This window comes from Streptomyces sp. NPDC004065, assembly GCF_044903565.1.
Lineage (GTDB): Bacteria > Actinomycetota > Actinomycetes > Streptomycetales > Streptomycetaceae > Streptomyces.
Window position 1 is genome coordinate 57672 of sequence record NZ_JBJDQT010000025.1, and the last position, 56827, is coordinate 114498.

The window sequence follows — 56827 nt, forward strand, 5'->3', positions numbered from 1 at the left end:
TCTCCTCGGGGCGTGGGGCGTGGGGCGTGGGGCGGAAGGGTCAGGGGCCGCGGTGCGCGGGCCGGGCCGTGGTGAAGGGGCGGGCCGGCGCGGCGACGGGCAGGGCCGGGCGGCGGTGGGGTGCGCTGATGCGGGCCTGACGCAAGAACGTTTCGCCGTCAGTGAGCCAGGTCTCGATGGCCGACCACGCGCGTGCTCGGCGCTCCTGCTCCGGCACGAAACCGCCGTGGACGATCTCGTCGACCAGGGTCTCGGCATCGATCACGGCGTCGGCCAGACGGGAGAGGGCCGCGGCGTCGTCGGGCCACGGGCTGCTCGCGGGTCGGCACCGGTCGAGCAGCGCCGGGGCGTGGTCGACGACGGTCAGGAAACGGCGCCAGGCGTGGTCGAGGAACAACTCCGTCGCGGCGCCGCGAGCGGCGGCGCTCAGCGGGGTGGCGTCGCTGTAGCGGCCGGAGGCGTTCATGGCCTGCCAGGTGTCGTGCTCGCAGCGGATGTCCCCGAGCACGGCGGCGATGGCCGCCGTCTGGCGGGCGTGGACGGCCTGCTCGTAGGCGGGGAGGTACCGGCCGGTGAGCGCCTGGGCAGCCCGGCCGGCAAATGGCGGCAGGACGATGCTGCGCGGGGCGTGGGGATCGCCGTAGCCCCCTTCCAGTCCCTCGGGCGAGAAGGCTCCGACCAGGTAGTCGAGTTGACGGCCGGGACGTTCGATGAACAGCAGCGCGGTGCCCTGCACCGCGTCGGTGAGGAGCGCGGCGTAGGGGATTCGCTCGGTCTGGACGGCGCGGCCGAGTTCGCCGCTGTCCCAGATCCAGGGGACGAGGTCTTCCTGCCAGTCGGGGTGCGAGTAGATCTCGACCGAGGCGTGCCAATGGCCGGGCAGGAGGCGCGCGAGGTCGCGGGCGGCGTCGCCGATGAACCGGCGGCTGCTCGTGTGCACGCTGGTGCGGTGCCGCTTCGCGCACGTGATCAGGTCGACCACGGTGGTCTGGGTGCCGTCCGCGGGCAGGTGCCAGACGCCCTCGTCGTCCCGCTGGAAGCCGCTCTCCGCGAGGGCGGTGTGCGCCCAGGGGTACTGCTCGCCCGAGGCGATGGCGACGATCCCGGACTCCCGGCTGTGCGACAGGATGATCTGCGCCTCAGCCACGGGCCAGGTCCTCGTCACCGCACAGGACGGAGCGAAGGCTGCGGCCGTACGCCCAGGCGTGCTCACGGGCAGCCGCCTCCAGCTGGTCGTATCCGACCTGGGCTGTCATCTGCCCGTTCCACTTGCGGTACCGGTACACGGGGACCGGCAGTAGGATCCCGGGCGCGAGAGCGGTCACGCCGAGGGCCGCGCAGTAGTCCTCACCCTGGACGAGGCCGCCCATCGGCGCGGCGCGCACGAGGTCGGTGCGGGCGAGGATCGTGGTCGGTCCGATGGGGATGGTGTCCGCCGACGACTTCCAGTACGTCCACACGTCACCGGCCTCGTGCCGGCCGGGCGGCGTGGGGCAGCGCCACACGGTGGTCGAGCCGTCGGGGTGCTGGTCCTCGCTCCAGCCGGCACACCAGCCGACTCCGGTGGACTCCAGGGTGTTCAGCCGTAGAGCCATCGCATCGTCGGTGAACTCATCATCGTCGTCCGCCCAGTTGGTGTACGGGGTGCGTACGTGGTTCAGGGCCAGGTTGCGGGCGCAGGCGGCGCCGACCGGCCGGGGCAGCGACAGGGTGCGAACGCGGGCATCTTGTGCGAGCGGGGCCGGCAGGCGGTCGGGTGAGGCACCGTCGAGTGCGATCACGGCCTCCCACGGCACGGACTGCCGGGTCAGGCTCGAGTGCATGGCGGTCAGGTAGTCGAGCCGGTCTTCGCGCAGGCGGCTGGCGATGACGACGGTGATCAAGGGCGTGGTGCGCGGGGGCAGGGAAGGCTCCGGGAAGACGAGGGAAAGCTAGCGGCGGGCGGTGGGGCGCGAGGGGCCGGCCTTCGCCGGGGCTGCGGCAGGAGCGCTCGGAGTCGGCGTGCTGCGCGATGCCCGGATAGCGGGCGGGAAGTCGCGGGAGGACCAGGCCGCCGGGTGGTCGTTGAAGGCGGTGCGCGGGTCGATGGCCCAGCTCACGATGGGGCCGATGTCCTCGTGCAGGAGGCTGATCACCTCGACGCCCTCCTTGTGCAGGACGTACCCCCACTCCATGTCCTGCGCATCGGCGGTCTCGTCGGTGACCGACATGCGTACCGGCGGCGAGCCGTCCGGGGTGACCAGGTGGTCGAGGGTTCGGCTGGGCCAGTGCTCGCCGCCGGTCAGCGCGGTCACGAGTGCGGGCGGGGCATCGTCGAGGAGATCGGTGCCGAGTTCGTCCCAGCCGACGGCGACGTCGTCGATGAGGTGCCGGCACATGGCCTCGATGTCGCGTCCGAACTTGTACTGGTAAGCGGCCAAGAGCAGGGGGAGGTGGTGGCTGGGCACGCCGTCGAGCTGGACGTGGATGCCGGTGTAGCCCGTGCCGACGGTGGGGCGGGCGATGAAGGAGCGAGTGGACAGGGAGATCTCCGCAGCGAGCAGGGGGCGGAAAATGTTCAGCGGCTATCAAGGTGGCGCGCGGGTGCGTCTACACGCGCTCCGACCAGGACGGGACCGGCGGGCCGGAGGCGTCGGTGCGGGCGCACGTGTAGCCGATCAGGCGGGACGGTGCGGCCTGCGGGGGGACGGTGGCGGCGTCGTTGCACACGAACGTGTACGTGATCGAGGTGCGGGGCACGTCATGGAGCCAGGCCCGGTCCTCCTTGCCGGGGTTGATCTGCAGGCCGGAGTGCGCGACGGCGTCGGTCTGGGTGTGCGTGTGGGAGAAGAGGAGCAGCGCGCCGCCGTCGGCGGTCTTGAGGGCGTAGGCGTCCCTGTAGCGGTTGTCAGCGCCGGCGAAGACCGTGGTGCCCTGGTCCCCGTAGCGGGTGCCGGTCTTGTCGTGGACCTCGATCTGCCGCTTGCTCGCCGTGGTCGGCTTGAAGACCTTCGTCCCCGTGTGCGTGCCGCCGGTGGCGAAATTGTCGAGCACCGCGGTGCGCAGCAGGTTCGCGTCGGCGGCAAGGTGCTTGTTGCCGTCGGCGGCAACGGCCGTCGCGTACCCGTCGTGGTCGAGGGCGATGTCCGGCAGTTTCGGGCTGTCGAGGTCGACGACGGAGACCATCTCCCAGCGCTTGTGCTGGGGTCGTTCGGCGAACACCGCCAGACGCGAGGGGGCCTTGCCCTTGTCGTCCGAGAGCGCGGCGGCGAACCAGCGGTCCTGTCCGGCGGCCAGGCGCGGGATGTACAGCTTGGTGCTGGCGGTGTCGTAGGACCAGGGCTTGTAGGGCGTGCGGTCGGCCGCGGGAAGTCCCTCGGTCTCGGCGTAGTCCGAGACGGACATGGCGTACAGCGGGCCGTCCTCGATGGTGCCGAGCAGGGCGCGGTTGCGATCGGCGTTGGCCTCGTTGTTGATCTGCGAGTAGTGGGTGATGACGGCGCGGGCCTGGGCGGCGCTGAGGGCAGGCGCCGGCTGCGGCGCGCTGCTGGCGCTGGGCGTCTGCTTGGCGACGGCAGCATCGTTGTCGGTGGCACAACCGGTGAGCGCCAGGGCGAGGCAGGCGGCGCCGACGAACAGCGGCAGGGTGCGGCGGGCGATGCGGATGGAGACTCCAAGGATCTAGGGGCAGGGGGGTCAGCGCGTACGGCGGGGCGGGGACGCGGCCTTCGCTGAGGCCGGCGGAAGGGCGGCGCTGGTGGTGGGCGCCGAGTGGCGCAGGTTCACGCCGATGCCCTTGGCCGTGAGTTGCTGGACCACGGCGTGGACGCGAAGGGCGCGACCGGTGTCCCCGTAGGCGGTGGGCAGGAGGAACGCTGCTTGGTGCGGGTGGTACTGGAAGCCGTGGGTGTACAGGGTCATGCGGGCATCCACCGGCACGCTCTCGTACGGTGCGCCGAGGGCGCCGTCGCTGTAGAGGGTCAGCGTGAGGATCTGGTCGACCTGTGGCGGTTGGGGCCGGTGCGGTGGCTGGGGCTGGTGCGCCGCGTTGTTGAGGACGGCGTGCAGGGCTTCTCCGTAGCGGGGCAGCAGCCGCCGGGCGACTCGTGCTGCCGCGCGTGCGGGGTCCTTGGGAACGGCGATGCCGTGGGGTTCCTCGACTCCGGCGAAGTGGTGGGGCTTGATGTGCGTGCTGTCGGGTGTGAGCGGGGCGACGACGAACTGGTGCAGATAGCGGGGGCGGTCGGCCACGTACAGCCTCTGGTCGGCCGGCCCGTGGAGCACGGCGTCGTGGGTGAGGACGTACTGGCTGACGACATAGTCGACGTGACCGGTGTCCCAGAGCTGCTCGGTACGGGGGAACTGGTCCGCGTACTGCGCGTGGCACTGGTACTCGCTGGTCCAGGTGCCGGGCAGGCGCGCGGCAAGGCCGGCGGCGAAGGCGGCCAGGTCGGTGCGGGGTGAGGTCATGTGTTCCTGGAGGGAAGCGATGGTCCGGGTCAGCGCGCGTTCCGCGGCTGCGCCGGCGGGAGCACTCGCGGGGGAAGGGACGGTGTACGGGCCGGGCTGGAGGGCAGTCGCGGCGCCGACGCGAGCGGGGTAAGGGCCCGCATCCGGTCCTCGGCCACGTGCAGGACCTCTGCGAGGTTGCGGATCTCGGCGGCGGCGTCGGCGAGGTCGTAGGACAGGTCGAAGCCGTCGTCCTCCTCCGCTTCCTTGGCCTTCTCCCCGGCTGCTTCGAAGAACTCGCCGAGTTGCGCCAGCAGGCCGTCGGTGGGCTCCAGGATCTGGTGCAGCAGGGCAGCGGCATCCGCATGCGACTCGGCTCCATTGAGCCGGTCGGTCAGAGCGCGCAGCGCGTCGCCGTAGACGTAGATGGGAGCGTCGTCGGGTGTGCCGGGGACGTCACGGGCCTGGGGCGGGGGCGTCGGCTGGGCTGAGTGCACGTGTGGGCTTTCGCCGGGCAAGACGGGGTGCGGCAGCAGTCCGAGCTGGGTCAGGCGGTGGTTGATCGTCTCGATCAGGGGCTGGGCGCTGCCGCCGTAGCCGGCTTCGGGCCGCTGGGGAGCACCGGGGTCGTCGGAGGGGGCCGAGTCGTAGAGGACCTCGAACAGTGACGGGTCGTCGGGGTGCTCACGCGTCGCGATCCAGCCCTCGGGGTCTCCGGGCGGGCGCTCGGAGAACGGCTCCTGCGGCGGACCGATGATCAGGTAACTGTCGTCGGGGAGCGAGACGCGCACGATGTAGGCGCTGAGGCCGAACTCGATGTCGCACTGCAGGCCGCGCGCCCGCAGCGGCGTGGTGATGTGCGCGTGGCGACGCCACAGCTCCTGCCACCACGGGGTGTCCACGTTGCGGTGGTCGGGAAGCGGTGCGAGCGAGGCGACGCGGCGGGAGTCTGGGGTGCTCGCTTCGTCAGCGGCCACGGTTCCTCCCGCGGGAGGAGGCGGGCGATCGGTGCGGTGGAGGCGTCCGTCCAGCGGGGGTGACTCCCGGCTGCGACTCCTGGCTGAAGCCGAGTTCGTACTCGTCGTGGGTGGCGATCAGGTCGTGTTCCATCTGGGCTTCCTGGTCGGCGACCTGTGCCATGAGGTCGTCGAGTTCGGCTCGGCGTTGTTGGTATTCGGCCCATTCGGCGGGGTTCAGGTGAGGGGGACGTTTCAAGAGGACTCCGTGTGCAGGCGGTGGCGGTGCCGTGTCGATCAACAGTGGTGGTCCCTCGCAATCGCGTTTGCGAGAGTCGGGCGGGACTGGAATCGCAGAGAGGGCTATCGGCGGGGCGCGGTGCCAGGGGACGGAGGAGCGGGTGGGACACCTGCGCTGGCCCCAGGCTGGCCGCCGGTCGGTGTCGCGGGGGTGGGGGCCGGGTCGTAGGCGGCGCGCAGCCTGCTCAGGCCGGCCTCGTCGGCGAGGGCCAGGACCGACAGCGCCCGGCTGGCCGCCGTCATCAGCAGGTTTGAGGGAGATCCCTTGGCCGCACCGCGGTTCTCCCGCCGCCACCGGGCGGCGGCGACGAGGTAGTCGCTCACGGCGCGCAGTGCAGGTTCGGCGGCGTCCAGGAAGTGGTCGGTGACTGCTTCGATCTCTGCCGGAGTCTGAGCCGCGGCGAGGGCGTCCAGGTAGGGGGTGAGGTCGGGTGCGGGCCAGGGCTGGTCCGGCAGCGGATGCGCGTCGCGGAAGGGCTGCGCGTCGCGTCGCGCCCACCGCTTCAGGTCGCCGCGGGTGGCGAGGTTGTACCGGGCGGCGTGGATCTGGTCGGCGTCGCGGCCGACGTTCTCGTACAGCTCGAAGTCCGGGTCACGCGGGGAGATACGAAAGTCCTTCGATGGGGTGTTGTCAGGATTCGTGAACTCGACGCTTTCAATGCATTCGGGCGTCAGTGTCGAAGAGCGCCAGCTCGTGGGGATGCAGCAGGTGCTGGACGATGAAGGATCTGCCAGCGACTTTCCACAGACCACGGCCCCGGTTGAGGTGCGCGATGGCGTCCATTTCCACGGAGGTCAGGCCCAGCAGGGCGGCGGCGGCGTGGAGTTGGTCGGTCTCCTGGCGGTAGATGATCCGGGTGCTGCAGTCGGCGAGGAGGCCCTCGGCGAGGGCGCGGCCTTGTGATCCGGCGTCGCCGGCGGTGAGCAGGTCGGACAGCCGGTGGATCACCATGAGGTTGGCGATGCCAAGACCACGGCTGAGCTTCCACTGGGCCTGCATCCGCTGCAGCAGACCGACGTGCCGCATCAACCGCCACGCCTCGTCGTACACGATCCAGCGCCGGCCGCCGTTCGGATCGGAGAGGGCGGACTCCATCCAGGCACTTGCGCAGGTCATGGCCAGGACGAGGGCGGTGTCGTCGCCGGATCCTCCGAGCCGGGACAGGTCGATGGTGAGCATCGGCGCGCGCGGGTCGAAGGTGACGGTGGAGGGGGCGTCGAACATGCCGGCCAGGTCACCGTGGACGAGGCGGCGCATCGCGTGGGCCAGGTCGCGTGCGGCGTCGCCGAGCTGGCCGGACATCATGCCGGCGGCTTCGTCGAGCGCACTGGGGGTGTTGAGGGTGGCGGCGACGTCGCCGAGGAGCGGGGTGCGGCCGGTGGCGGTGGCACGGGTGACGACGGCGTCGAGGGCGACGTCGAGGGCGGTGTGCTCCATGGGCATCAGGTCCCGGCCCAGGACGGTCCGGGCGAGGGAGCCGAGTAGGAGCAGGCGCCGTTTGCGGATCTCGCCGACCCAGTCGGCCTCCGTTACGCTGTCCGGTCGCGGGGCCGCATCCAGGGGGTTCAGGCGTCCGGGCAGTCCGGGGCCGAGAGCGACGGACCGGCCGCCGAGGGCTTGCGCCACCGGCGTCCACTCGCCTTTCGGATCACAGGGGACGTAGACGCGGTAGCCGAAGGCGACCGAGCGCAGCGCGAAGGACTTGGCGAGCGCGCTCTTGCCCTGGCCGATCACTCCGGCGAGCAGGAGGTTGGGGTTGGTGAATCCCTCGACCTTGCCGTACAGCGCGAACGGGTCGAAGACGAACGACGCTTCCGCGTGGACGTCGCGGCCGATGTAGATGCCCTCGGCGCCGAGCCCGCCTTCGGCGAGGAAGGGGTAGGCGCCGGCGGCCACGGCGGTGGTCATGCGGTGGGCGGGCAGCTTCAGCCGGTTGTTGCGCGCGGAGGCGGGCCCGGGCCGTCCGCTCGGGGGGTAGAGCGGAGCGGGCATCTCGTGCTCGGCTGGTGTGCTCTCGGCCTGGTGGGCGGTGGCTTCGGCGCGGGCCTTGGCGGTGGCTTCGGCGAGCTGGCGGCGGGCTGCCTTGCGGCTGGCCCGGTCGGTGCCGTGGGGGGTGAACAGTGGGCTGGCGGAGGCGCGGCGGGCGCGGCGAGCGGGCCGGTGGCTCATCGGAGGCCCTCGATTCTGCGGGTGGTGCTCATCGCACGCAGGCCGTGGTGTGCGGGCGGAGGTCGGTGGGGGTGGTCTTACGCCGGATGCTGTGCCCGGTGGCGAGGTGGCGTTGGCAGATGGTCAGCACGGGCGGCCCTTCGGGCAGCCTTTCCGGATGGCACGCGCTCGTCTCGGTATCTGCTTGCGCTGTGTTGCCGGGCAGCAGGTGGAAGGCGGAGTGGAGCTCGGTGGTGGCCTGCCACAGGCGGGTGTGCGCGGTGGCGAGGTGGCGGCCTGCTGCAGGATGCGGGGGCCCTGCTGCCTCGGCCAACTGGTCGATGAACCGGTGTAGTTCGGTGAGGTGGGCGTGCAGGGTGTCGAGGTGCCCGCGATCCGGGGGCGCGGCACGGTTGAGGGCACGAGCGTGGTGGCGGACGCCTGCGGTGGCGGCCCGAAGGTAGGGGTCCGCGTCGGGCGTGCTGGGACGGGGAGGGATCAATGGGAGGTCCTTGCCGCCAAAGAGGCGGGAGCGGGGTGTGGGGGCGAACTGGCAGCTACAGGGTGGTGCGAGCCAGGGGGAGTGCGGCGACGGCGAACGCGTCGGGCTGCTGGTAGTTCAGCCGTCGCAGGTCGACGCCCGAGGTGACGGCGTGGGTCTCGATCTGGGCGCAGGCGGCGTCCAGGAGGGCGTCGGTCTCGGCGGTGACGGTGACGAGGCCGGTCAGGGCGACGTCCGCGTGTCCGGCGATGAGCTGGCGCTCACGCTGTTTGACGTCGGCGTACTCGACGGAGTCTTCCTCGCTGTCGACCTGCCCGCGGCGGGCGCGCTCGTTGGCGTCGGCGATGATCGCGGCCTTCTTGCGCTGGACGTCCCGCAGCGCGGACTCGAGCCCCTGCGGCACGTAGATGAGGGACAGGCTGCGCCGCACGCCGGCCGTGAACATGAGGCCGTGCATGAAGCCGGCGTTCGTCTCGGTGCGGGGCCAGTTCTCCACCCAGTACGTGGCGTGTCGCGCGCTGTCGGTGGCGAGGCGGTCGTACTCCTCGACCTGGACGACGGGACCTGAGGCTGCGGGATCGGCCTCGGCGCGGCCGGTGTCGGACCACTGCTGGAGTGCGGCCAGGGCCCCCGGGTCGTAGGCGGTGCGGATGACGGCAGCGATCTCCCGCGCGGTCAGCCACCCGGTGACCATCAGTCCGGCGTTGCGGGCCGCCTGGGCGATGGACGCGGTGGTCTGCTCCATGACGGTGAACGCCCCGGGCAGCCCGCCGCCAGCCTGCGAGATCAGCCGCCGGGCGGCCTTCAGATCGAGGGAGATGGCGAGGTAGGTCTCATGAGGTGCGGCGGCGGGACCGGCCGAGGCGACCAGTTCGGAGTAGATCTGTCCGGCGACCGGTGTCTGGGGCTGCCCGTTCTGAGCCCAGTGGCGGGAGAGGGTGTCGCCGCTGTCGGGGACGGTGCGTTCCAGCACCTGCACGGTGGCGATGTGCCCGGTGCGGGCGATGCCCGCGAGCGCGCGTCCCCAGCTGCCCACATTGTGGGTCTGGGTGGCGGGGTCGAGGAGGGCGAAGGCGCGGCTGCTGACCCGGGCGATGGCGGTCAGGGTCTGCCGGTGCGGGTCGTGCACGGCCGCGGCGCCGTTGGCGGAGTCGCCGGGTGTGACCACCTTGAGGGAGGCGGCCGTGCCGGGCAGGTGGAGGATGCCATCCTGCCGGGGCCGGGTGACGGGCCGGGCGAGCCAGAGCGTCTGGCCGGTGCGTCGGCGCTGTGCGTAGCGGGTGACGATCGGCGCCCAGTCGATCAGGGAGCGTCCGTGCCGACGGATCACCACGAGCGCACCGGAAGCCGCCCACAGCGGTGCCAGGGCGACGGCGCCGACCAGCCCGGTGGAGACCACCGTCATCAGCAGCAGCGCCAGCGTGCAGGAAACAAGGACGAGTTGCGGCAGGGAGAGGCCGAGGAGGATGCCGCGGCGGGACCGGTGCGGAAACTTCACCGTGACCGGAGCGACGGAGAGATCAGTCAAGGGGCGGGTCCTGAAGACGCGGGCGGAAACCCGGGGGCGGGGGTGCAGTACACGTCCCGCCCCCGGTAGACGGACAGGGGATCAGAGGCCGGTCGCAGGCGGCGGCGGTGAGGCCGTCCCGCTGGGCGTGGCGTTCTGTGCCCCAGGGGACGGCGGTGCGCCCTGCGGCGGCGGGGTCGTGGTCGGCGGCACTGACTGCCAGCCGCCTTGCTGGCCGGACGCGGCGCTCACGCCGGATCCACCCGGCCCCGGGCTGCCGCCCACCTGGCCGCTGGTGTCATCCGACACGCTCGTCGGCGCGGGCTGGACGGCCTTCTCCAGGCCGGACTTCATGGCACCGCCACCGGGCGAGCCGCCCGTTCCGCCACCCTGCGAAGCGTCCTTGCCGCCGCCGCTGTCGCCGGTCGGGTTGGCGGCGATGTCGCCGGGGAATCCGCCTCCGCCTGCGGCGTCGGGGCCTTGCGCGGCGGCGACACCCGCTCCGGCTGCCGCGCCGCCGGTTCCGGCGGTGGCGGCTGCTGCCGCGGCCTTGCGGGCGACGTTCTCGGCGTGGGCCTTGGCGATCTGCGCTCCTGCGCCGCCGGCGCGGTGGATGGACTCGCCGTCGGTGCCGTCGGCCGCCCAGTGCACGAACTTGAAGACGGCATAGGGGCACAGCAGCACCAGGATCATGATCACGATGCCGGACATGACGTCGGCGAGGGCGGCGATGCCGTCGGTGGCGTCGGTCTTGCCCATGGCGGCGATGCCGAGCACGAAGATCACAGTCATCAGCAGCTTGCTGACGACGAGGGTGGCGGTGGCTTCGATCCAGCCCTTGCGCCAGCGGCGTGCGACTTCCCAGCCGCCGCCGGCGGACGCGAAGACGGCCAGGGTGACCATGACGAGGATGCCGACCTTGCGGACCATCATCACGCACCAGTAGAGGAAGGCGCCGATGGCGGCGCCGAGACCGACGACGACCGGGACGAGCCAGCCGAGTCCGGCCAGGGACCCGATCTGGCTGACCTTCACGATGCGGCGCACGGCCGACACGATGCTCAGGTGCGCGGTCTTGAACAGGCCGTCGCTGACGGCGTCGACGACTTCGACGGCGACCGTGGTCAGGGCGATGGCGCAGAACGCGAACAGGACCCCTGACATGGTGCCGGTGAACGCCTGGGTGAGGGCTTGTCCGTCGCGTCTGACGGCGGCCCGGACGAGCTGCGCGCAGAAGGTGGCGACCAGCAGGACCAGGCCCAACGGCAGCAGCATCTCGTAGTTGTCGCGGAACCATCCGGCGTTCAGGTCGACCCTCGTGGTGGTGTTGACCGCCTTGGCGGCCAAGTCGGCCGCTGCCGCAGCCAGCTCACCTGCGGACTTCGCCATCCAGTCACCGATGGCCTTGCCAGGGTCCGAGGCGAAATCGACCGCGTCGCCGACGGCACAGAGCTTGTCCGCCAGGGGGTAATCACAGAAACCCACGGGGAATTACTCCTCCTTATATCGTGTCAGGCGCGGGTCACTGCGTGACGCTCGGAGCGATGGCGGCCAGGGCACAGTCGTGGCCGGGGCGGCACTGCACGGCGAGGGTCACGGCGCGGTCCTCGGCTCCGCCGCCGCCCTTTTTCCAGGCGATCTGCTGCGTGCCGTTGACGGTGACGACGTAGACGTACGCCTCGGTGATCGCCGAGGGGTCCTCGGCGAGGGCCTGCTTGAACGCGCCCGGGTAGTGGCCTTCGGTGACGCGGGCGGTGGCGTGCTGGTCCTGGTCGGCCATCCGCGACCACAGCAACGGATCAGGGACCTGGCCGGAGACGGACGCCCAGTCGGCGTAGGCGGGCTCTTTGGTCATCCACGCGCGCATGCCGGCGAGCTGCTGGTCGCGGCTGGTCTCGCGGGTGTCGTAGGACCACAGCATCTGGGCTGCTGCCTTGGCGTACGCGACCGGCTCGGCGATCTGCGGAGGCTTGGGCACGGAACCGGAGTCGGCCTCGGGTTTCGGGGCGGGGGCCTCGGAGGAGGACGGGCTGTGCGTCGCGGCCGGCCCGGCAGCGGTCGGATCCCGGTGGGCGTTGCCGCTGCCGGACAGCCAGGCGACGGCTGCGGCGATGGTGAGCAGGACGGTGACGACCAGAGCGACGATGGCGACGCGCCGGTTGGCCGACCAGCCGACGCCGTAAGAGGACAGCGAGAGGGTGGGGAATCGGTTCCGCATCAGTGAACCTGCGAGCCGAGGGTGGAGAAGAACGCGACGATTCCGTTCGCGGCGCCGAGGCCGAGGGCGGCGCCCGCGGCGACGACGGCGCCCTTCTTGCCGTTGGCCTCGGCCTGGTGGCCGCCGGTGTGGTGGCCCCAGGCCCACACGCCGAGCGAGACCGCGAGGGCACCGACGACGGCGATGATCCCGAACATGTTGATGCTGTTGACGACGTTCTTCAGCACGCTCAGGCCGGGCAGGCCGCCGCCCTTGGGCGAGATCCCTGGGTCGTAGGCGAGCTGGATGACGCGGTCTGCGAGAGGGAGGGACATAGGTGTGGCGGGGCTCCTTGCATACGCGGGCCAGACGAGGGGCCGGCGAGAAGAGGGGAAGCAAAGGGGGGGAGATGCGCTCGGGGCGCGGAAGATCGCCGTGACCGGCCGGCCTGTCCGGAGCGGTGTCCGGGCGGGTGGCGTCAGATGACGCGGCGGGCGGCGAGAATCGTCCAGTCCTTGATCGGGGTGATCCGGACCGGCTTGGTGGTGCGCGGTGCCTCGATCACGAGGCCCTCGCCGATGTACATGCCGACGTGCTCGGGACGGCTCGCGGTGCCGCGGCTGAAGATGAGGTCACCGGGCTTGAGTTGGGCGGGCGAGACCGCCTTGCCCTCGTTGACCTGCGTGTACGTGGTGCGGGAGAGGGTGACGCCGGCGTGCGCGTACGCCTGCTGCATCAGCGAGCTGCAGTCGCAGCGGCCCATCGGGTCGGGACCGTGGGCGTTGGTGCAGGATCCGCCCCACTGGTAGAGGGTGCCGAGCTGGTGCATCGCCCACTCGATGGCCTTGCGCGCCTTCGGGTGGGCGTCCTTGGGGATCTTGTATTCCTTCGGGACGCTGCCCTCGGGGATCGGGCCGAAGCCGGAGCCGTCCTGGCCCGGAGCACACCCGGTGGTGCCGGCGTCCGGGTCCTTTCCTGGGTTCGGATCCTTGGCGTCCTTGTCGTTTCCGGCGCCGGGGAAGGTCTTGGCGATGGCTTCCTGCAGCGCGGTGGCCAGGTGCTCCCACTGCGCGTAGGCGTCCGGCAGGCCGGACTGCTGGACGGCTTGGGCGGCCTGGGTGACGGTCATCTGCTGCCAGCCGTGCACCTTGAGCAGGTGCTTGTAGAACTGCTCGCTCGCGTACGTCGGGTCACGGATCTGCTCGGCGGTGCCCCAGCCCTGGGAGGGACGCTGCTGGAACAACCCAAGGCTGTCCCTGTCGCCGTAGTTGAGGTTGCGCAGCCGCGACTCCTGCATCGCAGTGGCGAGCGCGATGACCTGGCCCTTTTTGGGGACGTGGAGGCTGATACCGGTGGCCACGATCGTCTGGGCATTGGGAACCTGCTCGGCGGGCAGGTCCAGGCCCTCGACGTGGACGTTCTTGCCGGACGCCCCGTCGAGGATCTCGGTGACCTGCTCGGCGACCTTGCTGGTGTCGATGTCGTTCAGGCAGATGAGGGAGCTGCTGCTGCTTTGAACGGCGTCGGCGGAGGACGCCATCATCATGCCGGTGCCGGCGAGCAGGAGCGGGGAGAGGAAGACGACGCCGATGCCGACGGCGAGCGCCTTCAACCGGAGCGGACCGCTCGCGGGTCAGCGAGGTCGGGCAGGGGTGGGTAGCGAGACGTCATGAGCGTGTCCTTCGGGGGTGCGGTGTCCGGCGTGCCGCGTGCGCGAGGCGTGGTGGAAGGGCGCGGCGGCCGGGGTGGGCGATCAAGGCGGACCGACGCGGGGCGAGTTGCCGCTCGCTCCAGCTGGCCGGGCCGTGAGCTAGGTGTGTCGGGGCAAGGGGGTACCTCCGTGAGGTGTGGCGGGGGAGTAGCCAGCGGCGGTGTGCGCCGGGCGGTTCAAAAACAGTAGATGCGGATTGGCGGTTGACCAAAAAGCTGGCGCGAGGTGCCGGAATCCGGCACCCCCGCACGGCACTTCTTGGTCGTCGGCGGATTCGCCTCTACAGTTTTTGGACTCCCCCTCGCCTCCTCGGTCTGCGGCCCTGGGCTTCTGCACGCCCACTTCCGGCCCGCGAGGACTCCTGTGCGAGGCGGCTAGTTCCCCCCGTGAATCCGCACCCGAATAGGGGCCCCTCTTTGCCTTTTTCCCTTCACCAGGGCGACGCCCTAGCCGTTCTCTCCGGCCTTCCGGACGGCTGCGTCGACTCCGTCATCACCGACCCGCCGTACAACAGCGGTGGCCGGACCGCGAAGGAGCGCACCACCCGCTCCGCGAAGCAGAAGTACACCTCCGCCGATGCCAAGAACGACCTCGCCGACTTCACCGGCGAGAACATGGACCAGAGGTCCTACGCGTTCTGGCTCACGCAGATCATGACCGAAGCGCACCGTCTGACGAAGACCGGCGGGACCGCGCTGTTGTTCACCGACTGGCGTCAGCTCCCGACGACGACGGACGCGATCCAGGCCGCCGGGTGGCTGTGGCGCGGCGTGCTTGCCTGGCACAAGCCGCAGGCCAGGCCGCAGAAGGGCCGGTTCACCCAGAACTGCGAATTCATCGTCTGGGCCAGTAAGGGGCCGATCGACGGCTCCCGGAACCCGGTCTATCTGCCCGGCATGTACTCGGCGTCGCAGCCCTCGGGCGCGCAGCGCCGGCACATCACGCAGAAGCCGGTTGAGGTGATGCGCGAGCTGGTCAAGATCAGCCCCGAGGGCGGCACGGTCCTCGACTTCTGCGCCGGCTCCGGCTCCACGGGCGTGGCCGCTCTGCTGGAAGGCCGGGACTTCATCGGCGTGGAGAAGACCGAGCACTACGCGTCGATCGCGGCCGACCGGCTCACCGAGACCATCCGCGAAACCCTCACGCAGGACGACGTGGACCTTACCGGCTGAGCCCCGTCCTTGCCTGCTGCCAAGGCGACCGGCTCCCCAAGCGTAGCCGCCGGCGCAATACCGCCGCAGTGGCCGTGCAGCTCGCCGGATGGGCCGCGCGCAGACGCTTCCGTCCTTTTCTCATCCCGTGTCTCGTAGGAGGCCGAGCTTTTCAATGCCCGAATCAACAAAGTCGCCTGACGATGGCGAGTTGGAGCCGGTTCGTATTCCGGATCGACAGCTGGAGGGAATCGAGGCGAGCGTGCGGCGGCTCATGGAGCAGTCGGCGCAACAGGCTCAGCAGCTCGACCACCTCGCGTCCGCCCCGCCGCCCAGCGGATCACCGTTCGCCGCCTTCGGCATGCCAGGACTCGGCGGGCCGCCTCCCGCCGCTCCACCGGAGCCCCGCCCGATCCTGGAACTCGACGGAGAAGAACGCGAGGACGAACTCGACGCCCTGTCCGACTGGGTGGATGACTTCTTCCTCCCGGTGTACGGGGCGGAGATCACCACCGCGGCACCCTGGTGCCTGCAGTGGCAGGAGCACGACGACGTCGTGGCCTGGCTCCACGCCCTGTGGCTCGCCTACCAGCAGCACAAGGATCCCGAAGCCGGGCTGTCCGGCCTGTTCGTGTGGCACCGGGACTTCCTCACCCACGCCGTCGCGGCGATCCGCGCGCCGGGTGGGCCGCTGTCGGCCTGCATGACCTCGCCCGACCGGCCCGCGCACCGCCTTCTGCCCGGTCCGCCGCCGTCCGTGCGCACGGAGACGGCGAACACGACACAAGCCGCCGAACCGGACGAGCCGACGTCATGACCGCGGGAGCGGGACAGCCCGCCTTCGGACTCAGTTTCGACCCCCGCGCGCTGACCGATCTCCTCCAGGCCCCCAGCGACATCCGCGACCTCACCCTCGCCTACCTGCAGGAAGTCGTGAACGCGCAGCGCTTCGGCCTGCGTCTCGACGGTGACCTGGAGGGATTCCGGAAGCTGTTCGTGGACTCGCGCAAGGACTGGCGCGTCGTCTACGGCGTCCGCCCGGCACCCGCGGAGTCCGCGCATCCCAAGGAGATCTACGTCGTCGCCATCCGGCCGCGAGCAGGCAACGACGTCTACGACGAGGTCGGCCGCCGCCTGGGGATGACCCGCCGGCCGCTGAGCGCCCGCACCCACGCGGCACGCTCGCGTTCCCCGCAGCTGACCACCCGCGCTCCCGTGCCCCGGCCCGGTCCGCCGCCCACCGCACCGCCGGGGCTGCCCCGTCCCGCCCCAAACCCCGCGCACCATCACACCCGCTGAACGCACCGAGGTCCGCCTATGCCCCCTCCACCCGCGCCGACACCAGGTCGGCGCGCGGTCTCCCCGCTCGACCACCGCCTCCAAGCCGTCACCGGGCACGACATCGACACCCTGTGGGCCTACCGCGACCGCGGCGTCCTCGACGAGCAGCACGCCCACCTGGTCGACCGGCACCGTGAACTGGCCAAGGCCCAGACCAGCGTCACCTTCTACCTCCGGCTCCTCAACCGCCTGTCCAGCGGCGAGTTCGACGTCGACAGCGCCCTGTTCACGCGCATCGACCGCACCGTGGACCAGCTGGAAGAGGCCGCCGCCGCGCGGGACGCCGCCGCCCGGGCGGTGCTCGCCGCCCTGGAGCCCATCGAAGCCGCAGCGGCGGCTTCCGCGCCCGACGCACGGCAGCTCTCGACGGATGACCAGGCGGCGCTGCTCGCCATCGCCGGCGGCGCCAAGCTCTACGAACACCTGCTGACCGGCCGGATGTCCGTCACAGCCGCCTCCGGTACCCGCATCCCCCACGCCAAGCTGCAGCAGTTGGAGGACGCCGGCCTGGTCGTCCGGGACACCGGCCACCCCGTGCACGCAGGCCAGCCGGTCGCGCTCACCGACGCCGGACGGGCCGCGCTGTTCGCCGCCCGCCGGGCTCCCACGGTGCAGGCGCCGAAGGTCCCGGCTCGCCCCGGCGCATCGCGGCCCACCCCGGCGCAGCGGCGCTGACTTCACCGAAAGGCCCTTGTTGTCTCCCACCGACCCGGCGCCGGACCGGAAGTCCCTCCCCGAAGTCGACTTCGACCTGGACGACCTCGACGCCGACGAGGAGAAATACCTCGACTTCTACCGCAAGGTCGCCGTCCACGAGGACATGCTCGTTCCCCTCGCCGAACACCACGACGGCCCGCACAGCTACTACGTCCTGTTCGACCGCACCACCACCTGGGGGCACCCCGGCATGCCGCAGGTGCTCGCCGTGCATCTGCAACGGGACCGCGAGAAGCGGACGTTCAGCTTCGAGCATGCCCCTCTGCCGCTGCCCGCGATGGCGCAGTCCTGGCTCATCCACCGTGGCTGTCCGTCCGATGCCATCGCCCTCGCCCCACTGGGCCCGCCGCCAGCGGACGAGGCCACGCGCGCGCTGGAGTTGCGCCTCGCCGGCGACGGCGACCACTACGCCATGGGCTACTCCTACACCAGCGACGACCCGGACGACATGGTCATCGTCGTGGCCCTGCGTGCCCTGGACGAGCGAGCTCCCTCGCCGTTCCGCGTCGTGGTCGAAGAGGTCGACACCGAGACGTGGACGCACACCCTGCGCGAGGGCGGCTTCGACACGCTCGGCGAGGCACTGCAGTGGTGCGACGACCGCCTCGCGGGCGAGGCCGGCCCTCTTCCGCCGGTCCGCCCAGCAGCCGCAGTTAGCCGCCCGGCCGGCTTGCCGAAGGCTCCTGCCCCGCGCCCGCCCGGCCGCTCACGCTGAGCGTCAAAGCCGACCAGGGCGGCGCAACATAGCCGACGATCGCCGGTTAGCCAAACCGGCGAATATCCGGACTCTTATACAGCCGCCGGGACAACACCCGCGGCACCTTCCCCGCAATCCCTATGCCTTCACGGAGGTTTCTTCCGCATGCGCTCCACCCGAATTGCCATATCCGCAGCCATGCTCGGCGCACTCGCTCTGCCTGTGCTGTCCGCCACCACCGCCAGCGCGACCCCCGCGAGCAGCTGCTCGTCCCAGCCGCCGCTGCCGTACGAGGTACACACCAAGGCCGTGACCATCCGGTCCAAGGCCACCACGAAGTCCACCGCGCTCGGCGTGCTCTACAAGAGCCACAAGTTCACCGTGCACAAGAAGAGCGGCAACTGGCTCTACATCACGGACAAGACCACCGGGGTCAAGGGCTGGGTCTCCGGAACGTACGTCTACCGCGACGTCCGAATGTGCCTGGACTGACAGAGCCCAGCAGGTGCCCGTAAGCGGCTCAGCCACCGGGTACGGCAGCCCCTCCCACCCCAGGGATCGGCCTTTCCAGAACAGGAGATTTCCCTTTGCCCGATGGCATATCCGATGAGTCTGAGGATGTCGTGGGCGTGCTCACCGAACGGATCGAAGCGCGCTTCGACATGGGCATGGACCAGTTGAAGGCCGCGGTCGCCGCCGCGCCGACCGCGAATCCCGATGCCACCGACGTCGTCAAGTGGCATGGCCTTCTCGTCGAGGCCCAGTCCGTGCTGGAGCGTGCGGAGGACGACCTCCTCGCTGCGCTGCAAACCCAGCCCAGCGAGATCGACGATCCGACGATGGGCCTCGCCCACCGGGTGAACGCGGCCGTCACCGCCCGCGACGGCCGAGCCATGGTCGTGCGCTGGCTCCTCGACCCGGACGCCCCGGGGAAGAAGGACCTCGCCGCCCAGCGCCTCGCCCGCCTCCGGCCCCGAACCGGCCCGGCGGTGCAGACCAGCGCTCCCCACCGGCCCGCCGGCACAGCCGCACCGGCATCGGCGTGGCGGCCGGCAAGGACCGCCCGATGAGCCGGGACAAGGCCAGCACCATGGACGCCGTCCTGCAGAAGGTCTTCGGCAACCCGCTACCCGAGCTGTACGAGACGGCTGCCAGCCCAGGTGCCTCGCCCGCGCTCGCCCGTGCCCTGGAGCTGCGTTCGTTCCTGGCGCTCACCGAGGAGCAGGTCGCCCGCGTCCGCGACCGCGTCCACGCCGACATGGACCCGGACCGCGACATGGGCGAACTGTCGGCGGACAAGCTCCGCTTCGACGCGCAGTGGCTGGAAGCCGCACTGGAGGCCCGCGACGGCTACCGCGCCGCCCTCGGCGGACTGCTGCGCACCATGCCCCCGCCTGCCCAGCAGGCTCGGCCCGTACGAACGGCTCAGCTCAGGGCCACCGCAACCCTGCCCCCGTCTGCCGCCCCGGCACCGCAGCGTGCCGGGGCGGCCCGGGCCCGCCGACCGTGAAAGCCCACGCTTGCCCCACCTCACGTCCACCGACATAGCCGGACGGATCGAGGACTTGTACGGCGCGCCGCTCGCCGACCTCGAAGCCCACGCCCAGGACCAGCCGCCCGGCATGCTCTCCGCCCTGCTCGGCATGCACGACGACCTCGCCCTCGCCGAGCGCAGCATCGACGTCCACCGCGACCACCTCGCCCGGCTCATCCACCCCGAGCGGCAGATCGACCCGCACGATGTCTCCCACCTCCTCGACGGTGCACGCCGGCTCGCCGAAGCCGTCGCCGTCCGCGACGTCCAGGCCAAGTCGGTCGCCGCCGTCCTGCAGAGCCTGGCCCGCGTCCCGGCTTCGACGCCTGCCCCGCCGGCTCCCTCGCCGTCCGTTCCAGCTCCGCCTCTACCGGTGCCGAGCCCGGCACACAGCCGCTGACCCAGGCGATCTCTCTCTTTCCTTCACCCAGGAGTTCCTCCCTTGGCCATCACCGCTCTGCCCCCTGACACCGACGCCGACATCGCCCGGGTCACCGAGGCCCTCGCCATGATCACCCCACGCTGGAACGTGAGGATCCTCCTGGCCCTCTCCGGCCCGCCGCTGCGCTACAGCGAGCTGGCGGCCAAGGTGTCCTGGCTGCAGAACGGCCAGCTCCACCCCAAGCTCAAGTCTCTGTGCGACGCCGGACTCGTCGAACGCACCGAACACACCGCACGGCACGTGAGCTACCGCCACACCGAACGTGGCGCGGCCCTGCTGCCGGTCCTGCCGGTGATCGTCACCTGGGCCGAGGAACACCTGGAGAAGGCGGACGGTCCGCTGCCCGCGATCGAGCAGATCGAGGACGGCCTCACCCTGCTCACCCGGCGCCACGCCGCCGCCATCCTGTGGGTGCTCAAGTCCCGACAGGAGGTCAGCGGCCGGGCTCTGGCCCGGATCGTGATGCCCAGCAGCGACTGGACCAACATTTATCCGCCGCTGCGGCAGCTCGTCGCCGACGGCCTGGTCGACACCGACGGCATCGGCCAGCCCTACCGGCTGTCCGCAGCCGGCGACGGCCTTGGCCCCGTGCTCGGCGCCCTGTCCGCCTGGTCCGCCGGGCAGAGCCTCGACCAGGCGGCCCAACACCCGGTCTGGGGACACCCGCAGGCGAAGCCCGCGCCGAGGCCGTGGCTCAGCAGCCAGCCACGGCCGACCCCCGCGGCGCTCCCACCCGCTCGCACGACCGCATCCTCTCCGGCGTGGCACCACCGCGATCTCTTCTCGCACGCTACGACCGCCCGCCCGAAGGCAGCCATCCCGGCGGGAGGCCCGCGCCGATGAGCACCCCCTTCACCCCTGCCGAAGTACGCCACGCCGTCGAACTTCTCGCCTCGCGCTCCTTGATCCGCCTGGTCACCGAGATCGACGACAACGGCGCCATACCGCCGCGACGGCTGGCCGGCACCCTGCCCGACCTCTCCACGCACCAACTGCGAAGCGCCTCCGACACGGCCCGCGCCCACGGCCTCGTCCGGATCGCACCCGGCTCCGGTCTCGAACTTACCGAGGCAGGAGCGGAGTTGGCCGACCTGTACGACGCGATGGCTCGCTGGGCCCGGCGTCACGCCGTCCCGGCCCCCGTCTGCGAGTTCAGCCGCCGTATCCGGCACGTCCTCGACCTGATGGCACCGTCGCTCTCCACCGAGCGCGCCGACGCTCTCTCTCCGCTGACCGGCGACGGTGCCGAGGCGGGGCTGGCCCGTGCCCGCACCCTCCTGATCCAGTGGCTGGCCGACAATCCCCAGGTGGCCAGGGTGCCCGAGCCTGAGCCGGTCGCGTGAGCGCAGCGGTCACACCGCGGCACGCACGCCACACCGGCGGGCTGATGCGCAGCATCTACCTGCCGCGCACGGCGGACGCGTTGGCGTTCGCGATGTCCACCTACGGCATCCCGCTGCTTGTCCTAGCCACGACGCGATCCGCTGCGCTGACGGGCGCCGCCTTCGCCCTGGAGTGGATTCCGCGGCTGGCTGCGTTCGGGTGGGCCGGCTCGGTCGTTGACCGGCGCGGTGCCTCGGTGGTCTTCCACCTTGCCTCCCTGGGGAGGGCGCTGGCCCTCGCCGCTGGCGCGGTCCTGCTCCACCTCCACCCGTCCGGCACCGTGGCGGGCGCGACCGTGATGGTGCTGGCGGCGACGACCGGCGTGCTCACCGAGTTCAGCTATATCGCGGCCGAGACCGCGGGCGCCGCCGCCGGACGGCGAGCAGGACGGCGGGCCCACCGTGTCCAGGCCGTCCTGCTTGGCATCGACCAGACCGCAACCATGGCCGGGCCGGCGTTCGCCGCAGTGCTCCTGCTCGCCGGGCCGCCGCCGATGCTCGCAATGATCAGCGTGCTCTCGCTGCTGGCTGCCATGCTCGCCCTGCGCACCCCGCCCTCGGCCGTGGCACCGGCCCGCGCGCCGAAGGAGCAGTCCGGCGCCGGACTGCTCACCGGGTGGCGCACCATCCGCTCGCTGCCCGCGCTCGGCTGGCTCGTGACCGGGCTGACCCTGTCCAACCTGGCCACCGGCCTTCTCCAAGCGGCCGGCCCCGTGATCGTCGTCAAGCACTTCGGGCAGTCCACCACCGCCGTCGGCCTCGTCTGGTCCGCCGCTGCCGCAGCGACGCTCCTCAGCGTCACATTCTGCCGGTTTGCGATCGACCGCCTCGGTCTGTGGCCGGTCGGCGCCGCCTGCGCCGCCCTCGCCTCACTCGGCTGTCTCGCCGCCGCCCAGGCCCCCGACTACCGGTCCTACCTCGTCCTAGTCGCGGTCCTCATGGCGGGCGAAGGAGGCATGACGGTCGTCCTGCGCACCCTGCGCTCCCGCCTGATCCCTCCGGAGAAGTTCGGCAGCACCCTGTCGGCGACCATCCTCATCCTCCTGCTGCCCTTCCCCGTCGCCGGCGTACTCACCGCGCTCACCCCGCCCGACGCACTGGGACACGTCATCACCGCATGCGCCGCCCTGCAGGCCATCGGCCTGTTCTGCTCCTTCGCCCGCCTTCGCACCGATCCGGTCCTGCGCACCTGACCCTGCTGCGTCCTCAGCCTGTGGAGAACTTCATGTCTATCGCCGCCCTCGGATCGCACCGCGCGACCGGTCGCACCATCACCGAGCAGTTCCACGCCTTCGACACCCACAACCCGAACGTCTACCGGGCCCTGGAACGCATGGCCGCCCGCCGTCTGGCCTCCGGCGCCACACGCGTCGGCGTGAAGGACCTCTTCGAGGACCTGCGCCGCCAACTCCCGTACGGGGTCGCCGGGCTGAACAACAACATCACCGCCCTCTACGCCCGTCGGCTGATCAGCGAAAACCCGCACTGGGCTGCGGCGTTCGAGTTGCGCCGCCGTCGTGCCGACTGACAGCTCCCGGTTTCCTCCCGCCTGAGCATCCTCGGCCGGCACCGACTTCGCCGCTCAGCCCCGCCGGCACCGCTCGTGGCGGCTGCTCGCCGGACACTCGCAGCGGCCCTGCGCCGCCGAGGTCCGCCGTCCACATATCCCTGCCCCCTCTTTAGATTCTGAGGAGCCTGTTCTTGTCCGACCGTCCTGTCGTCCTGGTCGTCGCCGCATCCGATATGGAGGCCGAGGCGTACCGCGGGTACTGCCTTCAGTCCGTGGCCGCCGCCTACGACGTCGTCCTGATCACCGGCGAAGAGCCCTCCTGGGAGACGCCGTACCTGCGGGACTGCGTGGTCGTGTCCGAGCCGACCGACCAGGCGGCGCTGTCCGCCGCCGGCCGGGCCTTGGCCGACCGCTACGACCTGGCCGGCGTGTTCACCTGGACCGAGTGGTACCTCGTCCCGGTCGCCCGCCTCGCACGCCAGCTCGGCCTGCCCACCACCGCCCCGGAAGCCATGCAGGCATGCCGCAACAAAGCCACCTCCCGTACGTTGTTCGCCCGGCACGGGGTTCCGTCGGCAGCCTCGGTGAGCGTGCGCACGCGTGCCGAGGCCGAGGCGGCGGCCCAGCGGATCGGCTACCCAGTCGTGCTGAAGCCCGCCGCGCACGCAGCCAGCATCGGGGTGATCCGCGCCGACACCCCCGAACAGCTCACCGCTGCCTTCGCGTTCGCCGACCAGGCGGCCGGGCTGGGGCTCGAGTCCACCAACGTGCTGGTGGAGGAGTATCTCGACGGACCCGAGGTGTCCGCCGAGTGTGTCACCTACGGCGGTGAGACCACCGTGGTGGCCGTCACCCGCAAGACGGTCAGCGCCCCGCCGTATTTCGAGGAACTGGCCCACTCGGTCGACGCCGCCGACCCGCTGCTCGACGTGGTCGCCCCGGCGGCACGCGCCGCGATCCACGCCCTGGGAATCACCGACGGCGTCTGTCATGTCGAGATGCGGCTGGTCGACGGCCGGCCGCGGCTGGTCGAGGTCAACGGCCGGATCGCCGGAGACATGATCGGCCACCTCGTCCAGCTCGCCACCGGCATCGACCTGCCGCGCGCCGCCGCCGACATCGCCTGCGGCCGTGCCCCCGACCTCACGCCGCCCCGGTCCTCGGCCGCCGCGATCCAGCTGCTCTACCCCGACACCTCCGGCACCCTACTCCGCCTCGGATTCGACGGCGTCAGCCCGCGCTGGCTGGAACGCGTGCACTTCCAGCACCAGGTCGGCGACCAGCTGCTCCTCCCGGCCGACGGCGGCAACATGTTCACCGCCCGTATCGGCTACCTGATCACCACCGCGCCCACCGCGGACCTCGCACAGGCCCGCGCCAAGCAGGCTGTCCGCCATCTCCAGGTCGACGTGGCGCCGCACACAGCAGACGAGCCTGCTCCGGGTGGCCGCCCCGCATGAGCCGCACCGACGCTTCCGTGCGCCGCAGCCGTGTCCTGCTGACCGGCTACTTCCTCGGCCTGGGCGTGGTGATGGCGGTCTGGGGCGCCCGCATGCCGGCCGTCCAGCACGCCGCCCACCTCACCACCGCCGGCCTGTCCCTCGTCCTGCTCGCCGCCGCTGTCGGCATGGTCGCCGGACTGCAGGCCGGCGGTCGACTCGCCCGGCCCGACCGACTTCCCCTGCTCCTGATCGGCGGCGCTGTCGCACTGGCAGCAGCCCTCGCCGTGCTGGGGCAGTGCCGGACGCTGGCCTCGCTATTCGCGGCGGCCCTCGCCTTCGGTGCCGCGCACGGTGTCTTGGACGTCGCCGCCAACACCGCGGCGGTCCGCTGCCAGAACGCCGCCAGCCGGCCGGTCATGTCCTCCCTGCACGCCGCGTACTCGATCGGCGCCCTGGGCGGTGCCGCCCTGGCCGCCACCACTGCGCGCACAACCCACAGCACCCTGTTCCTGGCCACCGGCCTCGCGCTGACCGCGACCGTGCTCGTGGCCGGTCCGCGCACCCGCGCGCTGAGCGGCGCCGACCAGCCCAAGCTGCCGCAGCCCCAGGAGGCCGGTCAGGGCCGGGCGGGAGGGGTGTGGCTGTTGGGTGCGCTGGCGGCTGCGAGCCTGCTGGGGGAGGGGGCGGCAGCCGACTGGGCCGCAGTGCACCTGCACACGCTGCACGCCACAACCGCCCTCAGCGCGACAGCGTTTGCCCTCTACAGCATGGGCATGGCGATAGGCCGGCTCACCGGCGACCGGCTCACCGCCACCATCGGAGCCCCTGCCGTAGTCCGCACCGGCGCGGCGCTCGCCGCCGCCGGACTGGCCACCGGCGTCCTCGCCGACAGCGTGCCTGCCGCGCTGGCCGGCTGGGCGGTCTTCGGACTCGGCCTGTCCGGCACCGTCCCCTCCTTGATCACTGCCGCCGGCAAACACGGCCCCAGAGCCGTCGCCACGGTCTCCGTCACCGGCTACCTCGGCCTCCTCGCCGGCCCCGCCGTCATCGGCGGCCTCGCCAGCGCCACCACCTTGCCCACGGCCCTGCTGCTGCCCGCCCTCCTCGCAGCCGCTCTCGCCGCCCTCACCCGCCGAGCCCTGGAGAACACCACCCCTTGACCCGCCCCACCGGCCTCGACGCCGTCATCCTCGACTACAACGGCGTCCTTGGCCTGCAGCCCACCCGCGCCCAGTGGCTACGGCTGGCCCGTACCGCTTCCTGGCCCGAAGACGATCTCGCAGCGTTTCAGCGCGCCTTCTGGAACGCCCGCGACCTCTACGACGCCGGCCAGCTCAGCGACCTGGCGTACTGGGCCCGCGTCATCGGCTTCCATCCAGGCCCCCGCCTGCTGCGCGAACTCCTTGCCGCAGACACCGACATGTGGACCGCAACCGACGCCGGCGTCTTGTCCGTCGTGCGTCGCGCCCATGGCAGCGGACTGCCGATGGTGCTGTTGTCCAACGCACCCGCCCACCTCAGTACGGTGCTCGACACCCACGACTGGCGCCGCATGATGACCCAGGCGCTCTACTCCGCCCGCCTGCAGCTGTGCAAGCCCGCCCCGGCCACCTACCAGCAGGCACTGCAGGCCACCGGGGTGAGAGATCCACGACGCGTGCTGTTCGTGGACGACCGCCCCGACAACTGCCAGGCCGCCGCCCGCCTGGGCCTGCGCACGCTGCACTACACCGGCTCCACCGACGCCCTCCGAGCGGCTCTGCTGCCCGCCGGCTGACTCATCCGCCCACGCCGCCACTCAGGAACCCGTGTCCCTTCACGACGACCGTCACACGCTCGACGGAGACGTCTTCGTCTCCCCGCGCCATCTCGCCGGCAGCACCTGCACCGGCGACCCTGCCCTCGTCCCGCTCCTCGACCATGGCTGGGACCTTCAGTACGACGACCTCGGCAACGTGTACGTCAACGCCCCCGACCGGCGCGTGTGCTTGGGCTACCTGCCCGAAGGCGAGGACGACGGACTCTGGCGCATCAACGCCTACAAGGACCCATTCGGCCCCCCGACATGGGGCGTGTGTTTCAACGACCGCGTCCCCACCGAGTTCGTCCAGGCGTTCACCACCGCCATCGCCACCGCCTACGAACAGGGGCCGGACACCTACCTCGCCAGGCCGGTCTCGGGAACCGACGAGCACGATCCCTTCCTCGCCGTCGTGCCTCTCCTGCAACAGGGCTGGCAGATCGACCGTCCCCGCTGGGGCGTCTTCGCCGTGCAGGCCCCGGACGGCCTCGCCGGCCTGGAGTTCACCACCGGGGACCTCGATCCGGAAGCCGAGCTGACCACCCGTGACGCCCGCTGGCAGCTGTGGGCGGGAAAATCCATCGACCGGCCCGTCTGGTACGCGACGGCCAGCACCGACACCCCCGTCGCCCTGCTCACCGCAGTCACGCAGTGCGTCGCCGACCCGACCCCGCTGCCCCGGTGGCGCCAGGAAACCCTCAGCTACATCGAGGGCATGGCCCAGCTCACCCCCATCATCCCGCCACAGCCGCCGGCCCCAACCCCGCTCGACGTGCAGCGGGCTGCCGCCTCCCGCCGGCCGGCCGCGCTGCCGGCTGCGAGTGTCCCTCGGTGGAGCACCACCAGCCGACCAGCCCTACCCAGCCCGCGCCGATAGCGCCGGTCCGTTCTCGACTGGAGTTCTCTCTTGCCCCTGCACGCCGCCGAGTTCTTCGCCAAGCTGTGCCTCCCCTTCCACGACCACGCCGTCGTAGGCGCCACCTACTTCGCCGCCCCGGTCCCGGGCGCACCGCTGCGGCTGCGAATCGACTTCACCGCCACCATCCACGCGGACACCTACGGCGGACTTCGTGTGGCGGTCATCCACCCGGACCGCGGAGAAATCGACGCGGTCGCCCTCAGCTTCCTCGATCACGGCACCTTCCACCGCCGCGACGAAGCCAACAACACCCGGCCGAACACCAAGCAGTACGGCACGTTCAGCACCAACCGCCACCCCGGCCAGCCACCCTGGGAGGGAGCCGTCACCACCGGGCTGCGCGACGCCATCGAGCAGTACACCACCGTCTGGTTCCCCGGCGCCTGGGCCGCGTCCACGCCCAGCCCCGCGGCGAGCCGGACCGCGCACCGGGCGCCCTACCCGCCGGCCACACGCAGCCAAGCCCGCACCCGCTGAATCCCCGTGCGGTGACCGACCTTCCACCAACCGATCAAGGAGCCCTCTTCCCCGTGCACGCTCGTTTCGTCCGTGGCGCCGTCCGATCCGCCGCTGTCGCCGCCGCGGTGACCGGCACCCTCACCTGGGCGCCGACCGCGAACGCCCAACCCTCCGAACCGACACCCTCCGCGTCGGTCACCGCTGCCGACACACCGGCCCCGGACGCGGGCAGCGTTGAGATCACCACCAGGGACACGGCCGGAGATGTGCTCCCCGACGCCGCGTTCCTGCTGCTCGACTCAGCCGGCCAGGAGGCCGGACGCGGGACAACCGACGCGCGGGGGAAGCTGACCTTCCCCGACCTCGCCCCGGGCGTCTACCGGCTCAAGGAGACGGCCTCCGACAGCCCGCTCCACGAGGTTGTCGCCGACCAGGACGTCATCATCACGCCCCGCGCGACCACGCGGCTGACGATCATCGACCCGTTCAAGGCCGCCAAGGTCCTCCTGCAGGCCAAGGACGACAAGACCGGCAAGCTCCTGCCCGGCGCAACCGTGAACATCGGCACCGGCACCTCAACGCTGCTCACCCTGACGACCGGCGCCAAGGGCACGGCCTCCGGGGAGCTGCCGGTGTCGAGCCGGAAGACGGAGTTCTGGGTCAAGCAGGTCAAGGCACCTGCCGGATACGACCTCTACAAGCCGTCCAAGACGTTCACCGCGGGCCCCGGCTCACCGGTGACTGTGACCGTCACCAACACCAAGACTGCGACCAGCCCGAAGCCCGACCCCTCGGACAAGCCGACGCCCAAGCCCTCCGGCACCCCGTCCACCCCCGCCGACAAGCCAGGCAGCGACACCCGCGGAACCAAGCCCTCCGCGCCGGGCACCGGCACGTCCGATGTCGACTCCTCGTCCACCGCCGCCGCACCGGACAGTGACGCCACGCCGACGACCCCGGCAGGATCCCTCGCCCACACCGGCGCCGACGGCACCCCCTGGATCGCCGCAGGCGCGGGGCTTTTCGTCGTCGTCGGCGCCGTCACCCTGGTTGCCGTGCGCCGTCGTAGGGCTGCCGAGTCCGAACCGGACGAAAACAGCGAGACCCACTAGCCGAAGATCGACCGCCGCCAGCAGGCCCCCGAAGCGCATCCGGGGGCCTGCTGGCGTTCTTTCGACACGGATCCGCTGGCGTACTCACAGCCGCCGGTGACCAGGACCGTCGCGGATCCGCCGCCTAACCCGCGGGAGTGCGACCGGTCCCTGATGCCGCGTACGGCGCTGAGTTGTGACGTGCGGCGATCGGGCGGATGCTGACAGGGAAGCAGGATAGGCATGTGAGGGTGCCCCTTCCGCCCGCTTATTCGAGGTTCGTCTCCACGCTTGAGCTGCGCCAGCCGCCGTTGACGTACCACTCGTCGGCAGCCAGGGCCTTGAAGAGGGCATAGCCCATCGTGTTGGGGTTACCCCGGTAGCGCCAGCCCTCGGCCTTGCGCTCAAGCCAGAAGGCGATGTCGTTGGTGTGCGCCATCGTGAGGTCGTGGTTGGTGGATGCGATGTGGCTACTGACCAGGAGGCTGTATCGGTAATCCAGGTCGAACACCTTCAGGTGGGTCTGGAGGCGTTCGGTGAGTGTGTCGCTCCAATCGGAGTGGGGGGAAACGAAGAACTTCATGGACGGCTGCTCGTTGCCGCGTGGCCTCCTTAGGCGAGCGCGGAGCCAGGGGTGGTGGGAGAAGTCGTCGAAGTAGGGGTGCAGGGTCTGGTCGCCCGCCTTGACGGGGACGGTGACGAGCTTGCCGGTGTTGCAGTCGCGGCAGGCCGGAATGAGATTGACCGGGACCACGCTGAGCAGCGGGTACTTGTTCTTGGGTAGGTGGTGATCGAGCGTGGTCACCAGGCCCTCTCCACAGAGGGGGCACCGGTTGTCCCGTCGACGGCCTTCCTCGTCGGTCGTACCTCTGAGCGCCTCGTAGATGCGGCGACCCGGAGTGCGGTCCTTGACCATCCGGTGGGTGTAGACCCCCTCTAGGGCCTTGCGGTCGCGAGGGGCAGTAGGCGCGGTGGCGAGGCCGGTGAGGGTGTGAAGGGCCTGGCCCTGAGCCGCTACCTCGTACGCGCTTGCCGCATCGGCCACCGCGTCGGTGAACGACTCCAGCCGTTCTCGGCTGCTGGGGCGGGCGTTGCCGATGCAGGTGGTGTAGACGTCGCGAGCGTCGAAGGGCGGAGGGTCTATGTGCTGCATCAGCCGTTCCCCTCTACGTCGTCGCGCTGGCCGAGCAAGGCGCTGAGCACCAACTGTGCCTCGCTGCCCAGCCGTCCGCTGAAGTGTTCCAGGACAGCGTCGTAGGAGTAGCCGACGTCGACCAGACGCCGCAGCTCCTGCAGAAAGCCGGCCTCGGTGAGTTCCAGACCGAAGACCTCGTGAGTCAGCACACCGACGTTCTCGCCGTACGTTTCGATGCGGGGCTGCGCGGCTCCGAGCTGCCCGCCGTAGCGCCAGAGCTTCCAGACGCAGTGGGCCGGAATTTCCTGGAGCACAACCGGAGAGTGCGTGGCGACGATGGCCAGCCCGTTGCGCTCGGCGAGCAGATCGGACAGCGCACGCATGAATGCGGCCAACAAGGGCGGATGGAGGTGGGTTTCCGGCTCATCGATGATGACGAGGGTCCGCTCACTCACGTGCTCGATGAGCCGGGTCATAGTGAGCAGAACGAGCCGGTGGCCGGCGCTGAGGCGGCGGAAGAGCTGCCGGGCCTTTTTCTCGCGACTGTTCAGGCTGGCGGTGTTCTCGAAGTTCTCCAGCCATTCCTCCTCCAGGAGTCCGCTGCCCGGATAGTCGAGGGTGCGCAATGCCCTGATCCATTGTGGGCTGCGCTCGCGCGTCAGACATGCCTTCATGGCCTGCGCGAAGTCTTTCCTGAGCCCGCCAGGGGTCTTGAACCTTGGGGACCGTGAGCCCTGAACACGCAGGCCCACATAGGAAGCGATGAACATCTCGTCGCCCTCGACGAGGGGGAAGTCGTCAAAGGCGCTGAACGAGACGGCCACCAGGTTGTTGAAAGAGCGGCCCTCGCGGCCGTACTCGATGATCCGCCCGAGCTCCTGCGGCTCCGGATCGACCGCAGCGACGGCGCGGGCCAAGTGGGAGAGGACATATGACTTCCCCACGCCGTTCCGCCCGGTCAGGGCGTGCACGTTGCTGGCCGGCCGGGAGCCCGGCTCGACCTTGAATTCGAACCGCACGGAAGCCGTCGCCGGTGGCAGCGGCGGCTCGTAGGCGATGTCGAAGTTCACCCGGCGCGCTCCACCGCGCGCGATGCGCTGCAGCTGCCCGCGTACGGTCGACATCTTGACGAAGCGCAGTAGCGAAGTACGGGTCACATTCTCATTCCGCGCGAGGCGGAAGGAGTCATCGTCGTAGGCGATGTCCCGGAGCGCGGTGAGCACTTCCTCCCGGACGGCACCGGGCATATCACTCAGCGCGTAGTAATAGCTTTCATCCTGTCCCACGGAGAACCACCGCGAGCTGTCCAGCCGGCTGAAGCGCTCCGGAAGCAGCACGTTGGCTACATCCTCGCCGTCCATCGCCACGTGGCCGATCTTCACGGTGCCGACCTCGGTCCAACCCTCCCTCGTGAGAATGCGCAACGTGAACATGGTGCGGTACCCGTCGTCGTCCCAGGCGTCGTGGACGAGGAGCGCATCGAAGAGATCCTCCGCCATGGCGCCACCTTCGGCCCACCGACGGTCGCCATAAATTACCCCGAATCGCACGGCTCTTTCCGCCCTCCCCGCCTGCTGTGCTCCACCGTGACCTGCGATCTTAGGCGGCGGCGCGCGCACGGCTGTGCGGGGGAGCGGACGTTGCGAACTCAGCTGCCCAGCAGGAAGGGCGCCGCTGGGGATTGTAGGATCTCGCCGCTCTTGGCATGGGCCATGCCCGCTGACCAGTGGCTCTGCCGCGGTCTCAGGCCGATGGCACAGCCACTCAGTCTCACGAATGTGGCATTTCCTCACGGTCTCGGCGCGGTTCCATGACCCGCGAGCGAGCGGAGTCGGAGTATGCCCGCATCGCGGACGAGCTCCTTGTCCTCGAGCATCTGACGCGGGCCAGGCCGCATGGAAGCGAAAATCTGTTCGCACCACGGGATGCCGCGAGGGCGTGGGACCGTGACGGGGAAGGGTGGATCCGTCCATAAGGTGCGGAGCGAAACTCCGTGATCAATGCGTGTCGTGTCCGGCTGTGCGCGACAATCGCTCCTCCGGGCGTGGTGCCCGGTAGGCACGATGCACGGGGCGGGGCGATGGAAGACGTACGGGAGCTACTGGCCGAGTACGGTCAGTGCCACAGCACCGAACTGTCGGAGCCGGACCGTCACCGGCTCCTCGTCGACGTGGTCATAGCCCTAATCCGGCGCACCGACGAGGAAGCAACGGTGGACCACCGAGCGCCGGACGAGCCGACCGTGTTCTTCGAACTCGCCGGACGCGACTACGCGATCACCGTGACGTCTGCATCCGGACCCGATGTGGCCAAGGCCGCCAGGGCCGCCGCACGGGCCCGTGATCAACGCGGGCTTGGGCCGGGCGTGCGGTGGGTCCTGGTGTGCGCGCGAACTCCAGGGCGTGCGGTGGACGATGGCCTGCGTGCAGCCCTGAGCGGGCACGGCGTGCTGCTCGACCGGGACCATCTGGAGGCTGCCCTGTGTGGCCTCGCGCCGCTCGCGACGCTGGTCCGTTCTGCTTTCCGCATGCCGCGGTCACCGTACACACCGCTGCACGAACTCCTGCTGCAGGAGCCGGAGGAGCCGATCCCCGCCCTGTCCTTGCCGACGCGTCCGGCCGGACCGGTCACCGTGTCTGCCCGAACGGCACCGGGCATCACGGCCTCCGTGGTCCTGGCCGGGGAGGACTGGTTGCTGCGGCCGAATGGTCTTGCCTGGGAATCGCCGGCGCGGGCGCTGATCACCACCGAGTCGGGGCTTGTGGAGGTGGATCTGCAGCGGGGTGGTGTGCGGTGGCGGCTGCCGTTGCCCGGCGTGCACGGCGCCGCCGTCGTGCTGCCGGGCGGAGGCGTTTGCGTACTGTGCGGGTCGGCGGTGGTGATGTCGCGCGACGGCGTTGTTCGGGCGGTGGGCGGCGGGTTCGAGGCGAACTCCAGCCTGGTGCTCGGCCCCGATGCGAGCATGTGGGTGCTGTCCGGATCCGGGGCCACGTTCGGCGCCGGCACCGGATCGACCCTGGCGCTCACCCAGCTCGGCGACCAGGTAGGCGATCAGCGGCGGTTCTCCATCGCCTTCGACGCGGCGGTGCGGTCGGCTGCCTGGCTTGACGGGCGGCGCTTCTTCCTTGCTGCTAGCGGCCACAGTGCCGTCGTCGACCTCGCCGTCGGCACGAGCGTCGGTGGGCGAGAGGAATGGATGCAGACCCCGGTGTCCTACCCCGGGCACATCGCCCGCAGCGACAGCGGAATCGTCCTGGTGGCCGGGAGGGCCGGCTCCGGCATCGGCGTGGAAGTGCACACGCTCGACGCGGCGGTTCGCAAGGACGACCCGGTCGCCGAGGTACAGCTGGGCGAGGTGCTCGGCCTCGCCCAGAGCCGGGAGGGTGGGCCCGCATACCTGCTGGGTTCGCTGCCTACGAACGATATCGGCACCGTCCACCCCGTCCTCATGAAGATCACAGGCCACTTCCCCTCCGGCTCTCCCGCCCTTGAGGAAAAGCACACGCCGCCGCCCGCCGCCGATCCGTACGCCGCGGTACGCCAGCAGGCCCGCGGCGTGAAGAAGGACTACGCGCTGGAGAAGTTCCCGCTGCCGGACGGCGAGGGTGGCATGGGCATCGTGCACCAAGCCGTGCACAAGCCGACGAACACAGTCGTCGCGTTCAAGAAGCCGAGGTCACTGCGCGAGAACTTGACTGCACGGATGTTGCGCGAGATCGAAGTCGCACAGGCCCTTGGCGGCAACCGTCACGTCATGCCGGTCCTTGACTTCAGTCCCCGGGCCGAGTGGTTCGTCATGCCGCTGGCCCAGGCCACCGCCGAACATCTCCAGCCGCAACTGCAAGACGACGGCCAGGAGCTGAGGGCCTTGGTGGACGCGGTCGCCGCTGCCCTGGCCGACGCCCACCGCCTGGACTACCTGCACCGGGACATCAAACCCGCCAACATCCTGCAGCTCCATGGCCGTTGGGTCCTGGGCGACTGGGGCATCGTGCGCCGCCCCCGCGGGCAGACGACCAACCCCAAGCGCACTGGCACCAAGATCGGCACCGCCGAGTTCGGCGCCCCCGAGCTGTCCATCGCGCCTCACCACGCGACGCCCGCGAGTGACATCTACAGCCTGGGAAAGGTCATCGGCTGGCTGCTGACCGGCACCGACCCTGAGCCGAACATTCCTCTGCTGCCGCCACCGGGGCCGTGGCGCAGCGTCGTGCGGCAGTGCTGCTTCCGGGATCCGTCGCAGCGACCGCAGACGATCGCCGAGTTCCTCGACCTGGTCGAGCGCGAGGCGTCCCAGGACCTGGACCTGCCCGTCGCGCGGGCCCAGCAGCTCGTGGCAGCAGCCGAGGAGGGGGACACCAGCGCCGCCAGCCAGCTGCTCTCGCTCGCCGCCGATCACGGCGACGACTACGAGCTTTACCTGGACGTCCTGCCGCGACTAGACATCGACCTCACCGCGCCGCTCCTGCTCGCCAACACCGAACAGGCCCTCAGCCTGATCCACGCGATAACCGGGCACGTCCAGGGCGACGGCACCGGCTGGCCCCACTGGAACGAATCCAAGAGAGCCATCGCGTGGCTGCGCGGCATCGCCCGCCACGCCGCCCGGGAGGAGGAGTGGGACGTGCTGGAGGAGGCAGCCCGCGGTATGTGCACCTGGGACGCTGCATCCAATGAGTTCGACCAGCAGATCGCAACCCGGGACTGGCTGCGCCATTTGCACGGCCAGGCCGCTCAGATCCTCGCCAGTGTGCTGCGGGAACACCCTGGCAGCGCACGTTACTACTACGAGCTGACTGGCGAGCGCGGCGTGGACATCGCCATCCGTAGCGCCATTAACTCCGCGGCCAGCAAATGACCACGCAGCTGTCGGCACGACAACCGCGGCCCTCGCGGCTTGTTCGCACATGCCGGACGAACTACCTGTGGGCGGTCCGACCCATGCTCGACCTGTTTCAACGAGTCACGGACTGACCGTCCAGCCTCAGCTTCGTGGCCGATCGGCCGTCAAGTGGCCGTCAGCCGTGAGATTCGGTCACGGAATCTTAGATCCCACAGGTGCGGGATCTCGTAGCTCGCGTCCTGCAGCGAGGCTGGGACCTGCGGCTTCTCAAGGGCGTCTCACACTGTGTCGGATGGGGCAGTCTCACGGGCCTGTCCCTATCCTTGATCGACTTCGGGCACTCCCGCCTCGGTGAGCATCGCGAAGAAGGCCGCGATGGGGCCGGTGCGCTCGGACCGGTCCGTGGTGAAGACCAGCCGTTGAGCTGCCCTGGACAGACCCACGAAGAAGGTCGATGTCCCTTCACGCGGGTCGCTTCCGAGCGCCCACCACTGCCTGCCGTGAATACCAAGGAAGAACACGGTGTGGTATTCGAGGCCCTTGCTGCGGTGGGTGGTGAGCAAGACGACGGCATCGGCGGACTCGAACTCGTCGAGCACCACACCCCAGTCGTCTGCCCCGTCAAGCACCGTCTCAAGGCGCGCCTCGAATGCGCCGGTGACGAGATCGAACTCCTCACCGGGTGCCGTGGCCTTCATGTAGCGGCGCAGAGCCGCGCTGTCCACGAGATCGAGCACCTTTCGGACGGCGTCGGCAGCGGACGTGGTCGACGGAGGGTGGGCCTGAAGCCAGGCACGGAGCCGGGTGGTCAGGTCGCTCAAGTCCTCGCCGACACGCTGCTGGGCCGTCTCGTCATCGGCTGCGCCGTGTACACGCTCCAGAGTCGCCGATACCTCCTGCCACAGTGCGGCGAGGCCACGAGGCTGGTGCGCCAGCCGGAGCAGCCCCACGAACAGGCGAGTCGTATCGCTCTTCAGCAGGTCTTGGAGGGTTATCTTGCCGACCCGCGCGTCATCGTTGCGGACTCGGATGCCGTGCGCGGCGAGGCGAGCACGAAACAGCGGCTCGAAGTCTTTGACTTTCTGCCGTGCGATGAGCGCGAAGTCCGCCGGCATACGGTCCGAGCCGGCGATGTCCCGGGCGATCCAGTCGGCGATGAACCTCGCCTCCCTATCTCCGCCGGAGAACGTCCACAGCACGGCCGGCTCGTGCCCGTCCTCGGCAGTCGCCTTCGAGGTGGCCCGCACTGTGGTCGGATCGAGTTTGCTGGCGATCACGTGCTGGAGTTCGACCAGGGCGTCGCTGGAGCGGAAGTTCCACGCCAGCCAGTAGGCGGTGGCTTGGAACGTGCTGGTGAAGCGCTGGACGGCCTCGGGCACAGCGCCGGCCCAGCCCATGATCCGTTGTTTGCTGTCTCCGACCGTGGTCACCGCGGCCTCCTCGCCGAACACTGATGCGAGGAAGGAGAACTGCGCGCTGGTCGTGTCCTGGAATTCGTCGACGAACACTATGGGATAGGTCATCCGTAGGGCGCGGCGGAGCCTCGGCACCGCACGGACCAGCAGCTCGGCGAGCCGGTTGAGCATGACGAAGTCGACTTCCGCCTTCCCCGGCCGCAGGTAGCGGGCGCGCCACCACTCGCGTGCGGCGTAGGAGACGGCGTCGACGGCATCGTCCGCCGGCACACTCTCGGGCAGGCTCCATCCCCCGACGATGTCGGAGACGAAGCGTCCCGGTTGGAACCCGACCTGCCTGGCTAGCGCCTGTGGCGCCGAGAAGGCGACGGTGTTGAGGAAGGCCCTCACCTCGGAGTCGGGCGCCATGCGGATGTCGTACCCGTGGCTCATCCGCCAGTCCGGCGGAAGGGCCGGCGCGAACCGATCCACCAGTCCCTTGGTGAATGCGTCGAAGGTCATCGACGCGAAGCGGCTGGCGTGTTCCGGGACGCGGGCGGCGACGCGGCGCCCGAGGTTGGCGGCAGCGTCCCGCTTGAAGGAGATCGCCAGAATGTGCTGCGGCCACGGGCACAGTCCGGTCTGCAGGAGATAGGCGGCGCGCTGAGCGAGGAACTCCGTCTTGCCCGCGCCCGGCCCGGCCACGACCGCCACATTCCCGGTGTCCCGCAGGGCCTGCCACGCGGCCGGCTCCAGATCCTCGATACCGGCCGGGCGCCAATCCTCGACCGGGATCAGGGTTGTTGGGCGCAGCGTCGGCGTTCTCGTCGGGACGAGGCGGTCGGAAGCGCTCACAATGACACCTTCTTCCGGATGTGCTCCACGATGGCCACGAGCACCTCCGGCGCGTTCAGCCGGAGCTCCTCGTCACTCAGGCGGCCGAGTGCGCTCAAATGGGTGCTCGGTTTCGAACGCGACAGGAACAGGTAGCGGTACCACCGCAACCACTCGGCCCGTGTCTCATTCCAGTAGAGCGGTCTGGTCCCCTTCTCTCCCAGGACCGTGGTGATCGGATCACTGGAATCCGGCCCGCGCTGGTTGGCTTCAAGGTGTCTGTAGGCGTTTTCGAACGCGCACAACATGGCGTAGTCGAGGTCGAGCGGCTCGGAGTAGAAGACGGCGAATGCGCGCAGGTGTTTCAGGATCGGCTTGATGTGCTTGAGACGGAGGCCGTCGTGGATGTCGTCGACCTCGTCGTAGTCGGTGAGACCTTCCAGTGGGTCGAACCCGTTGTCCATGAGGCGGTTGCAGGCATCACGTAGCCGGGCCGGGCCCGCGCCGACTTTGCCATAGTCGAGGTCCAGCAGGGTGGCATGGGGGATGTCCAGGTCATTGAGCAGCCTCCACATGTGGTTGGTGTGTCGGCCATCGAGCGGCACCATCGCGATGAACGATGGGTCCAGTTGGACACCGTGAGCCTGGGCGATCCGGGGGATGACGAGTTGCTCGGTGTCGCCTTCGCCGAGCACCACGAACTTGGCGAAGTACAGCTCCGGGTGGGCGCGCACTGCTTCGCGTACGTACTTTCCCGCCTCGGTGGTGTCGCCGGGGAGGGTAATCTCGCGGACCGATGTGGTCGCGGTGGCTGGCTCCGTGCGGAAGCATCGGACGTCTTCGGGCCGGATGCGGGGCATGACGCTGGCGGAGTGGCTGGAGAGGATCGTCTGTGTCGCCGTGGTGCCGCTCAGGTCTTGCAACTGACTGACGATCCGGGACAGGTAGAACGGCGAAAGGCTGTTCTCGGGTTCCTCGACCGCGATCAGGGTCAGGTGCGGCAGGTGAGCGGCTTGCAGTGTGAAGTCGTCGATGTGCTGGCCGGCACAGACTGCGGACTCGACGTCGATAGCTGCCGCCACTAGGGCGAGGTGCAGAAGCGACCGCTGCCCGTCGCTCAGCATGCGGGCTGGCCTGGGCCGACTGTTGTGGTCGGGCTCGAAGACGAGTTCGGAATCGCGGACCAGCTGGTTGAAGTCGCCGTCGAGGAGTCGCAGCTTCGGATCCGCGTGCATCCCCGCGTCGTGCAGCTCCTGCCACCGGGCCGTCAGCGCGCCTTCGACCGCCTGGACCACGGGCTCTTCAGTGAACTTCTCGGCGACTTCAGCCGTGTGGCCACTGACGAGGTCACGCAGGCCAGTTGACCACTGCGCAGCGCGCCACAGCCGGCTGCGGAGGAAGGCCGTCACCTGACGCACGCCGTCACGGGACGCCGGGATGTAGATCATCTGGATACGACTGCGCTCCGCAGCAGTCAGCTGCACGTAGTCGTCCTCGTCGTACTCCTCGGCAAGGGTGTTGACGATCACGCGTGACTCGGTGATCGCCCCCTCCACCGTGCCGTCATCGACCCATTCGGCCCGGAGCGCCACCCGGACCTTCAGGTCGCCGTCCTCCGTGGCGGCCATGCGACGGAAGAACTCCGGTACCGCTCGGGATGCGCTGGCCTGTTGCTGGCGTTCCGCATTCACCGCGGCATCACCATCGTCGTCTTCTCCGACTTCGTCGTTCTCCCCGCTGCCGTCGAGTTCGGGGAAGGCGAGCACTGCTTCGATCGTGAGCTCGCGGCTGGCGGGCAGGTCGGTCTCGCTGACGGGCACGTGAAAGTCGTCTACACGTACGGACCGCTCCTGCCCGGATATCCCGAACAACCGCAGTAGCGCCTCGCAGGCCGCGGTTTTGCCCGAACCATTGGCGCCTATGAAGGCAGTCATGCCCCGGTCCAGGCGGAGGGAAGTGCGCCCCGGCCCAAAGCACTTGAAGTTCTCCAGCACGAGCTTCTCGATGAACATTCGTCACTTTCCGGAACAACGACGTCATGAACGGCGACTGCGCACATGACGGTATCGAAACTGTGTGATCTCGGTGCCATATCGATCAAAGTCGGCGCCGGCCCTGGCTGAGGCGACACCAGGAATCGCAGCTGACGAGAGCCGTGCTAGAGGTGCGGCTGCCCTACCCCGTACCGGATCCTGATCTCGCGTCGACTCGCTCCGTAGAGCGAACAGGCTTAGCAGCCGGTCTCGGATTCGTGGCCAAACGGCCATTGAATGGCCAGCTGACGTGAGATTCGGCCACAGGATCTGAGATCCCACAGGTGTAGTTCTCAATCTCGATGTCATATACCGGCGCTGTGACCTGGGCGTTCTAGCGCTGTCTCAAGCCGCGTCATGCGGCAGAAGTCTCAGATGGTTGGCGTTTCCTCGGCTCGGACCTGTTCTTCGCGCTCAGGGTGTCTCATAGGGCATGGGCCCTCTGGCCGGTGTCGTCGACTTGTTCGGGGGAAGGAGGAACCACCGTTCTGATGGCTCCTCCAGCTCCCAGGTCGCTACAGATACAACCGGCTATTGCCGGGGATGGGTCCATCCCGCAGCACGGATCTTGTTATCGGGGGGCGTCAGCGCTGCCCGCATCCACTCCTCCGCTCGCGCGACCGGCTGTGGCTCACGACGGACGGCGACCGTTAGGGCCCATCGCCAATTGGCAGCATCGGTTGGGCGCGTCCGGCGGTGCCCACGAAGACGGGCCGTCAGCGACTGGGTCGTACGGCCGCAGTATCGGGGCCGGTAGGCCGCGTCGAGCATGAGATACAGGGTGGGGCCGAGTGGCAGCCCTGCTGTGGGATCCGCAGGGCCGACCGGCCAGGCGACGACTGGGTCCGCTGTGGCGCTCGGGTCCACGAGGGCCTTCTGAATTGGGGTGGCTGCCAGGACAAGGCGCCAGCGCTGGACAATTGATTGGTCCGCGGTGAGCGTGTGCGGAGGCATCGTCACACCTCGCGCCGGTCTGCATCGCGAAGCCGTGTCGGCTCGGTCCCGGCCGGTGGACGCACGTCGAGCAGTGCTTCCTCAAGGTCGCGCAGGTTTTGGTGGACTTGCTTCCAATCCGCCCGGCCACCCATTGGATGCTCCGTCAGCGGGGAGGGAAAGTCCGCGGCTTCTGCCGTAAGGCGGTCTACCACAGCACGGGCCTCGCCGATGGTGTGGAGGAGGTTGATGCGGCTCTGTTCGTTCCGCTCCTCCCGCGTGATCTTCTGCTCTGCCTCCCGCTTCATCTGTTCCTGGCGGCGCTTCTTCTGCTCGTCGGCAGCACGTTCGGGGTTGGCCTGCGTGAACAGGTGCTTCTCAAGGAGGATCTCGTGGGTGGCGCCGTCCGGGATCGGCTCGCCGACCTCATCGACGTGGGCGTAGGTGTAGTGGGCCTGAACGGATTTGCCTTCGCCGGTGCCGCCAGCCTTGTTGGGGTCGAAGGTCTCCACCACGGTCTTGGCCTGCCAGCGGCCCCGGACCGTTGATGTCCACGGGGCGAGGACAACGGGCGGGGTCGCCCGATACGGCACACGGCCATCATCGACCTTGCTGCCGGTGTCGCGTGTCAGCACGGCGTCTGCCATCAAGGCGGTGCCAGAGAGCACAGTGAGGGTGTGCTGCGCGTTGGCGTCGCCGTCGTCGGCGAGCTTGCGCAGCGTCTCGGCGCTGGCTGGCGTGGGTTCCCACTCGCCGAAGACGCCCGGGTACAGGACGCCCCCATTACGCCAGGCGCGGCGGGCCACGTCGGTGGTGGCCGGCTTAGCAGCCCGCCAGGGCATGTCGATGAGCACACCGAGGAACCCGGCGTAGCGGTCGTCGCGAACCTGCCCGAAGCCCCGGTCGCTGCGAATGAAGCGCTTGGCTTCGTCGAAGATCCTGTACCGCGTCAGGGTGTGGACGATCAGCACGGCCCGCCATAGCGGGTGGATGCGGCCGTTGGGGCCGTGCATTGGGTCGCTGTCCCAACCGGGCACGAGCGAGGTGATCTCCTCCGCCGTCAGTTCCTCGTCGGCGACCAGCGCTGCAAACGCCGGGCTGACCATCTGCCGGTGCAGGAGATGGTTGACCATCCGACGGGCAGTCATGGCGTCCTGGGCTGCGTCGCTCCAGCGGTTGATGCTGATATGCCGGGAACTCTGTGCCGTGGCGACGGCAGCCGCAAGCACGTCGTCGGCGTCATCTTCGTTAAGGACGGCGCCCACGATCAGGCGGACCGGCACGGCGCGGGTCTGGAGCTGACGCAGGGTGGCCATGGTCATGCCGTCGCGCGCCAAAGCGGCGTTGTGGCGCTCGGCATCGCGGTTGTATGCGCGGCGGCGCGCGGTTCGGGATGCGGCGAAGTTGTTGCCGATGGTGCTGACGATGGTGCGGGTTTGCTCAGCGGGGGTCGTCGCCTCCGGGTTGTAGTGGCGTGCTGCGGCGGCGCTGACGTAGCGCGAGGTTCCGTCGATAAGCGCTGCGGTCATCGTCGGCGGGCTGTTGTCGGCGTAGTGGGCCTCGGTGAGTACCGCCTCGACCGGGGTCATCACACCGTTGCTGAGGACGGAGTCACTGTAGTCGGCCCCCTCCTGAAGCAGCGTCTCCCGTGCTACGGCCTCGACGACTTTGCGTGCATGGGCGGGGCTGTCGTACTCGATCTTGAGCTGCGCCAGCAGCTCACCGGATGCGTTCCGGACACCAGTGGGAGCTGGCGCCGGAGGGGCCTTGACCTGACCGGACAACCGCGGGTTACCGAGAACTGTGGAGAGGCTCTCTGCATCAAACAGGCCCTCAAGGACCAGGAGTTGCGTGGCTCCCGCGTAGAAGGAGTTAAGGCCGTCGACCTTGTCCTTGTGCGTGGCCAAGATGGTCAGGCGCGGGATGTCGAGGAAACCGCCGACCGCCACCTCGATCGCCTCGTCCGTGAGGTTGATCCGCGGATTATTCCGCATAGCCCGGCGGAGCTGGCCCAGTTCCTTGGCCTCCGCAACCGGAAGCGGGCCGGGGACGCGATCGATCTGGACGAGATCACCGTTCTCGTCTGTCAGCTGTACAGATGTGGAGCTCACTGATGAGACCTCGCTCGTCAGGTGCCCCGCCGCCGTGTGCGCGGGACGCGGAGACCGCACGTGACATTCCGGGGACAACGAGGCCATTGAGAGACGAGGCCGGATTCCAACCGGCTGTCTCAGGACCCCCTGCAGATCTGCTGCCAGCACACCAACCTGTCGCGGTGTGCCCCGCCCGTTCCTGATCACGCAACTTGCTCACGACGGAGCGTAGTCGAACCGACGGCAGGCGAGGGTGAGTTGACGAAAGTTCCACGTGCAACTCTGTGACAGCTGCGGGTACGCGGTCCAGCGAGGCCCTGGCTGGCCGACTGTGGCCCGGCAACACCGGGACGACCGCCGTGCCCAACCAGCAGCGCGCTCGGATCCATGTGTTCTTCGCGCCGAGTGTGCCGCATGTGACATCTGGCGGGAAGCGACCGATGCCTGCGACGTCTCACCGCGACCTGCAAGTCTCAGGTCCGTGTCGGATCCGACTTCGAGCCGACACCAGTTGTGAGATTCCGACGTGAAACGTGAGATCCCACAACAGGGGTGGGCCGCCGTAGTTCGCCGGGGGCAGACAGGAAAGATCGCGGAAAGACTGGCCAGCACGGGCGAGAGCATGTCAACGTGGACGACCTTGTAAGAAACCCCAGGTCAGAGAGGTGATTGCCTGTGACCGTGGCTCCCGCCGGCCCCGGTTTCTCCACCACCGTCGAAGCCCTGCGACGGCGCGAGTGGCAGCTGGGTTCTGGCCAGCCCACGCTCGTCATGGACCAGTTCTCCGCGGAGGACTTCAACCTCATCGTGGACGACCGTGCGGACGTACACGTCAGCTCCAAGGACGGCCGGTTCTACCTCGGCTGGTTCCCGCTCGGTCGTCCCGGCACCGACGGCGAGGGATGGAAGATCGCCGTCACCGGCACGGCCAACGTACGCGGCTACCAGCTGTCGTTCGACACCGAGACGCCGGCCGACATCGTCGCTGCCGCCGTGGCGCGCGTGCTGGAAACCTCACGTCGCGTATGACAGTGCCCCACGCGTAGTCCTCGCTGGGAGGGTGGCCGGCTGACTGCCAGGCCGCCGGCTGATTCCACCGCTCACCGTTTTCCTCACCCAAGGAGGCCGTTCATGACGTCCACGGAGATGACCGTCGGCGATCTCATCGACCTGCTGTCTGGTTGCGACCGCAGTGCTCCCGTCCGCCAGGCCATGAACCCGTTCTTTCCGATGGCACACCGCTTGGCGCAAGTCGTGCAGTCCGTGGACGAGACCGGCCAAACCGTCGTCTACCTCGCCGAAGGCCGAGACGAGGGCTCACAGCTCGGCCATCTGCCGCCCGAGGTCGCCGTCGCTCTGACCTGGCAGGGCGACACGCAGGCACCGCCGCGCCGCCCCCGCCGCCGTGCCGGCGGCAACTAGACCCGCACCGAGCCCTTTGGAGGCGCCCCTGTACCCCGAATTCCCGCCCAACCCGTCCACTCCACGCGGCGGCCAGCTCGCGTTCTGGGTCGGCCCCCGGCACCTGGCCGGTGACGATGGGCGCCTCTACGACACCGTCGCCGACACGCTCGCCGGCCTGGGCTGGACGAGCCTGACGATCGTCCGTGGACGGCACGAGCCGGACGAAGCACCCGAGGACCGCCAGGTCCTGCGCAGCACCGTCCTGCACATCAGCCCCGACGCGCGCTGCTGGGCGCAGTGGAGCCTGGCGGACGAGCCGTTCCACCTGGGCGACTTGCCGATCGCCTGGCAGATCTCCGCCCGTGCGGACACGAACAACCCGCTCGCCCAGTGGTCGGCCTACTTCACCCCCGACGTCCCCGGCGAGGCCGTGACCGACTTCCTCGTCGCGCTCGACGCCCGCGACCAGCCCGCCCTGCCGCTCGCCGGCCCCGAGCTGGTCCTCGACACCGTCGCCGCACACGGCTGGCTCCGCGACATCGACCAGCCCCAGGCGGCAGCGACGGACCCGACGTTCACCTCGCACATCAGCCTTGGCGAGGTGCCGCCGCTCATCCAGGACGCCGACCCGCGCACCCTGGTCGCCGAGGCCGACGCTGCGGGACCGGCCGGATGGCAGGCATGGGCCGAGCCCGCGCTGGGCACGCAGTGCCTGTGGGCGGCGTCCTTCGCAGCCAGCGTCCCGCACGACCTGGTCGCCGCGTTCGCCGCCTCGCTCAGCTCGACCGCACCGGTCCTGCGCCGGGTGCTGCCGGCGAGCACGCGGGACCGGCTCCTGCGCGCCCCGGCTGGCTGAACGCCGGTGTCCGCCCTTCATTCGAGGCATGAAGCCCGGCCTCCCCGATTTCGGGAAGGGCGGGCTTCATGCTGCTGTGTTTGCCGGTGCGCTGAGGGGTTCGGACCGTGACGGCAGTATGTGACGACAGCGGCGACAGAGCCCGTAATCCCCACCAGCAGTGCCATCTTGCCTGCCCAGACGATGCGTTCCACGATCTCGCCCCGATTGTCAGACCGGAGTGCCATCGTTCGTCCATGTTCACCCTTACGACGACCACCTCATGGTCAACCCGCACATCTGGGGCCAGCCGGCCAGCGCCAACCCGCTACTCCAGCTCCGCAACATAGACGGCGGGGAGTGGTTCCAGCGGTACGGCGACAGCTTCGAGGCCGTGTGGGCATCCGCGCGCCCCTAGGCGCCCGACAGACAGGAGTAGCACTGCCGTGGGCAGGACCGAGTACTACCACGACCCCAAGGCCCCCAAGGCCAACACCCTTATCCCCGCCAGCAACCTGCTCGTGGTCAACGACGAAGGCGCCATCCTTCTCCAGCGACGCCGCGACACCGGCCAGTGGGCCCTGCCCGGAGGAGCCCAGGACATCGGCGAGAGCCCGGCGCAGTGCGCCGTCCGCGAGTGCGAGGAGGAGACCGGCATCGTCGCGGAGGTCACCGGCTTCCTCGGCGTCTACTCCAACCCGGAGCACATCATCGAGTACACCGACGGCGAGATCCGGCAGCAGTACGAGGCCGTGTACATCGGCCGCCCCGTAGGGGGCAAGCCAACCGTCAATGAGGAGGCCGACGGCGTGCGCTGGGTTCACCCGGACGACCTGGACAAGCTCGACATCCACCCGAGCATGCACGAGCAGATCGGCCACTACCTGACCGCGGCTTACCCCTACCTCGGCTGACCGCTCGGACTTACAGCTCCACGCCGGCCTCGACCGCAGCCGCCCCGCACCCGATCCACACTCGCGTGGATGTGCGGGGCGGCCCGGCGGATGAAACGCCCGACCACGCTGTCCTCGCCGTAGCGGCCCAAGATCTCCTGCAGCCGCTCATGGGGCGTCGTCCGTCGGCCGTCCGGCGTCGTGGTCATGTCGCAGTAGACCAGCGCGTCCACGAGGAGCGGATCATCCAGCAGGGGGAACTCGTCGGCCAGCTCAGTCCGGAGGCCACGCTCCTCGGCTTCGAGCAGCGCACACGAGTGGTTCGCGACCAGGCGGACAACCCGTCCCTCCGCCCCGTGCACGTCCCGGAGGTACCGTGCTCCGTCCAGTGGATGGAATCCGGTAGAGGCGAGCGGGGGCGCGTAGCCGATGTCATGCAGCACTGCAGCGGCTTCCAGCACCTCGGCGCTGTTACCGGCCAGCGGCGCCAGCGTCTGGGCGCAAGCGGCAACGCCCTGCGAGTGTGCCCACCTGCGGGGGAGGCTGCGACTCAGCAGCTCACCAGCCAGTTCGTACGCCCAGTCAACCTTGGTCGTTGCCACCTGGGGAGGATATGGCAGCGACGGCGAGGACGTCTTGGGCATCCGTGGCCGTGCGCAAAGGGGAAGCCTGGATGCTGCGGGAGCCGCTGAAGCGTTTCTCGATTGCGGACCTGATCGCCGCGTACTTATTCTTCCGGGCAACGCGTTGACGGAGACGAGTAGCCAGGGATCACGCGAGCCGAGAGAGCTGCTGGCAGCTGGGAAGGCAGCCTCGCGCCCCAGGTGAATCCCCTCCCGAGTGCGGGGAGGAACGGCCTTAGGGAAGGTCCAATGCCCCGCCGGTTGACCCCCGTGACCGGGTCGCGAATGAGGCCACCATCTGCTGGTGGCGAAGGCGCGGTGGCACCGCGAGTTGCCCCTTCTCGCCCGCGCTCCCAAGGGATCACGTCATGATGACTGATCGAACGGAGCACGGCAGGATGATCGATGTCACCCTGATTCGCCAGAACCCAGTCCATGTCCAGCAGGCGCTAGCCAAGCGGGCGGTCCACGTCGACCTCGACGAGTTTCTTCGACTGGACGACGACTACCGACAGGTGCGGGCTGAGATGGAACGCCTCCGTGGGGAGCGCAAGAGGATCTCGGGCGAGATCGCGAAACGGCAGCGGGTTGGGGAGGGCGTGGCAAGTCTGCACGGTGAAGCATCGGCCGCGGGCGAGCAGCTGACCGCCGTGGAGGCGCGGCTCATCGAACTGGAGCAGGCGCGTCAGGTCTTCCTTGATCCGCTGCCGAACCTACCCGACGCGGACGTGCTGGCCGGGGGCAAGGAGAACAACGAGGTCATTCGTGAAGCCGGCCAGCGTCCGGAGTTCGGTTTCACGCCCAGGGACCACGTGGAGCTCGCTCGGACTCTGGGCTTGGTCGACTATGAGCGGGGCACGAAGCTCGGCGGCAGCGGCTTCTGGATCTACCGGGGTGACGGCGCGCTCCTGGAGTGGGCGCTGCTGAACCACTTCCTGGAGGCCCATGTGCGGGACGGCTATGAGTTCGTGTTGCCACCGCACATCCTGACCTTCGCGGCCGGGTACACGGCGGGCCAGTTCCCCAAGTTTGCGGACGAGGTCTTCGCCTTGGAGCAGGGGGAGCACGGTCCGGAGCGGTTCCTGCTACCGACCGCGGAGACAGCGTTGGTCAATCTGCACCGGGACGAGACGCTGCCCGAGACGGAGCTGCCTCGGAAGTACGTCGCGTACACGCCGTGCTACCGCAAGGAGGCCGGCGGCTATCGCACGGCTGAGCGGGGGACCCTCCGCGGTCACCAGTTCAACAAGGTCGAGCTGTTCCAGTTCACCCGCCCTGACGCCTCGGACGCCGCACACGAGGAGCTTCTCGGCAGAGCGGAGGACTTGGTAAAGGGACTGGGCCTGCACTATCGGATCACGCGACTCGCGGCCGGGGACACCAGCGCAGCGATGGCCAAGACGTACGACGTCGAGGTGTGGCTGCCGAGCATCGAGGCGTACGTCGAGGTCAGCTCGGTGTCGAATGCCCGCGATTACCAGGCGAGGCGTGGCAACATCCGCTACCGGCCCCGACAGGGGAAGTCGACGTTCGTCCACACGCTGAACGGCTCAGGTCTGGCCACGAGCAGGCTTGTGCCCGCGCTGCTGGAGCAGCACCAGCGGGCCGACGGCACGGTGGAGGTACCCGAGGTGTTGCGCAAGTGGATCCCGAGCGGCGTCCTGACAGCACCGCCCTCGGCCTGAGCTGAGCGGGCTGTCTGTCGAACACTGAACGGGTGGGCCCCAGGTCAGAGTGCCCAACCGCGCCGGTTGGCCAGCCATCGCAGTGTGACCTCTCCGCACCACGTCTGGTGCTGGCGAAGATGCGGTGACCAGTCTGCTGCGGGCTGTCCGCCGGAGGTGAGGAAGAAACCGGAGAGAGCGGCGAGCGCCGCATCGAGTTGTTCGTCGGCGACTCCGCGGGCGGTGGGGTGCTGGGTGAACAGGGCGGTGGCGTCGTGTCCGTCGGCGTAGGCGGTGGCCAGGAGCAGGACGAGGTCGAACCAGCTCGCACCCAGGCAGGGCCAGTTCCAGTCGCAGATCCACGCGGCGCCGTGCGCATCGATCAGCACGTTGTCCTGTCGTAGGTCGTGGTGGAGGACGGCATTGCCTGCGACGGCCTCCCGCCATCCGCTTTCCAGGCTGGCCAGCACGTCCAGTAGGTCGAGTGGTACCCAGGAAGGCAGGGCGTTCGTGTGCGTGGCGCCTCGGGCGAGGTTGCGCCAGTCGGCGAAGTCACCGCCGTCACCCACCGGCTTGAGGCCCACATGCTGGAGTGCTGTGGGTGGGGTGGAGAGTGCCTCTGCTGTGATCCTGTACGCGTCGAGAGTGGCCGTTAGCTCATCAGGCTTCCACGGTGTGGTGGGCATGCGGCCACCGGGGACAGCGTCGATGCCGAGAACGACCCATCCGTCGTGCTCCTCAATCCACTGCAGGCGTGGCGCCGGAATCTCTGCCGGGAGCGCCTGGTTGATCAACGCTTCCCTGCGGTAGGAGTCGGCCACCACGCTGTTGTCCAGGCTCTTGACCGCCTTGACGAACAGAGGTCCGAAGGCCCCGCGGAGTACAGCGGCGAAGCCGCTGGTAAATCCGCTCCCTGCGCTGCACCCGGCCTCTACTGGGCCTCCGAGGCGTCGGGTGATGAGCTGGCGAACGTCTTGTGGGAGGTCCCTCCAGTCTGGGCGTACCGCTGTGGCGTTGTACTGAAGGCGCGAGGTGATGATGTCGGGCATTCCGTCAGGATGGGGGAGCTGTGTTTCCCGGCGCCACGAAATTGTCACGCGGATCCGTGTCCGTCCATTCGCTGACTGAGCCTCGTAGGCTGCGCCCCGGGTAGCGTCATCATCAGTGCGACTACACCTCCTCCTTCCTGGCGCCGTTGATCGTCGGGTGGCCGCACCTGCTTCCGAACCTGCCCACTGGCACGATCACGATCTACGCAGAAATCTCGCTGTCGTCTCGAGGCCCTGGCTCGCTATCCTCCGTCACAACGCGATGACGGAGACGAGTAGCCCGGGATCACGCGAGCCGAGAGAGCTGCTGGCAGCTGGGAAGGCAGCCTCGCGCCCCGGGGTGAAAACCCTCCTGAGTGCGGGGAGGAACGGCCATGTGGTCCAATGCCCCGCCGGCTGGCCCCGTTACCGGCCACGAATGAGGCCGCCACTGTCGGGTGGTGGTGAAGGCGTGGTGGAACCGCGAGTCCCCTTCTCGCCCGCGCCCCCAAGGGATCACCGTGACGCCCTGGAGGGCTACGATGATCCATACGACCGATCGTGTATTGGTGTCTGGCCTGCGCGAGCACTTGGGTCGAACCGTTTCCGTGTCGGGCTGGGCGCACACTCTGCGCCTGCTGAGTAAGGTCCAGTTCGTCGTCGTACGGGACCACACGGGCATGGTGCAGGTCACCCACCGGCGCGGCGGCGCAGGCGACGACATCGAGGCCGCCCTGCAGCAGCTCACGCCGGAGTCCGCGGTGCGGATCACCGGCCGCGTCGTCGAGAACCCGATCGTGAAGCTCCACAGCCTGGAGATCATCCCGGAGCGGGTCGAGGTCCTGAACCGGGCCGCGACACCGCTGCCCATCGACGAGCACACGGGCCTGGAGCACCGCCTGGACTGGCGGTTCTTGGACGTACGCCGCCGTCCCGCCGCCCGGCTGATGTTCGCCGTGCAGACCACCCTTGAGCAGGGGATGCGCGAGTACGCCTATGCGCAGGGCGCCACGGAGATGCACACCCCCAAGCTCATGGGCACCGCCTCGGAGTCTGGCGCCGAGGTCTTCGAACTCGGCTACTTCGATCGCAGCGCCTATCTCGCCCAGTCGCCGCAGTTCTACAAGCAGATGGCGATCTCGGCCGGAATCGAGAAGGTCTTCGAGATCGGCCCCGTCTTCCGTGCAGAGCCGTCGTTCACCTCCCGGCACGCCACCGAGTTCACCGGCGTCGACGTCGAGCTGGCCTGGATTGACGGCGTCGAGGACGTTATGGCGTTCGAGGAGCAGATGCTCGCCCACGCCATCACCAAGGTCGCCGGTGCACACGGCGATGCGGTCCGGGAGCAGTTCGGCGTGGAGATCACCGTCCCCACGACGCCCTTCCCCCGCATCACCATGGCCAAGGCGCACGACATCCTGCGCAAGGGCGGATGGGACGCGGAAGGAACCAAGGAGGACCTGGACCCGGAGGGCGAGCGGAGCATCAGCGCCCACATCCAGCAGGCCACCGGCCACGAGTTCGTGTTCATCACCCACTACCCCGTGGGCATCCGGCCCTTCTACCACATGCGGCCGGCCGACGACCCGAGCGTGACCCTGAGCTTCGACCTGCTCTGGAAGGGGCTGGAGATCACCACCGGCGCCCAGCGCGAGCACCGCTACGACGTGCTGCTGAAGCAAGCCGCCGAGAAGGGCATGAGTCCGGAGCCGATGCAGGACTACCTGAACGCGTTCCGGTACGGGTGCCCACCGCACGGCGGGCTGGGCATGGGCCTTGGACGCGTACTCATGGTCTTGCTCGGTCTGGAGTCGATCCGCGAGGCCACCTTCCTCTTCCGCGGACCGAACCGGCTCACCCCATAGCTGGCCTCTGTGCATGGCTGGCCTACGTCGGATTTCCCTTCCGGGGCCTCGTTCACTGAGAGCATGGACAGGTGAGTATTGAGGGAGTGGGGCGCTGGGTGCCGGCTCGTCCCGAAGATCTAGCTGTCATGTTCGCTGCGGCCGACTTCCCGTGGTGGATCGCTGGCGGGTACGCGATCGAACTCGCCGTCGGCCGTGAGCTACGCCCGCACGGCGATCTCGATGTCCTCGTCCTCCGACGGGACCAAGCTCGCGTGCGCGATCTCTTGACCGACTGGGACCTGTACGTGGCGGACCCACCTGGCATGGGGCGGCTGCGCCCGTGGCGTTCTGGGGAGACTCTTCAGCCGCCCCTTCACGACACCTGGTGCCGACGCACGCCTGAGGCACCCTGGTCCGTGCAGCTCATGCTGGACGAGGCGGAGGGCACCCATTGGGTCTCTCGGCGTACCCCACGGATCCGGCTTCCGATCGAGCGGTTGGGACGAAGAAGCGGGACTGGTATCCCCTACCTGGCGCCCGAGGTGCAGCTCTACTACAAGGCGAAGGCGACGCGGGAGAAGGATGAGACAGACTTCGAAGCGGTACTGCCGCTGCTCGGCGAACCTCAACGCATTTGGTTGGCGAACGCTATCGCAGTAACCGTGCCGGACCACCCATGGCGGCAGCGTCTTACGCCACCGGACGCAGACAGATGAGACGTCGGCCGCCGAGCGCGGTCCGTGGGTGACACGAAGGTGGTACGAGAGTTGTACAACCTGAAGCCCTGGCACTCCATGAGTGAACACTTGGTCGACGAGGCAATGGCGACGCCACGCTAACCAACCGCAGGCAGATCAGGCCGATTTCAGTGTCCACGACCAGTTCCTTAGCTCGTCGGGAGGGCGGTCTGATTACCCGACGCTGCCTCGTCCTCCTCCGCAGGACGCACCGAGGTGTTACCGGCTCAGTGCGGCGTCGAGATATACCTGCACCGCGTCGAAGAGGCCGTACGGCACGTACGCGGGAATCTGGGCATGCCGGACCCATGCCACCTCAGCCAGTTCATCCTCGTCCGCGACGTAAGGAGCGCCGGACTCTACGACACAGGCCACGTAGGTCATCTTCCGGCCAGTCTTGGGGTGAACCCGTTCTCCGAGGACCTTGAGAGCGGTCACCTCCATGCCGACCTCTTGGCTCGTCTCTCGCACGGCTGCTTGTTCAGGGGTCTCCGTCGCCTCGATCTCGCCCGCAGGGAACTGCCACGACAGTTGACCTTCCGCGACCCGGCGACGAACCATGAGCACGGCGCCGTCCTGGACCACGATCGCGGCTGCGATGCCCGGTCGCTCTTGTGCCGTTTGCTCGGTCATACGTCTTCCTCCAGTGCTGCCAGCATCGGCGGGTAGATCGTGTCGGCGGACGTGAAGCGGCCCTGTAGGTTCTCAGATCCCGTGTCATTTTCTCAGTCGCGATGTCATGTGACTGGCCGAACTGACACGGGATTGAGAATCGCTGGCCACTGCCGTCACTCGTTTGAGGACTCCGTTGCCAGCGGGATACCGCACAGCGGGCAGCCGTTTGCGTGGTCGTCCTGACAGACGTAGCCGATGGCGCCATCCACGCACCATTCGGCGGCCTCCTCGGACAGCAGGTCGGGCCCGGCAAGGAGCAGCCGACGAAATTCCGTGGTGTCCGCAATGTCGGCCGGCCGGTTGGTGAACCACTCGTCGAACCAAGGCTTGTCCCGGTGTATGCGCCAGTGCGCATTCTCCCGGTCGTCGACAGCCGTAAGGAACCGATCGACGATGCGCCCCCAACTCGGTGCTCCGAACCAGCCGTTGTCGAACGCGCACAAGGATTCGACCAGGGTTCGCAGACCGAACTCCTTCTCGCTAAGGCAGTACCTTCGCCCCCATGAGATCGCGACCTGTGCCATCTCCGCGAGTTCTACGCGCGGATCATCCTCGTGTGCCGGGTCGTCAGGGTTGTGGCAGGCCAGCCCGAGCTCGAGCACAGACTGCCCGGTCGGTAGAACCCGGGACGGGTTGACGATCGCGAGACCGAGACCGATCCAGTCGACATGGTCGAACGACAGCATCGAGCGCACGAGTCGGGTGGTTGCCGCGTTGATCCGCATCATTGTGCCGTCGTGCAGCGGACTCTTCCCGGCATGCCAGTTCTCGACGGGTGTGTTGCGCCACACGGCGAGCGTGATGCGGGTGGCAGCGAGCCACAGCAGGGCGTCGTCGTCGAGGTGCCCGAACCGCTTGGCGCACTCCTGGGCGCCGTAGGTGATCAACTCTTCCGCTTTCGGCCACCTGTGGCTGTCGGGCCCTTCAGGCCCTTCAGGCGCGTACTCGTAGTCATCGGCGTACTCGTCGAGGATCGCGCTCAACTCGGCTGCGCTGTAAGCCTCGCTGTATTCGGAGCTGTCCGGCTCCTCGACGGTGTACATGTCGTGGTCCCAGGAGACGTACACGTCGCCCCAGAGCACGACGTCATCGCACTCGCTGGCGTTGTCCGTCACAACCGGCCTGATGGTGATCGGGGCAGTACGCCCGTCGGTTCGCTCGCCGTCCTTCTCGGCAGCCCATGCAGTGATGACCCCGAGCGGCTTCGGAAGGAGAGGACCGACCTCGGTGATGCTGAACGGCTCGTCGTCGTCATCGGTGTCGAACCGGCTGTTGACGAACGCCACCGCCTCGGAGGGCGAGCTGACGATGGACTGGGTACCACTCTCGTTGTCAACCACTCGCCACAACGCGCTGTTCTTCACGATGCTCTCCGATCGCGGTGAGTGCACCCGGGGCGGGTGCGATGCGCCGGGTCGCTCGGCACTGACTCCAATTATGGGCTGATCAACCCGTCCGTAGTCCCGCAGGCGCTTGTCAGCGACGACGCTCGGGACGTTCGTGTGCAACGAAGGTGTGTGAGTGGGTGGAACGGATGGTTGCCGATGCAGGTTCGTGACGCCCCGGGCCGCGTTGCAGCCTGCTGGACAGCCTGAGGAAATGACACCGATCTGAGACAGCCGCCTGCCGACACAACGTGAGACTCAAGGGAAATATCCAGGTCACAGGGTCGGCGCCTGACACTGAAATTGAGAACCTGATATGTAGGCGATTTTGTCAAGGGCACAGGGCATTCCGGGTCCGCTGGTGCGGGCCTGGGGGTGGTGCTGTGGGACCGGCGGGAGGTCGGTGGCGTGTCGTGCGTCGACGCGCGGCCAGCCTGATATCCGCGGGTTGGTTACCGCATGACCGGATGTTCGTCGGGGACGGAGCCTCCGGTCTACAGCCGAGCGTGGCCCGCCGGAGCGGGTGCTCATAGGGTCCGCGGGCATCGTCCCTCGCGCTGGCACGTCCGGCCTCCCGCCGGCCGTTCTGTGGACCCCGCAGGGTCAGTCCATCACCGCCAAACTCCAGCACCAGCCCGCCAGTTCGCGGGCCACGGCGACGGCGGCGACGTTGGTGTTCTTCTTCCGGGCCAGGAAGGACTCCCACCGTTGGTGGAGCCGCCGGTTGCCGAGATCGGCCCGTTGCCGTACCGGCAGGGAGGCCAGCTCCATCCGGCGGCGCAGGGTCACGCCCGGACCGCGGTAGGGCTTGTAGTGCTGCCATGACGCCTCGACCAGCAGGCGGCGGGCGTGGCTGTTGCCGGTCTTGGTGATCGGCCCCTGGAAGCGGTTGGGGCCCGAGGAGTGTTCGCTGGGCACCAGGCCGAGGTAGGCGCCGATGGTCGCGCCGGTAAACCGCTGCCAGTCGCCGACCTCGACGGCCAGGCCGAGTGCGGAGAGCGTGTCGATGCCGCGCAGGCAGGCCAGACGGCGCACGACCGGACACTATTCAGGACGGGCGGCTGCGTCGGTGATGCGCTGGTCGAAACGGTCGCGCATGGTCTCCAGGGCCAGGACCTCCTCGTATCCGTTGTCGAAGGCGAACTGAGTGTCCGCGTCGCCGAATCGCTGCTTGCGCAGCCACTCGTGGTGGATGCAGGTCCAGCCCGAGCCACCCCGCCAGACCCGCCCCTGCCCAATAACAGCTTGGAGATCCGGTTGCGGGCCCGGGCCAGGTCCCGACGCACGTCGTCGCGCCCTCGGACGAGATCCCGGGCGGCCTCCTCGGCCAGCGTCGGGACCCGCACCACCGGCAACTCGTCCATCCGTAACAGCTTCGCCAGCCGCTGGGCATCCCGCTTGTCCGTCTTGATCCGGTCGCCTGCGGGTCGCTCCATCTTCGACGGGGCTGCCACCACACAACGAAGCCCGATCGATTCCAGGGCTCGTGCCAGCACGAAACCCGTCGGTCCTGCCTCGTAGGCCACCGCCGCCGGCTGTGGCAGTGTGGCCACCCACGCCAGCACGTCGTGCGTCTCGGCGTCGAGTCGCTCGCTGAAGACCTCGCCCGTCTCGCCGTCCAGGGCCCACGCCGTCGTGGTGCGGGCGTGGACATCCAGGCCGACCGAAGTACGCTCGGAAAACATCCGGTGCCTCCTGGTAATTGCGGCACTACCCGCCACCGTGCTCACCGGTGGGCAACCCGCGTCAACTCCCCTGCGGGGCATCGGCCTTCGGCGCGGTAGCCGACCCCAGCCGCAGCTCAGAACGACCGCTTCATACGGTCTACAGGCCCGCCGCATTCTTCGCCACCCAAGCCGCTCTTCAACCGCATCATTGTTCGTTGCGTCCCCTGCCAGGTACACGCAGTGGACACCCGTCGCCGGATGGATCCGCTCAACCAGACCGCGCCGTACAGCACAGCACACGCCCGTCTAATCCAGCGTCTCGCGGGCCGTCGCGGTCCCTCCTGCCGCAGATCATCCCGCCGCAGCTGTTCCTCGCTCCGTAGAGGGGGGAAGTTGCCGCAACCGACCTCGTCCTTGGCGAATGCCAGGCGCTCCGCCTCTTCCCGCTCGATCAACTGCCGCACAGGATGCCGCACATCACCCACTACATTAATCAACTTACGGGTGCTTTCACCTGACGGCAGGTCGCCCCTACCCCACAGCGAGGGCCCAAGGAGTCCAGATGACGCTCTCTTCGCCTGGTGCACGGGCCGTGGACTTGCGTGTTGAGCCGGTTGATGACGTTCTCGAACACGTGGAGCGGTCCCTTCAAATGCAGTTGCTCCGTGACACCGTGGTGTGCAAGCGGCGCTCGGTTGGGGCGCGGACGGACCGTGGAACGTGGGTGAGGGTTGAGCGGCGCAGCTTCGACCGGATCGGAGCACAGGGCTGGAACGGCACCGAGGCCGCAGCGGTCTTGCATGGAGTGTCTATGCCGAAGTGGTACGCGGGGCTGGGGTGGCGCGAGCGGGACGAGCCGGTGATGTGGCGGGCAGACGAAATGGTGCTGGTCACCGCCCCGCCCGTTGGGCAAGCCGCTCTGGTGATCGAGGATCCTCAACTGTCGGACGGCTGGTGGGCGGCACTCAATGCTTCACTGGACGCACTCGCCGCGCAGCGCACGCACCGCCTAGCCACTCCGGACACAGAGACGGCCACCCAGGAACTGGTGACTGGGACGATCCGAGCGGTCTTCCCCGAAGTAGACGCCACCGTGGATGAGTGGACGCCAGCACATGCGGATCTGACGTGGGCGAACGTGACCGGGCCCGAGTTCTGCATCATCGATTGGGAGGATTGGGGGATGGCGCCGCGCGGACTGGACGCGGTCACCCTCTGGGGGAACTCCCTCGCCGTCCCTGCCCTGGCACAACGAGTGTGGGCGGAGCGTCGGCCAGACCTGGAGAGCAGGTCTGGCCGGCTGATGGCCCTGTTCTTCTGTGCGAAGGTCGTAGGGCCGCACGCCCATCCCCAGGATCCCCGCTTGGAGCCCGCCCGGGAGGAGGCGGCGCGGCTCATCGCCGAGCTTCACTCCTGACGGCGGTTGCGCAGGAGGCTGCGGTAGTGGCGGACGGCCTCCTCGTCCACCGCGAAGCTCTGGGCATTGGTCAGCTCTCGCAGGTGGTCGGGGTTGTCCGTGCCGACCGCTACCGCGTTCACGGGCGGGAGGTGGTAGGCGGCCCTGAAGGCAGCCTGCACCGGGGTGGCCTGCTGCCGGGAGCAGGTAGGACGGGGTCCCTCAGTCAGCCCCCGCACCCTGCCGCTCCTCTTCCTCCCCTTCGGCTGCGCCCCTCCGGCCGCACGGGTTTATGCGAGGAGACGCATAGTCGTGTTCGTGCATAGACGCTGCGCCCCGCCCCCTCTAACGTCATGGGCGGGCGGCCCAATCGGGGCCAGAGCAAGGGGGTTTGGCATGTCCGAGCGTTCGGCACTCACCCGGCTCACGGGCAATGGCAACGGCGAGTGCGGAGAGAAGGACTGCCCGAACGTGTACCGCACGGCCGCGGGGTCGTTCGTGGTGCAGGGTGACGTGTCCGACGCCTTCACCCCGCCCGCCGGGGAAGGGCTTGTGGAAATCCCGGAGGCGGTTCTCAGGGAGGCGTTCCGTGCACTTGGATGGTGACGCCTGGAACGACTGCTTCGATTCCATGGAGCGTGAGGCGTGGAGGCTGGAGACGCTGCCCGTCTACACCATGCCCCAGGAAGCGGAGAAGTTGAAGCGATTCCTCGCCGGGGAGAAGTCGCCGGACGATTACACATCGGCCTGGATGGATGAGGTCCGGCAGTGGGCCTCGGAAGGAAAGAGAGTCGGCAGGGTGCACGTCGTGACCCGCCCGCTCTCGGACTACCTTCGGTTCGAATTCGAGTACTACTACCGGCACCACGTGAAGGCGGGCGAGGATATCCGTATCCTCGACCTCACCGACCGGGAGAACCCGGGACTTCCAGATCAGGACTTCTGGATGTTCGACGAGTCCAAGGTGGTCCTGATGAACTACCGGGCGGACGGGACACAGATAAAACGGGAGCTGTACGAGGGCGACCCGGAGCCCTACCGGCAGTGGAAGCGGATTGCCATTGCCAAATCCGTGCCGTTCCTGGAGTACGTGAGCAGCGGGTGACGTTCGATCCTGAGCAGCTCGGGCAGCCGAAACAGGAACTGGCGGCCCTGCTGAAAGAACTACGCAA

The 56827-nt window shown here is 69.1% G+C and carries 58 protein-coding genes and 1 pseudogene (1 of these 59 running past the window's edge); 32 read left to right on the top strand and 27 right to left on the bottom strand.

The window, feature by feature from the left end; translation table 11 throughout:
* Positions 1-40: 40 nt before the first annotated feature.
* The 15 genes from ACI2LW_RS24390 to ACI2LW_RS24460 form a co-directional block, all read right to left on the bottom strand.
* The gene (locus ACI2LW_RS24390; RefSeq protein WP_404733341.1) at positions 41-1147 is read right to left on the bottom strand and encodes a hypothetical protein; all 1107 of its coding nucleotides are present in this window, start codon (positions 1145-1147) and stop codon (positions 41-43) included.
* Complete coding sequence (locus tag ACI2LW_RS24395) at positions 1140-1883, bottom strand: glycosyltransferase (protein WP_404733342.1); 744 nt, start codon at positions 1881-1883, stop codon at positions 1140-1142. The genes ACI2LW_RS24390 and ACI2LW_RS24395 overlap by 8 nt, the downstream gene beginning before the upstream one ends.
* A gap of 48 nt (positions 1884-1931) precedes the next feature.
* A complete protein-coding gene (locus tag ACI2LW_RS24400) occupies positions 1932-2447 on the bottom strand; it encodes a hypothetical protein (protein ID WP_404733343.1) in 516 nt (171 codons plus the stop codon).
* 142 nt (positions 2448-2589) lie between these two features.
* Positions 2590-3384 carry a hypothetical protein gene (locus ACI2LW_RS24405; protein WP_404733344.1) on the bottom strand — a complete coding sequence of 265 codons (795 nt, stop codon included), beginning with the start codon at positions 3382-3384 and terminating at the stop codon, positions 2590-2592.
* A 291-nt stretch (positions 3385-3675) separates the two neighbouring features.
* Entirely contained in the window at positions 3676-4449 is a 774-nt protein-coding gene (locus ACI2LW_RS24410; RefSeq protein ID WP_404733345.1) for a hypothetical protein, read from the bottom strand.
* A gap of 29 nt (positions 4450-4478) precedes the next feature.
* Positions 4479-5405, bottom strand: a complete 927-nt coding sequence (locus ACI2LW_RS24415; RefSeq protein WP_404733346.1) for a hypothetical protein — start codon at positions 5403-5405, stop codon at positions 4479-4481.
* Positions 5395-5643 (bottom strand): hypothetical protein, encoded by a 249-nt coding sequence (locus ACI2LW_RS24420; RefSeq protein WP_404733347.1) that lies wholly within the window; start codon positions 5641-5643, stop codon positions 5395-5397. The genes ACI2LW_RS24415 and ACI2LW_RS24420 overlap by 11 nt, the downstream gene beginning before the upstream one ends.
* A gap of 104 nt (positions 5644-5747) precedes the next feature.
* Positions 5748-6437, bottom strand: coding sequence for a hypothetical protein (locus ACI2LW_RS24425; RefSeq protein ID WP_404733348.1), 690 nt, complete (start codon positions 6435-6437; stop codon positions 5748-5750).
* Entirely contained in the window at positions 6340-7854 is a 1515-nt protein-coding gene (locus tag ACI2LW_RS24430) for an ATP-binding protein (protein WP_334540740.1), read from the bottom strand. The genes ACI2LW_RS24425 and ACI2LW_RS24430 overlap by 98 nt, the downstream gene beginning before the upstream one ends.
* A 28-nt stretch (positions 7855-7882) precedes the next feature.
* Entirely contained in the window at positions 7883-8335 is a 453-nt protein-coding gene (locus ACI2LW_RS24435) for a DUF6238 family protein (RefSeq protein WP_404733349.1), read from the bottom strand.
* Positions 8336-8390: 55 nt separating this feature from the next.
* The gene (locus ACI2LW_RS24440; RefSeq protein ID WP_404733350.1) at positions 8391-9863 is read right to left on the bottom strand and encodes an SCO6880 family protein; all 1473 of its coding nucleotides are present in this window, start codon (positions 9861-9863) and stop codon (positions 8391-8393) included.
* An 81-nt stretch (positions 9864-9944) separates the two neighbouring features.
* Positions 9945-11327, bottom strand: coding sequence for an ATP-binding protein (locus ACI2LW_RS24445; RefSeq protein WP_404733351.1), 1383 nt, complete (start codon positions 11325-11327; stop codon positions 9945-9947).
* A 37-nt stretch (positions 11328-11364) separates the two neighbouring features.
* Positions 11365-12060: a hypothetical protein gene (locus ACI2LW_RS24450; RefSeq protein WP_404733352.1), complete on the bottom strand. Its 696-nt coding sequence runs from the start codon at positions 12058-12060 to the stop codon at positions 11365-11367.
* Entirely contained in the window at positions 12060-12374 is a 315-nt protein-coding gene (locus tag ACI2LW_RS24455; protein ID WP_006143162.1) for a DUF6112 family protein, read from the bottom strand. Before ACI2LW_RS24455 ends, ACI2LW_RS24450 begins: the two co-directional genes overlap by 1 nt.
* Positions 12375-12517: 143 nt before the next feature.
* Entirely contained in the window at positions 12518-13651 is a 1134-nt protein-coding gene (locus ACI2LW_RS24460) for a C40 family peptidase (RefSeq protein WP_404733353.1), read from the bottom strand.
* Between the two features lie 515 nt (positions 13652-14166).
* On the opposite strand from ACI2LW_RS24460, the gene ACI2LW_RS24465 reads away from it, so the two are divergent.
* The 19 genes from ACI2LW_RS24465 (at position 14167) to ACI2LW_RS24555 (ending at position 28257) form a co-directional block, all read left to right on the top strand.
* A complete protein-coding gene (locus ACI2LW_RS24465; protein WP_006143159.1) occupies positions 14167-14922 on the top strand; it encodes a site-specific DNA-methyltransferase in 756 nt (251 codons plus the stop codon).
* A 253-nt stretch (positions 14923-15175) separates the two neighbouring features.
* On the top strand, positions 15176-15718 hold the full coding sequence (locus ACI2LW_RS24470) for a DUF4913 domain-containing protein (RefSeq protein ID WP_404733395.1): 543 nt from the start codon (positions 15176-15178) through the stop codon (positions 15716-15718).
* Positions 15715-16200 (top strand): hypothetical protein, encoded by a 486-nt coding sequence (locus ACI2LW_RS24475; protein WP_404733354.1) that lies wholly within the window; start codon positions 15715-15717, stop codon positions 16198-16200. Before ACI2LW_RS24470 ends, ACI2LW_RS24475 begins: the two co-directional genes overlap by 4 nt.
* Before the next feature lie 18 nt (positions 16201-16218).
* Positions 16219-16917: a hypothetical protein gene (locus ACI2LW_RS24480; RefSeq protein WP_006143154.1), complete on the top strand. Its 699-nt coding sequence runs from the start codon at positions 16219-16221 to the stop codon at positions 16915-16917.
* A gap of 16 nt (positions 16918-16933) precedes the next feature.
* Positions 16934-17674, top strand: coding sequence for a hypothetical protein (locus ACI2LW_RS24485; protein ID WP_399172613.1), 741 nt, complete (start codon positions 16934-16936; stop codon positions 17672-17674).
* 180 nt (positions 17675-17854) lie between these two features.
* Positions 17855-18148 carry an SH3 domain-containing protein gene (locus ACI2LW_RS24490; RefSeq protein WP_061915846.1) on the top strand — a complete coding sequence of 98 codons (294 nt, stop codon included), beginning with the start codon at positions 17855-17857 and terminating at the stop codon, positions 18146-18148.
* Between the two features lie 95 nt (positions 18149-18243).
* The gene (locus ACI2LW_RS24495; RefSeq protein ID WP_061915850.1) at positions 18244-18726 is read left to right on the top strand and encodes a hypothetical protein; all 483 of its coding nucleotides are present in this window, start codon (positions 18244-18246) and stop codon (positions 18724-18726) included.
* The gene (locus ACI2LW_RS24500) at positions 18723-19166 is read left to right on the top strand and encodes a hypothetical protein (RefSeq protein WP_404733355.1); all 444 of its coding nucleotides are present in this window, start codon (positions 18723-18725) and stop codon (positions 19164-19166) included. Before ACI2LW_RS24495 ends, ACI2LW_RS24500 begins: the two co-directional genes overlap by 4 nt.
* Positions 19167-19176: 10 nt before the next feature.
* A complete protein-coding gene (locus ACI2LW_RS24505; protein ID WP_061915853.1) occupies positions 19177-19590 on the top strand; it encodes a hypothetical protein in 414 nt (137 codons plus the stop codon).
* Positions 19591-19632: 42 nt separating this feature from the next.
* On the top strand, positions 19633-20475 hold the full coding sequence (locus ACI2LW_RS24510) for a winged helix-turn-helix transcriptional regulator (RefSeq protein ID WP_006143148.1): 843 nt from the start codon (positions 19633-19635) through the stop codon (positions 20473-20475).
* Positions 20472-20975 carry a hypothetical protein gene (locus tag ACI2LW_RS24515; RefSeq protein WP_061915856.1) on the top strand — a complete coding sequence of 168 codons (504 nt, stop codon included), beginning with the start codon at positions 20472-20474 and terminating at the stop codon, positions 20973-20975. The genes ACI2LW_RS24510 and ACI2LW_RS24515 overlap by 4 nt, the downstream gene beginning before the upstream one ends.
* Entirely contained in the window at positions 20972-22207 is a 1236-nt protein-coding gene (locus ACI2LW_RS24520) for an MFS transporter (RefSeq protein WP_404733356.1), read from the top strand. Before ACI2LW_RS24515 ends, ACI2LW_RS24520 begins: the two co-directional genes overlap by 4 nt.
* Before the next feature lie 32 nt (positions 22208-22239).
* Positions 22240-22542 (top strand): hypothetical protein, encoded by a 303-nt coding sequence (locus ACI2LW_RS24525; protein ID WP_404733357.1) that lies wholly within the window; start codon positions 22240-22242, stop codon positions 22540-22542.
* Positions 22543-22757: 215 nt separating this feature from the next.
* Positions 22758-23984 (top strand): ATP-grasp domain-containing protein, encoded by a 1227-nt coding sequence (locus ACI2LW_RS24530; protein ID WP_061916709.1) that lies wholly within the window; start codon positions 22758-22760, stop codon positions 23982-23984.
* Positions 23981-25126: an MFS transporter gene (locus ACI2LW_RS24535; protein ID WP_404733358.1), complete on the top strand. Its 1146-nt coding sequence runs from the start codon at positions 23981-23983 to the stop codon at positions 25124-25126. The genes ACI2LW_RS24530 and ACI2LW_RS24535 overlap by 4 nt, the downstream gene beginning before the upstream one ends.
* The gene (locus ACI2LW_RS24540; RefSeq protein ID WP_391033261.1) at positions 25123-25743 is read left to right on the top strand and encodes an HAD-IA family hydrolase; all 621 of its coding nucleotides are present in this window, start codon (positions 25123-25125) and stop codon (positions 25741-25743) included. The genes ACI2LW_RS24535 and ACI2LW_RS24540 overlap by 4 nt, the downstream gene beginning before the upstream one ends.
* A gap of 31 nt (positions 25744-25774) precedes the next feature.
* The gene (locus ACI2LW_RS24545) at positions 25775-26644 is read left to right on the top strand and encodes a DUF317 domain-containing protein (RefSeq protein WP_404733359.1); all 870 of its coding nucleotides are present in this window, start codon (positions 25775-25777) and stop codon (positions 26642-26644) included.
* Positions 26645-26674: 30 nt separating this feature from the next.
* Complete coding sequence (locus tag ACI2LW_RS24550; RefSeq protein WP_355152077.1) at positions 26675-27163, top strand: hypothetical protein; 489 nt, start codon at positions 26675-26677, stop codon at positions 27161-27163.
* Between the two features lie 53 nt (positions 27164-27216).
* Positions 27217-28257 (top strand): SpaA isopeptide-forming pilin-related protein, encoded by a 1041-nt coding sequence (locus ACI2LW_RS24555; RefSeq protein ID WP_404733360.1) that lies wholly within the window; start codon positions 27217-27219, stop codon positions 28255-28257.
* A gap of 247 nt (positions 28258-28504) precedes the next feature.
* Here the strand turns inward: ACI2LW_RS24555 and ACI2LW_RS24560 are convergent, their stop codons facing one another.
* Complete coding sequence (locus ACI2LW_RS24560; protein ID WP_061915878.1) at positions 28505-29389, bottom strand: HNH endonuclease; 885 nt, start codon at positions 29387-29389, stop codon at positions 28505-28507.
* Positions 29389-30870 (bottom strand): AAA family ATPase, encoded by a 1482-nt coding sequence (locus tag ACI2LW_RS24565; protein WP_061915882.1) that lies wholly within the window; start codon positions 30868-30870, stop codon positions 29389-29391. The genes ACI2LW_RS24560 and ACI2LW_RS24565 overlap by 1 nt, the downstream gene beginning before the upstream one ends.
* A 581-nt stretch (positions 30871-31451) precedes the next feature.
* Here ACI2LW_RS24565 and ACI2LW_RS24570 point away from each other — a divergent pair.
* A complete protein-coding gene (locus ACI2LW_RS24570) occupies positions 31452-34229 on the top strand; it encodes a protein kinase (protein WP_404733361.1) in 2778 nt (925 codons plus the stop codon).
* A 302-nt stretch (positions 34230-34531) separates the two neighbouring features.
* Here the strand turns inward: ACI2LW_RS24570 and ACI2LW_RS24575 are convergent, their stop codons facing one another.
* From ACI2LW_RS24575 to ACI2LW_RS24585, 3 genes are all read right to left on the bottom strand, one after another.
* Entirely contained in the window at positions 34532-36463 is a 1932-nt protein-coding gene (locus ACI2LW_RS24575) for a UvrD-helicase domain-containing protein (RefSeq protein ID WP_397910108.1), read from the bottom strand.
* Positions 36460-38454: an ATP-dependent nuclease gene (locus tag ACI2LW_RS24580; protein WP_404733362.1), complete on the bottom strand. Its 1995-nt coding sequence runs from the start codon at positions 38452-38454 to the stop codon at positions 36460-36462. The genes ACI2LW_RS24575 and ACI2LW_RS24580 overlap by 4 nt, the downstream gene beginning before the upstream one ends.
* A 977-nt stretch (positions 38455-39431) precedes the next feature.
* The gene (locus tag ACI2LW_RS24585; RefSeq protein WP_061915892.1) at positions 39432-41519 is read right to left on the bottom strand and encodes a hypothetical protein; all 2088 of its coding nucleotides are present in this window, start codon (positions 41517-41519) and stop codon (positions 39432-39434) included.
* A 657-nt stretch (positions 41520-42176) separates the two neighbouring features.
* Between ACI2LW_RS24585 and ACI2LW_RS24590 the strand changes: the two genes are divergently transcribed.
* The 5 genes from ACI2LW_RS24590 to ACI2LW_RS24610 all read left to right on the top strand — a co-directional run bounded on the left by ACI2LW_RS24590 (position 42177) and on the right by ACI2LW_RS24610 (position 44654).
* Entirely contained in the window at positions 42177-42530 is a 354-nt protein-coding gene (locus ACI2LW_RS24590) for a DUF317 domain-containing protein (RefSeq protein ID WP_061915895.1), read from the top strand.
* Positions 42531-42632: 102 nt separating this feature from the next.
* Complete coding sequence (locus tag ACI2LW_RS24595; RefSeq protein WP_061915897.1) at positions 42633-42923, top strand: hypothetical protein; 291 nt, start codon at positions 42633-42635, stop codon at positions 42921-42923.
* A gap of 16 nt (positions 42924-42939) precedes the next feature.
* Positions 42940-43761, top strand: a complete 822-nt coding sequence (locus tag ACI2LW_RS24600) for a DUF317 domain-containing protein (protein WP_006143135.1) — start codon at positions 42940-42942, stop codon at positions 43759-43761.
* 220 nt (positions 43762-43981) lie between these two features.
* Positions 43982-44158, top strand: a complete 177-nt coding sequence (locus ACI2LW_RS24605; RefSeq protein WP_404733363.1) for a hypothetical protein — start codon at positions 43982-43984, stop codon at positions 44156-44158.
* 28 nt (positions 44159-44186) lie between these two features.
* Positions 44187-44654 (top strand): NUDIX hydrolase, encoded by a 468-nt coding sequence (locus ACI2LW_RS24610; RefSeq protein ID WP_404733364.1) that lies wholly within the window; start codon positions 44187-44189, stop codon positions 44652-44654.
* Here the strand turns inward: ACI2LW_RS24610 and ACI2LW_RS24615 are convergent.
* Entirely contained in the window at positions 44642-45235 is a 594-nt protein-coding gene (locus ACI2LW_RS24615; RefSeq protein WP_404733365.1) for an HD domain-containing protein, read from the bottom strand. The genes ACI2LW_RS24610 and ACI2LW_RS24615 overlap by 13 nt on opposite strands.
* A 419-nt stretch (positions 45236-45654) precedes the next feature.
* Between ACI2LW_RS24615 and serS the strand changes: the two genes are divergently transcribed.
* The gene (gene serS, locus ACI2LW_RS24620) at positions 45655-46941 is read left to right on the top strand and encodes a serine--tRNA ligase (protein WP_404733366.1); all 1287 of its coding nucleotides are present in this window, start codon (positions 45655-45657) and stop codon (positions 46939-46941) included.
* A gap of 44 nt (positions 46942-46985) precedes the next feature.
* On the opposite strand, the gene ACI2LW_RS24625 is transcribed toward serS, so the two are convergent.
* On the bottom strand, positions 46986-47969 hold the full coding sequence (locus ACI2LW_RS24625; protein WP_404733367.1) for a phosphotransferase family protein: 984 nt from the start codon (positions 47967-47969) through the stop codon (positions 46986-46988).
* 521 nt (positions 47970-48490) lie between these two features.
* Between ACI2LW_RS24625 and aspS the strand changes: the two genes are divergently transcribed.
* The gene (gene aspS / locus ACI2LW_RS24630) at positions 48491-49813 is read left to right on the top strand and encodes an aspartate--tRNA(Asn) ligase (RefSeq protein ID WP_404733368.1); all 1323 of its coding nucleotides are present in this window, start codon (positions 48491-48493) and stop codon (positions 49811-49813) included.
* A 128-nt stretch (positions 49814-49941) separates the two neighbouring features.
* Complete coding sequence (locus tag ACI2LW_RS24635; RefSeq protein ID WP_404733396.1) at positions 49942-50511, top strand: nucleotidyltransferase domain-containing protein; 570 nt, start codon at positions 49942-49944, stop codon at positions 50509-50511.
* Positions 50512-50751: 240 nt separating this feature from the next.
* On the opposite strand, the gene ACI2LW_RS24640 is transcribed toward ACI2LW_RS24635, so the two are convergent.
* The 4 genes and pseudogenes from ACI2LW_RS24640 to ACI2LW_RS24655 all read right to left on the bottom strand — a co-directional run.
* A complete protein-coding gene (locus tag ACI2LW_RS24640; protein WP_402424428.1) occupies positions 50752-51165 on the bottom strand; it encodes an NUDIX hydrolase in 414 nt (137 codons plus the stop codon).
* Positions 51166-51320: 155 nt separating this feature from the next.
* Complete coding sequence (locus ACI2LW_RS24645) at positions 51321-52571, bottom strand: hypothetical protein (protein ID WP_404733369.1); 1251 nt, start codon at positions 52569-52571, stop codon at positions 51321-51323.
* Between the two features lie 624 nt (positions 52572-53195).
* Positions 53196-53627 carry a transposase gene (locus tag ACI2LW_RS24650; RefSeq protein WP_404733370.1) on the bottom strand — a complete coding sequence of 144 codons (432 nt, stop codon included), beginning with the start codon at positions 53625-53627 and terminating at the stop codon, positions 53196-53198.
* A 260-nt stretch (positions 53628-53887) separates the two neighbouring features.
* Positions 53888-54433, bottom strand: a pseudogene (locus ACI2LW_RS24655) (transposase); the annotation flags it as partial.
* A gap of 388 nt (positions 54434-54821) precedes the next feature.
* Here ACI2LW_RS24655 and ACI2LW_RS24660 point away from each other — a divergent pair.
* Positions 54822-55676: a hypothetical protein gene (locus ACI2LW_RS24660; protein ID WP_404733371.1), complete on the top strand. Its 855-nt coding sequence runs from the start codon at positions 54822-54824 to the stop codon at positions 55674-55676.
* On the opposite strand, the gene ACI2LW_RS24665 is transcribed toward ACI2LW_RS24660, so the two are convergent.
* A complete protein-coding gene (locus ACI2LW_RS24665; RefSeq protein WP_267893341.1) occupies positions 55667-55798 on the bottom strand; it encodes a hypothetical protein in 132 nt (43 codons plus the stop codon). The two genes, ACI2LW_RS24660 and ACI2LW_RS24665, sit on opposite strands and share 10 nt — an antisense overlap.
* Positions 55799-56051: 253 nt before the next feature.
* Here ACI2LW_RS24665 and ACI2LW_RS24670 point away from each other — a divergent pair, with 253 nt between their 5' ends.
* The 3 genes in view from ACI2LW_RS24670 to ACI2LW_RS24680 are tightly spaced (each overlapping or abutting the next) and all read left to right on the top strand, a layout consistent with a single transcriptional unit that may run on beyond the window.
* Positions 56052-56261 (top strand): hypothetical protein, encoded by a 210-nt coding sequence (locus ACI2LW_RS24670; RefSeq protein ID WP_055493664.1) that lies wholly within the window; start codon positions 56052-56054, stop codon positions 56259-56261.
* Entirely contained in the window at positions 56245-56760 is a 516-nt protein-coding gene (locus ACI2LW_RS24675) for a DUF6879 family protein (RefSeq protein ID WP_404733372.1), read from the top strand. The genes ACI2LW_RS24670 and ACI2LW_RS24675 overlap by 17 nt, the downstream gene beginning before the upstream one ends.
* Positions 56757-56827 carry the 5' end (the start) of a helix-turn-helix transcriptional regulator gene (locus ACI2LW_RS24680; RefSeq protein ID WP_040896666.1) on the top strand. It continues 763 nt past the right edge of the window, so the window shows 71 of its 834 coding nt (coding positions 1-71); its start codon is at positions 56757-56759; its stop codon lies beyond the right edge, outside the window. Before ACI2LW_RS24675 ends, ACI2LW_RS24680 begins: the two co-directional genes overlap by 4 nt.

What these genes read in the sequence shown, in the direction of transcription:
- ACI2LW_RS24450 (WP_404733352.1), bottom strand. Translation starts at nt 12,060, where the DNA reads ATGCGGAACCGATTCCCCACCCTCTCGCTGTCCTCTTACGGCGTCGGC.
- ACI2LW_RS24570 (WP_404733361.1), top strand. Translation starts at nt 31,452, where the DNA reads ATGGAAGACGTACGGGAGCTACTGGCCGAGTACGGTCAGTGCCACAGC.
- ACI2LW_RS24470 (WP_404733395.1), top strand. Translation starts at nt 15,176, where the DNA reads ATGGAGCAGTCGGCGCAACAGGCTCAGCAGCTCGACCACCTCGCGTCC.
- ACI2LW_RS24410 (WP_404733345.1), bottom strand. Translation starts at nt 4,449, where the DNA reads ATGACCTCACCCCGCACCGACCTGGCCGCCTTCGCCGCCGGCCTTGCC.
- ACI2LW_RS24565 (WP_061915882.1), bottom strand. Translation starts at nt 30,870, where the DNA reads ATGGCGGAGGATCTCTTCGATGCGCTCCTCGTCCACGACGCCTGGGAC.
- ACI2LW_RS24500 (WP_404733355.1), top strand. Translation starts at nt 18,723, where the DNA reads ATGAGCCGGGACAAGGCCAGCACCATGGACGCCGTCCTGCAGAAGGTC.
- ACI2LW_RS24560 (WP_061915878.1), bottom strand. Translation starts at nt 29,389, where the DNA reads ATGCAGCACATAGACCCTCCGCCCTTCGACGCTCGCGACGTCTACACC.
- ACI2LW_RS24635 (WP_404733396.1), top strand. Translation starts at nt 49,942, where the DNA reads ATGTTCGCTGCGGCCGACTTCCCGTGGTGGATCGCTGGCGGGTACGCG.
- ACI2LW_RS24535 (WP_404733358.1), top strand. Translation starts at nt 23,981, where the DNA reads ATGAGCCGCACCGACGCTTCCGTGCGCCGCAGCCGTGTCCTGCTGACC.
- ACI2LW_RS24670 (WP_055493664.1), top strand. Translation starts at nt 56,052, where the DNA reads ATGTCCGAGCGTTCGGCACTCACCCGGCTCACGGGCAATGGCAACGGC.
- ACI2LW_RS24595 (WP_061915897.1), top strand. Translation starts at nt 42,633, where the DNA reads ATGACGTCCACGGAGATGACCGTCGGCGATCTCATCGACCTGCTGTCT.
- ACI2LW_RS24455 (WP_006143162.1), bottom strand. Translation starts at nt 12,374, where the DNA reads ATGTCCCTCCCTCTCGCAGACCGCGTCATCCAGCTCGCCTACGACCCA.
- ACI2LW_RS24490 (WP_061915846.1), top strand. Translation starts at nt 17,855, where the DNA reads ATGCTCGGCGCACTCGCTCTGCCTGTGCTGTCCGCCACCACCGCCAGC.
- ACI2LW_RS24530 (WP_061916709.1), top strand. Translation starts at nt 22,758, where the DNA reads ATGGAGGCCGAGGCGTACCGCGGGTACTGCCTTCAGTCCGTGGCCGCC.
- ACI2LW_RS24475 (WP_404733354.1), top strand. Translation starts at nt 15,715, where the DNA reads ATGACCGCGGGAGCGGGACAGCCCGCCTTCGGACTCAGTTTCGACCCC.
- ACI2LW_RS24525 (WP_404733357.1), top strand. Translation starts at nt 22,240, where the DNA reads ATGTCTATCGCCGCCCTCGGATCGCACCGCGCGACCGGTCGCACCATC.
- serS (WP_404733366.1), top strand. Translation starts at nt 45,655, where the DNA reads ATGATCGATGTCACCCTGATTCGCCAGAACCCAGTCCATGTCCAGCAG.
- ACI2LW_RS24515 (WP_061915856.1), top strand. Translation starts at nt 20,472, where the DNA reads ATGAGCACCCCCTTCACCCCTGCCGAAGTACGCCACGCCGTCGAACTT.
- ACI2LW_RS24430 (WP_334540740.1), bottom strand. Translation starts at nt 7,854, where the DNA reads ATGAGCCACCGGCCCGCTCGCCGCGCCCGCCGCGCCTCCGCCAGCCCA.
- ACI2LW_RS24640 (WP_402424428.1), bottom strand. Translation starts at nt 51,165, where the DNA reads ATGACCGAGCAAACGGCACAAGAGCGACCGGGCATCGCAGCCGCGATC.
- ACI2LW_RS24480 (WP_006143154.1), top strand. Translation starts at nt 16,219, where the DNA reads ATGCCCCCTCCACCCGCGCCGACACCAGGTCGGCGCGCGGTCTCCCCG.
- aspS (WP_404733368.1), top strand. Translation starts at nt 48,491, where the DNA reads ATGATCCATACGACCGATCGTGTATTGGTGTCTGGCCTGCGCGAGCAC.
- ACI2LW_RS24660 (WP_404733371.1), top strand. Translation starts at nt 54,822, where the DNA reads ATGACGCTCTCTTCGCCTGGTGCACGGGCCGTGGACTTGCGTGTTGAG.
- ACI2LW_RS24405 (WP_404733344.1), bottom strand. Translation starts at nt 3,384, where the DNA reads ATGTCCGTCTCGGACTACGCCGAGACCGAGGGACTTCCCGCGGCCGAC.
- ACI2LW_RS24625 (WP_404733367.1), bottom strand. Translation starts at nt 47,969, where the DNA reads ATGCCCGACATCATCACCTCGCGCCTTCAGTACAACGCCACAGCGGTA.
- ACI2LW_RS24580 (WP_404733362.1), bottom strand. Translation starts at nt 38,454, where the DNA reads ATGTTCATCGAGAAGCTCGTGCTGGAGAACTTCAAGTGCTTTGGGCCG.